Genomic DNA, 57,671 nt, shown 5'->3' on the forward strand with positions numbered 1-57,671 from the left:
CCGAACGCTGCATCAACAAGATCAAGGAATGGCGCGGGCTCGCCACCCGCTACGACAAGACCCCGGCCAGCTACCTGGCCGGACTCCACTTACGCCGAGCCGTCATCTGGCTCCGCAGCCTCCAGCCCGTCTAAAGATCTGAACTCGGCACACGCCCTAGGCCTGTCCGGCGGACCTACGCCGGCACCGGCCAGCAGGTGCGACCAAGGGGGTTTGGTCGTTCCGGCGCCAGGCCACGGCAACTCGTGTGCGGGCGGCGTCGGGCTCGATTCCGCGGAGGGCGATGTCCTTGAGGCGGATGCGTCGGATGCTCGCCGGGGCCAGGGAGACCCCGAGGCCGGCCTCCACCACCAGGGCGCACACGGTCTGCCGTTCCACCGCGTGCCAGGCCCCTGGAGCATGAAGTCGGCTGCGGCCGTCATGCCGTTCGGTTCCCGTGGTCAAGACCGCGCCGTAGCTTTTGAGCCCCGGCGCAGTTCACCGTGGTCCGCCTCGGCGTCGGCCGCCACCGGCCACGCCGTTTTCGGCCACCATCCCAGGGCTCTCCGGGCCGGTACATTCCTCCGTCGGCACCGCACCCGCGGCCTCCGTCGATACCACCTCGGTCGCCGGACCCCGTTCTAGCCGGCCTCCTTCCCAGGCCATGCCGCAACGGCATGGCCGCACCGACTCCCTGTCCACGCCCCGCAGCGTACCGGGGCCGCACACCGACCGGCCCGGTACGCCATCGGCCCACCCATGGGCATCCGCCGAAGGAGTTCACTTGAGATCATCCGCCCGCAGACCCGCCGCGATCGGCGTCTTCATAGCCGGCGCCGCCATGCTCGCCGTCGCCATGCCGACCGGCACGGCCGCGGCCCACCCCGTCGGCCAGCGGAACCCCGCCACCGCCCACCCCCGGGCCGGGGCTCTGGCCGCCAAGCTCTCCCCCGCGCAGCAGGCCAAGCTCGTGGAAGCCGCCAAGGCGGGAACCGGCACCACCGCCCGGGAGCTCCACCTCGGCGCGCGGGAGCGGCTGGTGGTGAAGTCGGTGGCCAAGGACGCCGACGGTACGGTCCACACCCGCTACGAGCGCACCTACGACGGCCTGCCGGTCCTCGGTGGCGACCTCGTGGTCCACCGGAGCACGAGCGATGCCCTGAAGGGAGTCACCAAGGCGACCAGCAAGTCGATCGCGGTGGCGACCACGACGCCCACCGGGTCCGCGTCCGCCGCGAAGAAGTCCGCCCTCGCCCGGGCCGAGGCCAAGGGTGCAGAGGACCCCAAGGTGACCACGGAACGGAAGGTGATCTGGGCTGCTTCCGGTCAGCCGAAGCTCGCCTGGGAGACGGTCGTCGGCGGCCTGCAGGACGACGGCACGCCGAACGCGCTGCATGTCATCACCGACGCCCGCACCGGCGCCAAGCTCTTCGACTACCAGGACATCGAGTCCGGCACCGGCACCGGCCAGTACAACGGGTCCGTATCCCTCGGCACGACGGCGTCGGGATCCAGCTACACGCTGACCGACGGCACCCGCGGCGGCCACAAGACCTACGACCTCAACCAGGGCACGTCCGGGACCGGCTCGCTGTTCACCGACGCCGACGACGTCTGGGGCAACGGCTCCCAGTCCAACCGGCAGACCGCCGCTGTGGACGCGGCGTTCGGCGCCCAGGTCACCTGGGACTACTACAAAAACGTGCACGGCCGCACCGGCATCCGGGGCGACGGCGTCGGGGCCTACTCCCGCGTCCACTACGGCAACAACTATGCGAACGCCTTCTGGGACGACTCCTGCTTCTGCATGACCTATGGCGACGGCTCCGGCAACGCCCAGCCGCTGACCTCCCTCGATGTCGCCGCACACGAGATGACCCACGGCGTCACCTCCAACACCGCCGGCCTGAACTACAGCGGTGAGTCCGGCGGCCTCAACGAGGCCACCTCGGACATCTTCGGCTCCGCCGTCGAGTGGAACGTGAACTCCGCGGCCGACCCCGGCGATTACCTGATCGGCGAGAAGATCAACATCAACGGCAACGGCACCCCGCTGCGCTACATGGACAAGCCCAGCAAGGACGGCGGGTCCAAGGACTCCTGGTACTCGGGCATCGGCGGCATCGACGTCCACTACTCCTCCGGCCCGGCCAACCACTGGTTCTACCTGGCCTCCGAGGGAAGCGGCGCCAAGGTGGTGAACGGCGTCAGCTACAACAGCCCGACCTCCGACGGCCTGGCCGTGACGGCCATCGGCCGGGACGCCGCCGCCAAGATCTGGTACCGCGCGCTCAGCACGTACATGACCTCCACCACCAACTACGCCGGTGCCCGCAGCGCCACACTGTCCGCGGCCGCGGACCTGTACGGCAGCGGCAGCGCCACGTACAACAACACCGCCAACGCCTGGGCGGCCGTCAATGTCGGCAGCCGCGTCGGCGGTGGCGGCGGCGGCTGCACCGCTCAGCAACTGCTCGCCAACCCGGGCTTCGAGTCCGGTTCCGGGTCGTGGACGGCGACCTCCGGTGTCATCACCAGCGACAGCGGCCAGCCGGCGCACTCGGGTTCCTGGAAGGCCTGGCTGGACGGCTACGGCACCACCCACACGGACACGCTGTCCCAGTCGGTGACGGTACCCTCCGGCTGCAAGGCGACCCTGTCGTTCTGGCTGCACACCGGCACCCAGGAATCCGGCTCCACGGCGTACGACACGCTCAAGGTGCAGGTGGGCAGCTCCACGCTGGCGACCTACTCCAACGCGAACGCCGCCACCGGCTATGTGCAGAAGACCTTCGACCTCTCGTCCTACGCCGGGCAGACCATCACCCTGAAGTTCACCGGCACCGAGGACAGCAGCCTCGCCACCGACTTCGTCATCGACGACACGGCGATCAACATCAGCTGACCACGGGAACCCAACCGCACACCTGACCGCACCGCGGGCCGCTTCTCCGAGTGGACCGCGGTGCGGCCGTCGGCCGGGAAGGCGCCGCTCCCTCAACCGTACTCGCGTCCGCCCCGAGGTGTGTGGAGTGTTTTCAGCGCGGAGCGGGCGGCGTTGTGGCCGCCCATGCCGTGTGCCCCTGCTCCGGGCGGGGTGGCGGCGGAGCAGATGTGGACACCGGGGATGCCGGTCGCATAGGGGTTGGCAGCAGTGCGGGGCCGCAGGGCGACTTGCAGGGGGGTGTTGGCGCCGGTGATGATGTCGCCGCCGACGTAGTTGGGGTTGTAGGCGGCCATTTCAGTGGTGGTGCGGACCCGCTGCGCCAGGACACGGTCGCGGAAGCCGGGCGCAAAGCGTTCGATCTGGGCCAGCAGGGGCCCGGTGGCGTCGCCGGTGTAGCCGTGGGGGACGTGTGCGTAGGCCCAGACGGGGTGGGTGTCGCCGTTGGACCGGGAGGGGTCGGCGAGGTACTGCTGCGCGACCAGCACGAAGGGCCGTTCGGGCATCCGGCCGCTGTGGACGGCCCGCTCTGCGGCAGCTATCTCCTCCAGGGTGCCGCCCAGATGCACGGTTCCCGCTGCGCGGCAGGCTACGTTGCGCCAGGGGATGCCACCTTCCACGGCGAGATCGACCTTGAAGGCGCCCGGGCCGTAGCGCCAGCGCCGGTAGGCGCGCGCGACGCGCGAGGGCAGTTGGTCCCCGGCGATCTCGACGACGCCGGTGGGCGACAGGTCGAGCATGACCAGGTCGCTCGGAGGCAGCTGCCGCAGCGAGGTGACGTGGATACCGGTTTCGATCTTCCCGCCGTGGGCGGTGAGTACGGCGGCAAGGGCGTCGGTGATGGCGCGGGAGCCGCCTTGCGCGACGGGCCAGCCATAGCGGTGGCCGGCGGCGATCATCATGGCTCCCACGGCGGTGGTGGTGGGGCGGGTCAGCGGGTAGAGGGCGTGTGCGGCGATTCCGCCGAAGAGTGCTCGGGCTTCGTCGGTGCTCCAGCGGCGCGCGGTCACCGTGGCGGGCAGCAAGGCGTTGAGGCCGAACCTGGCCAGAGTGAGCGGATGGCGGGGCAGGTGCGCGACGGGCTGGAAGAGCTCCTGCGTCAGAGCGTCGATCCGCGCCGTCAGGGGTCCGAAGAAGCGCCGCCACCCGGCGCCGTCGGCGCCGAGTCCCACCGCGGTGTCCTCGATGGCGGTGTGCAGCACCGCGGCGGTTCCTGAGTCGAGGGGGTGCGCCACGTCGATGTCGGGGCGCAGCCAGCGCAGGCCGTGTGCGGACAGGTCCAGCGACTGCAGGAATGGGGAGGCTGCCGCCATGGGGTGGATGGCGGAGCATTCGTCGTGCAGCAGCCCGGGGAGGGTGAGCTCGCTGGTGCGGGTGCCGCCGCCGATGGTGGCGGCGGCTTCCAGCACCGTGACCTCGACGCCGCCCAGGGCCAGGGTCACGGCGGCGGCCAGCCCGTTGGGGCCGGCCCCCACCACGATGGCGCTCGTCATGCCGGCTCCACCTCGGAGGCGGGCGGGATTGTGGCCGCGGAGGCGGCGGGTGCCGGCACGCCGTCGCTGATGACCTGGACGGGGATGGTACGCGTGTGGTCCAGCCAGGGCTGACGGACAATCATCTCGGAGACCCGGACGATGCCTTCTTCCATCAGTCCGGTTGCTGCGTCGACGATCCGGTACCGCTGTTGCCGGGTATGGGCCGGCTGGCCTTCGAGCATGATGACCCGCAGGTCGCCGGGGGCGAATTGGCACCGCTTCTGCACTGCCTCGACCAGCTGCTCGTCGTGCAGGTGCCCCTCACCGAAGTTCCAGCCGAGCAGCGCTCCGGCCAGGAACTCGCCCTCGCGGATGACGTAGGCGTCGGGGTCGTCCACGGCCCGGGGCAGCAGACCGACCAGGGCGCGCCCGTGGGAGTGCATGGAGCGCCAGGCCAGGAACTTCTGCATCATGAACTCGCTGGTGCCCTCGTCGTAGAGCTTCATCAGCTGCCACTTCTGCAGGCGCGCAGACTTGACGATCTTGGCGTCGAGCGTCTCCTCCACACCGGGCCGCATGATCCACATGCTGGTGGCCCAGTTGCCGGCGTAGTACCGCATCCCTGGCAGGAAGGAGATCCACTCCGGCTTGAAGTTGCCGATGCCGATCATCACGACGACCGGCACCAGCAACGCGGCGATCAGCCATGGCGACGTCGCGGACGACAGGGCGTACTGGGTGCCTCCGTAGTGGCCGAACAGCAGCCACGCCCCGATGATGACGAACAGGTTCCACTCCAGGGGCACGCCCGCGGGGAAGGTGGACAGGATGAACAGGTGGAAGATCGTCATCGCCGCGCAGGCCAGCAGCGTGACCGTGGTGTTCGTCGAGAACAGCAGCACCAGGGGGACGCAGTACTCGATGACCGTGCCGGTGTGAGCGGCGGCCTTGGCGAACCCGGACGGGCGGACATCGTCGGGGAACCGGCGGAACAGCTTGCGCTTGAGCCACTTGCTGCGCAGCGCCGGGCTGTTGGAGAGCATCACCGACACCACGAAGGGGAAGTGGTGGTTCAGCTTGGAGGTGGCCGCTCCCCACCACACCGCGATCATGATCAGCTTCAAGGCGATGATCATGTCGGTGAACGGGAAGAGGAAGGCGATCGCCATGATCCAGTACTGGTCGGCGCGCGCGGCCAGGAAGATGGTCTTGTCCCGGAGTCCGATGACCGCCAGCGACGCCACGATCAAGGCCGTGGCGGACGGGGCGACCAGGCCGGAGGCGCGCGTGCCACCGGCGACAGTGTCACCGGCCAGTCCCCACACGAGCGCACCAATGACCAGCAGGTACAGCGCGACATCGACCAGCGTGCGCTTGTCGCCCCTGGTGAGCGGCACCTTGCCGGGCCAGGGCGGCATCCGGAGCGTTCCGGGACGCAGCCAGTAGATGAAGCCGCCCACCGGCGGGAAGAAGCGCATCGTCAGCGGCCCGGACCCGCAGCCGAAGCCGAGGACTTCGAACAGGATGGTGAAGATGACGAATTTCTGGAACACGATCGGCTCGGTCCACCAGGAGCCGATTTCTCCCAGCGTGCCCAGGCCCGGGGTCGTGGCGGAGATGATCCACGCCGGCAGCACCAGGTAGGCCGCCATCTTGACGATGTAGAGGATGAACACCCCCCACGGTGTGCCGAATCCGTACTCGGCCCAGTGCTGTACTTGGACGCGCAGCCGGTCCTGGTACGAACTCCGCCGCCACTCGGCGAGGTCCGTGTCCGGTAGCGTCGGGGACAGAAAGCCCATCAGACTCCTTTGTCTGTGTTTCCGGGCAGGTGGGCGCAACCGCTGAGGTGTTGCGCGGATCAGCGGCGCCAGGCGCTGCGGTGCGGTGCGGTGACTACGGGTCAGGCGGTCAAGCCGGTTGGCCCCAGCCGGGTCCGCAGCGTGGGCTTGTCGATCTTTCCGACAGCGTTTTTGGGGATGGCATCGACAATGAAGATCGCGGCGGGGAGCTTGAACTTGGACAGCCGCCCCCGAAGGTGCCCGTAGATGCCTTCCTCGTCCAGGACACCGCCCGTGACCAGGGACACGAACAGCACCGGCTCTTCCCCCAGCACCGGATGGGGCCGGCCGACGACGGCTGCCTCGAGGACGTCACTCAGCTGGTGGACGACCCCTTCGATCTCCTTGGGGTAGATGTTCTCGCCGCCGCGGATCACCATGTCCTTCGTACGGCCCACCAGAACCAGGTAACCGTCCTCGCCCAGACAGCCGATGTCGCCGGTGTGCAGCCAGCCGTCGCGGATGGTCGCTGCTGTCTCCTGCGGCCGGTTGAGGTAGCCGCGCATCACATTGGGCCCCTGGATGAGGACCTCCCCCGCGGCGCCACCAGTGGTCTCGGAGCCGTCGGGATCGACCACACGAATCGATTGGCCCGGCAGCGGCAGACCGACGGTGCCCGCCTTCCGTTCGCCGTGCAGCGGGTTGACCGTGCTGGCGCAGGTTCCTTCCGACAGCCCATACCCTTCGATGACCGGCACCCCGAAGCGCGCTTCGAATTTTCGCAGCAGCTCCGCGCTCGCCGGAGCGGCCCCACAGATGGCGAACCGCAGCGAGGAGGTATCGACCGGACTGTCCGCAGGCAGATCGGCGAGCTTGGCGTAGATCGTCGGCACTGCGGAGAAGTACGTGGGACGGGCCACGGCGACCCGCGGGAAGAACGACGCCGCATCGAACCGCCCCGCAACCGTGGCGCGGCCGCCTGCCAGCAGCGGCGACAGGGTGCTGACGACGATGCCGTTGACGTGGAACAGGGGGAGAACCAGAAGGCTGTGCGCCGCAGCGTCCAGTTCGAACGCTTCGATGGTCATCGCACACATGGCGGCGATGTTGGCGTGGTCGAGCATCACACCCTTGGGCCGGCCCGTCGTACCGCTGGTGTAGATCACCAGGGCCAGGTCCTCCCGCCGGTATTCCGCCATCGCATCCACTGAGCCCGCGCCCGAGGGCGCCGACAGGTCCGTGCACACCGCGGCAGCTCCGGACACCTTCGCAGCGCCCTCGGCGGTCGTCACCACGACCTTCGCCGAGACGTCGCCCAGCTGGTATTCCACCTCCACTGCGGTGAGCGAGGGGTTCACCGGGGTCACAGCAGCGCCCAGCCGCCATGCCGCGAACATCGCGGTGATGAACTCCACCGTGTTCGGCAGCATGATGGCCACCACGTCACCGCGGCCGACCCCCAACCCGGACAGGGCTGCGGCGGCCCGCCTGACCGCCTCGGCGAACTGGGCGTTGGTCAGTGTGGCGGTGTCATCGGCGATCGCCTGTCCACCGGGATCACGGAGAGCACGGGCGTCAGGCAGAACCGAAAGATGCATGGATGCTTCCTGTGACCTCGTCGTCAACGATGTGTTACGGCAAGGTAGGAGCGCCACGATGACGCACGCCATGTCCCGGTGCGATGAAGATAACGATGGGGTTTGTCTCCGGGAGACATGACGGGTCCCCGTCCGGCGGTGGGACGGCGCCGTCGCCGGGGTCAGGCCGCAGGTCGGCGCGGAATACGTAGCTTTGGCGGTGCTACCGGCCCCGGGGGTGGCTCGCTACGGTTGTCCGGTGGACACAAAAGCCGAGGAATCCGACTCCCCAGCCATCGACCGTTGGGTCGCCGTCATAGCCGCAGAGCTCAATGGACGTCTCGCAGCCGAAACCGAGAAAGTCAAGGACGTCCTGGAATCCAATATTCCTGAACTACGCAAGGACTCACGGTTGCTGGAATTGCTGGGCGCCAGCATCGAAGGCAACGTGGACACGGTCCTGCACACCCTCCAGTACAACATTTCCGCCGAGCACCTGGAGGCCCCGGCAGCAGCGATGGAATACGCCCGGCGGCTCGCCCAGCGCGGTGTACCGGTCAACGCGCTGGTGCGCGCCTACCGCCTCGGCCAGACCACCCTTCTCGACGACGCTTTGACTCGCATCACAGCGACAGACCTGGCCCCAGAGCTGAGACTCGCCGTAGCCCACCGCATGTTCACCGTCGTCTCCGGCTACATCGACTGGATCTCCCAACAAGTCGTCGACGTCTACGAACGGGAACGCAACCGCTGGCAGGCCAGCAACAGCAGCATGCGTGCCGTCCGCGTGCACGAACTCCTCAGCCACGACACCACCGCGCCCCCACCCACCGACCTCGGCCTGGGCTACACCCTGGACCAATACCACCTGTCCACGATCCTGTGGTTCCCCGAAGACCTCGACGCGGACCAAGCCCTCAACGACCTCGAACGCGCAGCTCAAGACCTCGCAGACATCATGAAGGTCCGCCGCCCTCCGCTGTTCGTCGCCGTCGACCGCCTCTCCGGGTGGGCATGGATACCTCTGGGCGAGCGCGCCACCGTCAACTGCCGCGACATCAGCCGCCACGTAGCCGGCCGAACGGACGCTCTGTCCGTCGCGGCGGGTAGCCCCGCCCGCGGACATCACGGCTTTCGCGTGTCGCACGAGCGCGCCAGAACAGCGCAGAACGTCGCCATGCTGCACAAGCCCCACCCCCGTCGTGTCACCTTCTACGATGATCCAGGGCTCCCCGTCATCGACCTCCTGTCAAAAGAAGTCGACAAGACCAGAAAATGGGTCATCGACACGCTGGGACCCCTTGCCGCGAACAGCGACAATGCGTCGCGCACCCGAGATACTTTGCACGCCTTTCTCGACAGCGGAGCAAGCCACAAAAGCGCAGCTGAGCGGCTGAACCTTCACTACAACACCGTGAAATACCGAGTCAAAAAGGCTGAGGACGAACTCGGAATCGCCATCGGGGACAACCGACTCCACATCGAACTTGCCCTACTGGCCTGCTACTGGCTTGGCGACACCGTCCTCACCAACTAGTACTCCAGCCGCAACACCGTTGATTTAGCGCTTTGACCTGGCCTTCAAGCCTTCCTCCATCACCGTGACCTCGGCTTCGAGGGTGTAGTGCTGAGCGGTGGCAGGGTGTTGGAGGGAGTTCTTGCTGTACTTGCTGGTCGGGTTCTTTCGGGTTCGGGCCTTGGCTTGCTGCCTGCGGCGGGCGGGCAGGAGGTTGTCCAGGATGGCGTGGCCGATCGTGCCCACCAGCGTGACCTCACCGGGGATGATCCCGGCGGCGGTGGTGACCTGGTCGCGGGCGGTCTCCAGCGCGACGGTGAAGCTGATCCGGTCGGGGTCCAGACTCGGTCGGCTTGTGGTGGCGTCGGCAGTGATCCGTATGAGGGCCTGGTAGACGGTCAGCAGGGCATACACCTCCTGGTCGACCTCCTCCGGGCGGTGCGAGCGCAGGATGCGGCCGTCCAGCATCGTGGCCTTGATCGAGAAGTAGGCGGTCTCGGCCTGCCACCTCTCGTGGTACAGAGTGACCAGCTCACGGGCGGGGTAGCGGGTGTGGTCGGTCAGGCTGGTGGCCAGGCGCCACTGCTCACGGCGGACCCTGCCGTCCTGGTAGGTCACGGTGATCCATGCTTCGACTATCCGCACCGGCAGCTTGCCCATGCCGAAGGTCGACAGGTAGGAGCCGTCCGGCAGCCGCTTGGTAATCAGCGGGATGCGACGGGAGCCGGACCGGCACAGGAACTCCGCTCCGGTGGAGCGGAGTTGGAGCAGGAGGGGGTAACCGTCGAAGCCGATGTCCAGCAGCACGAGCATCCCGTGGGTCAGCCGGTGGAGCATCCGCTCAGCGTAGGTGGTCTCGCCTGTGGTCTCCGGGCCGAAGGCGGCGGCGAGCACCGCCCGGGTGCCGCACTCGATGAGCACGAGCAGCCGGAGCAGCGGGTAGCCGAACTCCACGTCCTCGCCCTTGCGCTTGCGCTTGGCATGCCGGGAGGCGATCGGTTCACTGTCGGGAAGGTGCAGGCTGGTGCCGTCGATGGCCACTGTCCGCAGACCCCGCCAGAACGCGCCGGGAGTACGCGGTCCGGCGACCGGCCCGGCCAGCGTCTCGAACAACGCCTTGAACGGAGCGGCTCCCACCCGGCGACGGGCCCGGCACAGCGCCGAGGTGCACGGCCGCACCAAGGCCAGGGCGTCCAGGCTCGCGACAAGCTTGCCCCACACCGCCCGGTAGCTGCACCGCTCGAACAGGGCCAGCGCCAGGACGAAGTACACCACCACCCGCGAGGGCAGCAGCCTGACCCGCTTCTGGACTGTCCCGGTCTCCTCCAGCACCGCATCGACCAGCGCAAAGTCCACCACCTGCGTCAACTCCCCGAGATGTCCCGGCGCGAACACGCCCCCGGCTACGCGATCTCGCGGGTGATGACAGACTGCTCCTGCAACGGAACTCCTTGATCAACTCTCTTGGTCGAAAGTTGATCTACCGGGTTCCGTTGCGTCGTTCAACCCCCTTGACACGTCACCACCAGGCCAAACTCAACGGTGTTGACTCCAGCCGTAGATCGTGATCTTCATGGCCGAGTGGCTTGTTGCCGGTAGTGGCTGGCCTGGGATCGGGCCTGGTGGCGGCGCCGCCAGTTTGACCAACCGAGTCGGTGGGCTGTGGCGTGGACGGGTCGGACGACGAGAGTGATGAACAGGCGCTGGATCTCGTTGCAGGTGAGCGGAATGAGGGCATCGGGTGCGGGGCGGGTGTGCTCGTCCGCGCGTACGACGGCGAGGAAGGCATGCGCGAGCATGGCGAGGGTGACCCAGCGGGACCAGGAGGTATAGCGACGAACCTGGTGCTCGTCGAGTGCGGCCAGGCCCTTGCCCGACTGGAAGAACTCCTCCACCCGCCACCTTGATCCAGCGACTCTGACCAGCACGGTCAGCGGCACGGATGCGGGCAGCGGTAGTAAGCGAGTTCGCCGGGTGCTGCGGTTGCGGCGGATCAGCAGCTGACGACTCCCGGGGCGGGGGTCGGCGAGGTCGATGACTGCCCAGTTGTAGAAGCGGTGGCCCTTGGTCCCGGCCCCTGCGGATGACCCGTTCGTAGAACTCATTCTTCAGGTCCAGGTGGCGCTGAGTGAGCGCATTCCGGGGGACCTGCGCTTCCTCGGCCAGGGAGACGATCGTCAGGGCACCGTTCGAGTGCTCCGCTGTGCCGGACAGGATGCGGTCCATTGCGGCTTGGATGCGGTCGCGTTCATCGAAGGCGGGGTTCATCCCGAGGTTCCCTGACGGGTGATGCGGGTGTGGTCGTGGCCCTCGGCGTACGAACGGAGCTGGGAGGCATTCGCCCGCAGACGGTCCCCGATGGGCTGGGGCGTGTGGGCCGCCTTCTTGTCCAGGAGATCGGCGCCGTCGTGGAGCTGGGCGGCGTGCTGGTCCGTGCGGAGGCTATTGCCGCAGTCGGGGACGCACCGATCCAGGGCCGGGGCGGGCTTGGCGGAACTGAGGGCGCAGTCACGACAGTTGCGGGTCGAGAGCCACCTCACGGTTCTCCGAGCTATCGTCAAGACCTGTGGGTCAAGATCTTTAGGCGGCTGTGGGCATCGGGTGGTCCTCGGGTCGCTCGACCAGCTTGCTGCCTTCGAAGCGGGCGCCTGCGCCTACTCACGCTGTGAACGGTGCGGTCAGCTCCGTGGTGAGTGCGGCGAGTCGGGCGCGGGCCTGCGCATCGTATGCCTGCGGGTGTGCGGGCCGGTCGTCGAACCGGTCGAAGTATCGTCCTGTGATGCCTTCGGCCTTTGGGTCGACGATGAGCCGCAGCGTCGGCTGAGCACCATCGTCGAGGCTCGCGGCGGGGGTGAAGCCGCTCTGCTGCAACATGTAGGTGTCCATCAGGTGGGCTGGGTGCAACACATTCGCGGTGACCTTGTGCTGCGCGACCTCGGCTGCCAGGTCGAACGAGGCCATGATCAGGGCTAGTTTGCTGCGGCAGTAGGCGTGCACCCCTTCGTAGTCGTGTTCCAGCATCACGTTGTCAAAGTCGATGGGTGCCTGCCCCATCGACGCCACATTGACCACCCGCGAGGGTGCCGAGGCGGCGAGGAGCGGGAGGAGCCGGCGGGTGAGAACGTACGGCGCGAGGTGGTTGACGGCGAACCGGAGTTCGTGACCCTGGCTGCTTGTTTCGCGCACGTTCGGAGCGCTGCCGCCGCCCACGGCGGCGTTGTTGACCAGCACGTCGAGCCGAGGCTCGGCGGCGAGGACGGCGTCGGCCAGCGTGCGCACCTGCTCAAGGTCGGCCAGGTCGGCCGCGTAGGTACGCACCGGCGCATCCGGAGCCGACTGGCGTACCTCGTCGGCGACCGCCGCAAGCCGCTCCCGGTCGCGTCCGTGGAGCAGCAACGTCGCACCCCGGGCCGCCAGGAGCCGGGCGAGGTGGCGCCCCATCCCCTGGGTGGCCCCGGTCAGCAGGACCGTCTTCCCGCGCAGGTCGTCCGAAACAGATGTTTGTTCATGCATGCCCCCACTATTATCAAAGCCTTTATACAAGTTCCACGCTTTACTCATCTCAAGGGTCGGTAAGGTAGCCGCATGGAGATGCCGCCGGACGCCCGGCTCGGCCTGGACATCAAACGGGCCGAGCAGGCGCTGATGACCGCCAAGAGCAGCGCCGTGCGCGCGGCCGACCTGACCGTCGCCCAGTACGCCGCTCTCCTGGCCCTCGCCCAGCACCCCGGCATCTCCGCCGCCGCGCTGGCCCGCGCCTGCCTGGTCACCCCGCAGGCCATGACGGCAGTGCTCAAGACCCTGCAGGCACGTGGCCTGGTCGAGCGGTCGGCACACCCCTGGCACCGCAAGGTCCTCGAGACCCGTCTCACCGAAGCCGGCCACCGCGCCCTCACCGCCGCCGATACCGAAGCGGTCCGCATCGAACGCCGCCTGGCCGACGAGTTCACCGCCGAGGAACAAGACACGCTCCGCGCCCTGCTGGCCCGCTGCGTTCAGGCGATCCAGCAGGACCACTAATGGTGTTTCAGGTGGATCAAGGTCGTGCGGTGATCACCTCGCGCGGCTGGGGGAGAGCTGGCAGACGCACAGGGGCGGTGTTGTGAGCAATAGTCAAGAACTGCAGATCAGTTGAGGTGCGTCAGACTGCGTAAGCTTCGGGGCGTTCGACGAGATGGCCGCGTTCGAAGCGGGCTCCGGCGCGGACGAGGGCGACGAGGTGGGGTGCGTTCACGGCCCGCCAGCGCGCCTGGGCGGACTCGACCAGCTTGAAGACCATGGCCAGCCCGGCGGCCCGGCTGCCGGCGCCCTTGGTGACCTTGGTCCGCAGCCGTACGGTGGCGAACGTCGACTCGATGGGGTTGGTGGTCCGCAGGTGGATCCAGTGCTCGGCGGGGAAGTCGAAGAAGGCCAGAAGTTCGGCCTCGTCGTCGGTGATCTTCTTGACGGCCTTGGGGTATTTCGCGCTGTACTGTCGGGCGAAGGTGGCGATGGCCTTGCGGGCCTGGTCCTTGTCCTCGGCGTTGTAGATGTCCTGGATGGCGCGCTTGGCCGCGGGCTGGGCCGACTTCGGCAAGGAATCGAGAACATTTGCGGTCTTATGCACCCAGCACCTCTGCTCGTGGGTCTCGGGGAACACCTCGGCCAGCGCCTTCCAGGAGCGCGCCGTCGCCGACGGCCAGCACCGGAGCCCGCATGCCCCGGCGGGCGCAGTCCCGCAACAAGCCCGCCCATGCCTCGGACGATTCGCGGTAGCCGTCGGCCAGCGCGATCAACTCCTTGGTGCCGTCCGCCCGCACACCGATCAGCACGAGTACGGCAGCCTTGGCCTCGTCCAAGCGGATGCGCAGGTGGATGCCGTCGGCCCACACATAGACATAGTCCGTGGCGGACAGATCACGGTCCATAAAGGCGGAGTGGTCGGCCTGCCACTCGGCGGTCAGCCGCGTGACCGTGGCCGGCGACAGGCCGGCCGCCGAGCCGAGGAACTGCTCCAGCGCGGGCACGAAGTCGCCGGGGGACAAGCCGTGCAGGTAGAGCAGCGGCAGTACCTCGCTGATCTTCGGGGACTTGCGGCACCACGGCGGCAGGATCGCCGAGGAGAACCGCTTGCGCTCGCCCGTGGTCTCGTCGACACGCTTGTCGTTCACTCGCGGAGCCCTGACCTCGACCGGCCCCGCCGCGGTGGTGACCTGCCGGGGCTGGTGACAGCCATTGCGGACCACCAAGCGGCGCCCCTTATCGTCGCGTTCACCGGCCAACTCGGCTATATAAGCGTTGACTTCGGACTCAAGAGCAGCGGCCAGCATCCGCCTCGCGCCCTCCCGGACGATCTCATCCAGCAGCGAGCTACCGCTTGGCGTGGTGCCGCCCTCGTTGACTGCCGTAAGCACGGGCGTGCCTTCCCGACCGACGCTGCAACGTCGGCCTTGCTCGATGACCTATCGATCGATCCATCGGGAAGGCACGCCTCCTTCCGTCAGGGCTGATCCACAGGTATTGAGCATTGCTCCGGTTCTCCCTCCCTCGGTAGACTGACCAGTCGGCTGGTTCAGTGAGCTGTTGCGCACCACGAGGTCAACAGCCGTGCCCGGGAGGACTGCTGTGCTCGAAGCGGCTCAATTGGCGCAGGAGATCACGCCTTTTATTGCAGGTGCGGTCGGCGCGTACGGCTCCGCTGTCCTTACTCGGGTGGAGGACAGCGCGGCGGAAGCCACGGTGTCCTTCGGCCAACGGGTGCTGCACCGCCTCACCGGGCGGGGTGCCGTACGGCAAGGCCCGGACGCCGAGCAGGACGCGGTAATCGCCGCTGTCGTGCGCCTGGCCGGAGACCCAGCCGATCCCGCCCTGCTGGCCGCGCTGCGTGAGCAGATCAGCACCCTGCTCCACACAGACCCCGAGATCGCCGCCGAGATCGCCGCCCTGCCCCGCCCCGAGGCACCGGCCCAGCCGGTGACCATCACCGCCTCCGGAGCGCGTTCCATCGCCGTGCAGCGGGCCACGGGCATCCTCATCACCGGTGACACGTCCTACGAGACGGCACCGTGACGGTTCCTGTGCCCCCGCCCTTCGCCTACGGCAGCCAGATCACCTCCCTCGGACTCCGGTCGGCGGCCGTCGGGCACAACGAGGGCGTGATCCTGACCGGTGATCTCACCGTGCGGGCATCCGTAGCACTGCCCCCCGCGCCCCGGACCGAAGCGCCTGCGGGGCTGCACAATCTGCCCCGGCCGCCGAGCCGCCGTTTCTCCGGGCGCAGCACGGAGATGGGCCGGCTGGAGGGCGCCATGTGTCCGGGAGGAGGTCCTGGCACGCACGCGGTCACGCAGACCGTGTCCGGCCTGGGCGGAGTCGGCAAGTCGAGTCTGGCGCTGCACTACGCTCACGCCCACCGGGCCGATTACCCCGTCATCTGGTGGATCACCGCGGACAGTCCGGACACCATCACCGCTTCGCTGGCGACGCTCGCCAAGCGGATCAACTCGGGTATCGACACCATCAGCGTCCCGTACGCCGACCTGGCCGCCTGGGCACAGAACTGGCTGCAGGCACACCCCGGATGGCTTCTCGTCTTCGATAACGCCGCCCACCCCGAGGACCTGGCCCCCTACCTGACAAGTCTCACCGCCGGGGACCACCTCATCACCACCCGCCGCGCCCACGGCTGGGACGACATCGCCCCACCCCCGCTGCATCTCGACACTCTAAAACTCGAAGCCGCCACCGGCCTGCTGTGCGACGTCAGCGGCCGGGACGCCCCGGATGACCGCGCACCGGCATGCGCACTCGCCGAGGAGCTGGGCTGCCTGCCCCTGGCGCTCGAACAGGCCGGCGCCTACGTCAAGCGCACCCGCATCACCTTCACCGCCTACCTGCAACGCCTCGCCGCCCACCCGGCTAAGCTGCTCGGCGCCCCTAGCGACGGCGACCCTCGCACCCTCACCGTCGCTCATGCCTGGCGCGTCACTCTTGATACCCTCGCCGAGCGCGACCCCGATGCCCTGCGGCTGCTGCGCGTACTGGCCTGGCTCGCGCCCGACGGCATACCCCGCGAGCTGCTGGCCCCCCTCGACACCGGGGCCGGTGCCGTGGACAACGCCCTGGCCCTGCTCGCGGACTTCAGCCTGATCACCCTCTCCGAGGATGCCGCGGGCATCCACCGCATGGTCCAGGCCGTCACCCGCACACCCGACCCCGACGACCCGCACCGTGCCCCGAACGCCATCGATGAGGCACGGGCTGCCGCTGCCTCCGCCCTGCGCGCCGCCTTTCCCGAGGAGCGCTTACTGGATGTGGCCGGATGGCCAGGCTGTCGCGTCCTGCTGCCTCACATCGAAGCCCACCTCTCGCACGCCAGACCCGAGCAGGACACCGAGGACACCCGCTCCCTCATGAACTCCGTTTCACTCTTCCAGGGGTTCCACGGACAACTGGCCCAGGCGATCGCACTCGCAGAACGTGCCGTCACCACGTCGACGCAGCTGCACGGTCCTGATGACCCACGAACCTGGGCATCGCGCGGCGCTCTCGCCTGCTGGCACGGCCATACAGGTAACGCGCTCACGGCCCAAGCCGACCTGGAGCAGCTGCTCGACGACATCCTGAGGAGTCCCAGCCCTGACAGCGGGAAGCCCTTGACCGTAGCCGCCAACTACGCCTACTGGCTCGGCATGGCGGGAGACCCGGAGAGGGCAGCCGATGAGCACGCCAAGCTCCTGGCCGTGCTGGTCGAGGTGGCGGACCCCGACGACGACAATGTTCTCTCCATCCGCCACAATCACGCCATGTTCCGCGCGATGGCGGGGCACGCCGCGGAAGCGGCCTCGGCCTTCGCCGAGCTGGTGAACGACCGGACGCGGCTCTCCGGTCCCGAGAACGTCGACACCCTGACCGCCCGCGGCAACCTGGCCGGCTGCCTGGGCCAGGCGGGGAACCCCGCCGAAGCGGCCGCCGCGCTGCAGGAGCTGGCAGCCGACATGACGCGGGTGCTTGGCCCCGACCACCCCCACTCCCTGACCTCACGCCACAACGGTGCTCGCTGGCAGTACGAGGCGGGCAGTCGCGCCGCAGCCGTGGCCGCCATGGAGAACCTGCTGGAGGACTACCTGCGGGTGCTCGGCCCCGACCACCCGGACACGTTGGATGCCCGGGTCCGGTTGGCCGAGTGGCGGACGGAGGGCGTGGGCGCGGCCGACGTGGCCGCTTCGTACGAGCAGATGGCGGAGGTCCGGACGAGGCGACTGGGCGCCGACCACCCCTCCACACTGAGCGCCCGGGCCCGAGCCGCGTATCACCGGGGCCACGGGGGCGACGCGACCGGTGCCGTGGCGGACTTCGAGGAGCTACTGAGGGCCCGGCTGCAGGTGCTCGGCCCCGACCACCCCGACACCATCACCACCCGCGGCAACCTGGCCTGGTTCACGGGCATAGCGGGTAGCCCCCGGGCGGCGGCCGACATGTACACCGAGGTTCTGAACGCCCGCCGGAGGGTGCTCGGCCCCGACCACCCCGAGACGCAGAAGACAGCGCTTATCGTCTCCCTGTGGCAGCGGGAGGCAGCCGGTGAGACCGGCGTCATCGACGCGTTCACGCAACTGGCGCGTCTCATCGAAACGGGCCAGGTCAAGGTGATCGCCAAGGACGGTGATCCGAAGCCACCGCGGTGAATCGGCCATCCTCACCGGAGGCGACCGCCACAATGCCCGAGCAGATTGATCTCTATGTCATACCCAGTGGGCCACACCCCATTTGCCATCTCTCCACGAGAGGAACAGGCGCTGACTTTCAACAGGCGGTGAAGCCACAGGAGTTGCCCTGAGCAGACCGGGAGCGACATCCCTGAACGCGAATGGCTCCCCTACCAGAATCGGTAGGGGAGCCATTCGGTGCGCCTTCCCTGGTTCCAGCAGATGACGTACGCGGTGGTCGACGGTCGGCGCAAAGGGGGGCTCCTCCTCCAGCCCGGGGAGGGCAGTGCCAGGCACCGGAGCGACTTGTGCGGCAGCAGGCCGAGCTCGCCGACGATCTGCGCCAGCGGGATCGCCATGAGGATCCCAACGGGCTCGAGCACGCGCGTGCCGAGCACCAAGCCTTCGCCGCGGCGAAGGATCTCGCGCACAAGCACCTGCGCCGTGGTCGCCGGGGCCGTGTATCGAAGGTACTGGTCACAGCCTCGTTGATGGCCGAGGCGAGAACGGTCGCGCTGGCCTCAGCTACGCCGACGGCAGGCCCGGCACGTCAGCGCCTCTTGGCCGATCCCGGGATCCTATAGCGACTCAGGTGACGGGTGGTCGAGTGGGCAGGGGGTAAGCAGGACGATGGCCGAGAAGGTTGAGTCGAGTGGGCGCCTCGGCAGCAGAATTGGTAACACATTGAGGACATCGCTGTGAAATGAGCGTGAAGGAAGTTTCAGCGAAGCGGACCAGGCAAAGAGACGCTCATGAATAACCCTCATGATCACATAGCGGAAAATGGTCCGTACCACCACAACGCAAATCCTCCCTACCAAGGTGGTACCAGCACCCCTTACGAAACCAACCGACGCCGAGCAGGCAATTCGAGGGGTCTCGGGGCAGAGCGGACAGCATTGATCATTCACACCGTCGCAGACATCGCTGCAGGTTTTCTGTGTTTGTGGATCCTGCTGTACATGCTCGACGCGAACCAGGCGAATGTCTTCGTCGACTTCGTGCACGGGATGGCGGACTGGCTCGCCGGCTGGTCACAGGACATCTTTACGATGGAGCCCGAAGGCATTCGCGTCTTCTTCAACTACGCGCTGCCTGCGCTGATTTACCTCGCAGTCGGCCACGGCGCCGCCGCATGGGTGCGGAGGCTCTGACCCTCGCGCTCCGCCGACCTCCAGGACGTGCCGCTCCGGCTGCGTCCGCCGCATTTCTGACGACCAGACGCTGCCCCGTCCTCCGACCGTGGTGTATCAGATCGGAAACGCTTCACCGCTGTACACCTCATCGGTGTCGACGGGGGCACCTGGACGCCTCAGCTGAGGAAGTCGAGTAGCGCCTTCGTCATCGCGTCTGGGGCCTCTTCGGGCAAGAAGTGGCCGGCGTCCGGGACGACCAGTCCGGTGACGTCGCCGGCTAGTTAGGCGCCTGAGGTGTCCAGCAGCGCGGGAGACTGTCCGGATGACGACCACGCGCCGCCCGCTGGGCACCGGCCCGAACACCACCGCGTCGGCCCCGGCCGGGGTGCCCGATGGCCGGCGACTGGCCGCCGAACGAACCGACGCCCACCCACTCCTGGCGACGCCGGAGCCGAACCCGACGGACCCGACCGAAGCGCCGCCGATACGGTCGCGGCGGCGCCTCGGAGACGGCACCGCGACTCTTCGACCGGTGTAGCCCGTCTGCCACCCATCGGCCGGGGTACGACCCCCTGCGCCGTCTCCGGGGCGCACCGGGCTGTATGGCTGCCGGCCGTCCTCCCGGGTTTCCAAGGCCCCAGGAACCCGTACAAGCCCGGGGGAGCCATACCCGCCCGGTGCACTGCCGGCCGGGCTGGGGGGGCGACTCCCCTGCTCCGCACTGGGCCGTGCCGTTCCACCCCGCCCGGCTGTGGGACATCGTGGCCACGGATTTGGACAGCGGGACCTACGGCAGCATCCTGCGCTCCAAGGGCTTCTTCTGGCTGCCCACCCGCCCGCGGGGCGGGACTGTGGTCGCGGGGACCGCGGTCAGGAACTCGTCTTCATCGGCACCGGGCTGCGCCCCGGCGCCCTGCACAAGGCCCTTTCCGCATGCCTGATGACCGACGACGAACACGCGCTGGGGGCACCGCGCTGGGCAGCCTGGGACGACCCGTTCCCCGCCTGGGAGACCTACGGCCTCGACGAGGCCTGCGACCACGAGCAACGGTCCCCACGAGGCCGGGCCGGTACCTCAGCACTGAAACGCAGACTCTGACCGGGCCCACTATGGGCCGGGCAGCCACTCAGACTTCGCCGGCAGTCAATCATCCGTTGTCACGGGGCAGGCAGCAGGGGCAATCCACTGGCCGGGGACTACGCCTCGGCGAGTTCGCGCGCTGTCGCCATGTCGCTGAACGGGAGCAGCCGCTCACCGACGATCTGGTACGGCTCGCTGCCCTTTCCGGCGATCAGGACGATGTCGTCCCGGTCGGCGACGGACAGGGCGTAGGCAATCGCCCGACGGCGGTCGGTGAACCGTTCGAACGGTGTGCCCGTCGCCGCGAGACCTGGTGTGATCTGGTCCAGGATCGTCTCGGGGTCTTCGTTGCGGGGGTTGTCCGAGGTGAGGACGCACAGGTCGGAGTGGGTCCCGGCGATCCTCCCCATCTGGGCGCGCTTGGTGACGTCACGGTCCCCGCCGCAGCCGAAGACGGTGATGACCCGGCCGGAGGCGAAGGCCCGGATGGTGGCCAGGACCTTGTCCAAGGAGTCCGGGGAGTGGGCGTAGTCCACGATCACGGACGTTCCGCGCGGGGTTTCGAAGCGTTCGAACCGACCCGGGATCGGAGGCATTCGGTCGAGTGCGGTGACCAGTCCTTCCAGGTCGTGCCCCAGGACGTGGCAGGCGGCCACGGTGGCCAACGCATTCGCCACCGAGAATCGGCCGGGAAGGGGGATCGCCGCCGGATACTTGCGACCGTCGTGGTGGAGAGTGAACCGCGTACCGAAGGCGTCCATGGTGAGGTCGGTGGCCCGGTAGTCCGCCTCGGCGTCGAGGGCGTATGTGGTCACCGCGCCGGGCATCAACGCCGGGATCCCGGCACCCACCGGATCGTCGACGTTGACCACCGCGCGCCGGCACAGGCCCTGGAACAAGCGCAGTTTCGCGTCCCGGTAGTTCTCCATCGTTCCGTGGTCGTCCAGATGGTCCTGCGTCAGGTTGGTGAAGACCCCGACATCGATGAACGAGTGGTCCACCCGGTGTGTCAGCAAGCCCATCGACGTGGCCTCCAGAACCACGCTGCCGACCCCGCGGTCGCGCATGCACCCCAGCAGGTACTGGAAGTCCGGCGACTCCGGTGTGGTCAACACCGACCTCGGCATCGGGATCAGCTCGTCGCCGACCCGGCTGCCCGCCGTCCCGATGACGCCCACCTTGGCGTTCTCGGCGATCCGCAGCACGGACTCGACCATGTACGACACCGACGTCTTCCCGTTGGTGCCGGTGATGGCCACCATGTCCATCACGCGCCCCGGATCGCCGTAGTAGCGGGAGGCGACGACCGCGGCCGCCGTCCGCGTATCCGGCACCCGGACGACGCACACCCCGGCGCCCGCGGCCGACGCCCGGACCGGCGCCGGGAGATCCGGCGCTGTCCCGTCGACGAATACCGCCACCGCTCCGCGCGCGAGAGCCGGTCCGACGGCCTCGGGACCGCCCTCACAGTGGCCGGGCACCGCGATGAACAGCGACCCCGGCGAGACCCGGTGGACGTCGAAGCACGTGCCCGCGGTGATCACCGTATCCGGGTCGCCCTGAAGAATCTCGTGGTCGTGACCGGCCAGCAGCTCGCTCAGCTTCACAGGAATCCTTATCGAGGATGCGGCTCGTCCGGCCGTCCGGCCGTCGCCGACAGACGGCGGGACCGACGGCGCGCCGCAGCCGCGGGGGATTGGAACGGGCTTTGGCGACCACCAGATCGGGCCGGAGGCCGCGGCTCAGCCCAACAGGCGGAGTCTCACGGTGCTACCACACGGGGAGCGGACCGCGACGAAACAAATCCATGGTCAGGCGGCCGGCCGGACAGGGGCCGTCGGGGATCGCTAGCCGTGGCCGTGCAAGGCCCGGCAGCTGGTCTGCGGCACCTCGGCGTAGACGGCGGTGAAGCACAGCGCGCGAGGGGCCTGTCGGCACTCCCTCACCCTCACGGCACGCGTGCTACCCATGTGGCGAGTGTACGTCCAACCGAACGGTCCGAGATACGCGTACGCGCCCGCCCCGAGGCGGCGACGGCTTTCGTCTCATCCCCCAGGACGTCCATGCCCCACCGCAACACCCCGCTCATACCCTCCACCGACCACGCGCCACCCGTCTCCCTGTCCGACGGCTCGTACACCACCGAGGAACTCGCCCAGGTCCTCAAGATCGCCCCGTCCACCCTCCGCCGCCGGCGCACCGCCCGCCCACCGCGGGGACCGCCTTTCGTCCGTCTGTCCGGCCGGGTGGTCATGTACAGCGCGCTCGATGCCGGTGGCCCGCTTTGGCGAGGGCGTGTGCGTGGGTGACGGCGAACAGCGCCTCGGTCTGGGTCTCGACCCGTCCATGGACCTTGTCGACGGCGGAGGCGGCCAGGGCCAGGCAGTGCTCGGGGCGGTGCAGTTTCATGCCCTGCTGGGACATGGTCCTGGTACGGGCCACGCTGGTCGAAGCTGTCGCCACCCGCCTCGGCGGACGCCCGGTCAGCGCCGATTTGGCCGGACTCGACTCCACGACGCTGGCCTGCCTCGCCGCACAACGGGGCCCGGTCGCCGCGGTGACGTTCGCCGACGAACGCCTGCGCGACGACGACCTCCCGTACGCGACCCGCACCGCCGCGGCGGTGCCGAACCTGACCCACCACGCGGTGCCCGGCACGGCGCACACCGTCTACTACGACGGCCTGGACGACCTGAGCAGACTGCCGGTGACCGACGCACCCAACGCGTACGCCGTCACCGCCTCGATCAAGCGGGCCGTGCTGGACACCGTGGCCGCCCACCACCTGGCCCCCGGCATGCACCTGACCGGTTCGGCCGGGGACGCGGTGCTGTCCGCCCCCTCCTCCTACCTCGCCGACCTGCTGCGCGAGCAGCAGCACCGCCGGGCCTGGTCTCACGCGCTGGGTCATGCCCGGCTGCGGCACACCTCCGCCTGGTCGGTGCTCGGGCGAGCCCGCCCGGCCTCCCGTACCGGTCTGGCCGGCGCGTGGCGGCAGACGGCCGCCGAACTGCGCGGCCCCGTACGGGAGTGGGTGCCGCAGGCATCCCGTCCGGTGTCGTGGACGCCGCTGCTGGCCACGGTCGACTGGATGAGCCCCGACGTCCGTCACCAGCTCGCCTCCGCCCTCGACACCGCCGCCGGCCAGCTGGACGACGCACCCGCACGCCTCGCTGCCTGGTCGGACCGGCAGGTCCTGGCCCGGCTCGGCGCCGACACCACCGGCTGGCGTGAGATCGCGTTCGCCGAGTACGGCATCGACCTGGTCGCCCCGTATCTCGACAACGAGGTCATCCGGGCCTGCCTGGCCGTCCCCGCCGATCAGCGCGGTGCCCCCGGCCGCTACAAACCCCTGCTGGCCACGGCGTTCACCGGGTCCGGGGTGCTGCCTGACTTCGTGCTGGCCCGTACGACGAAGGGCGGCTTCAATGCCCTCGCGTACGCGGGCCTGCGGGAGAACGCCCCCGTTCTGCTTGATCTCCTCGGGCCGTCCTCGCGGCTGGCCGCCGCCGGGCTGGCCACCGAGCAGCCGGTGGCGCGGATGCTCGCACGGGCCGCTGCCGGACAGCCCACTGCCCAGGGCGCCCTGTACCTCGCGGTCTCCGCCGAGGTCTGGCTCCGGCAGGTCGACACCGCCGCCCCCACCTGGTGGGAGGTGAACTCCCCTGTGGCAGCTGGCTGAGAGCGCCCACCCGGTCCTTACCGACGAGGGCGGCGCGATCCTGGATGAGCGCACCGGCCGCTGGACGCACCTGACCCCGACCGCGTCGGCCGCCGTCATGCTTCTGCTCGCGGGCACCACCGAAGAAGAGGCCGCCGGACAGTACGCGGAGCGGTACGGCATCCCCGTCGGACAGGCCGCCGTCGACGTCCGCACGGTCGCGGACGCGTTGGCCGCGCAGGGCCTCGCCACGGCGGAACCGGCGAGCCGTCGGCGCTGGTGGGGGTGGTGGCGGTGACGAGCATGGAGGCGTACTCCACCGTCCGCACCGGGACCTTCCCCGAACGCGTGGCCGCCGCTGCCGGTCTTGCCCTGGCCCTGGTCCTGCTACGACTGCCGTTCCGGCACACCGTCCGTACGGTGCGCTGGGTACGGCGGGCGGGCCGCCGGCCGCTCGCACCGGAGCGGGCCTCGGCGCTGGTCGAAGCGGTCCGGCACACCGGCCACCTGTGGCCAGGCCGCGCCGCCTGCATGGAAACCTCCCTCGGCGCGGTACTGGCCGCCGCCCTCCTGGGCCGGCGCCTGAACTGGTGCCTGGGGGCACGATTCGCCCCGCCGCCGGTCGAGTACCACGCCTGGGCCGAACTGCCCGGCCACGGCCCGGTCGGCGAATACACCGGCGGAGGCTGGCACCACCACACCGCACTGACGATCTGACCGGGTCACCGGGCGCCGTGTCCTTCACCGGCCCGGAGCAGTTGACCGAATACGCGTACCCCTCGAAGGAGTGAGCTGATGTCCGCCGTCGCCCTGGCCGCCGAGACCGTCCCCGAGCGCCATTACACCCACCACGAAGGCCGCGGCGCCACACCGCACCGCTCGAACCCGGCAGTCATCCACCGCGAACTGGCCACGCTGGACGCCCGGGCGGGCATGAACGTCGTGGAGTTCGGCACCGGCTCCGGCTACTCCGGCGCTCTGCTCGCCGAGCTCGTCGGCCCCACGGGCAGGGTGACCAGCCTCGACATCGACACCTACCTGACCCGCTGGGCGGGCCTCATCCACCACCAGCGCGGCGTGGACCATGTCCGCTGCCACGCCGCCGACGGCACCGGCGGCTTCCCCGAGCGGGCCCCCTACGACCGGATGGTGGCCTGGTGCACCCCGCCGCTGCTGCCCCAGGCGTGGGTGGACCAGGTCGTCGACGGCGGCCTGATCGTCGCCCCGCTGCCGATCGCGGCCGTGCCCAACATGACCGTCGTCGCCAAGATCCGCGTCACCGGCGGCCGGCCGGTGGTCGAGGAGGTGTTCACCGGCGGGTACATCGAGGCGACCAGCTCGCCGAAGACCGACCTCGACCTGCCCGGCCGGTGGGTGGACTGGGAGAACCGCGTCCCCGCCCCTCCCGGATCTCCATCGCCTGGCGCGGCGACGACGACCACCTCCACACCGGCGCCCGCAACGCGCTGGACCGGCTGCTGAAGGACGCCCACACCGAGCCGTACGCGGGCACGGAGATCGACCTGCCGTCCTGGCGGACCTTCGCCGCCACCCGCGGCGACCACCGGCTCACCATGGCCGGGCTCAGCCCGGACCTGTGGGCAATCGGCCACACCACCACCACGACGGCCGCCGTCATCCAGCAGGACGGCACGATCCTCGCCGACGCCCCCGACTCCCCGTCCCTGACCGTCCTGCGCGAATGGCTCCAGCAGTGGGAAGAGGCCGGCCGCCCCGCCCCCGCCACCTACACCCCCACCCTGACCCGCACCGGCGACGGCTGGGACCTGCGGCTCTCCCGGTAGCCCTGCCGCTGCCGCTCACGCATGTTGCCCGGGACGCTTCAGCGTCCCGGGCAACGTCGTCTTCGTTCCGGCACGGGGGCCCGGATCACGGCCTGTCAAAACTTCTGACAGCAACACCGGTTTCCTGGTCCGTTCCTACTCGGACCCCAAGCCCATGAAATTGCCTTCCCCTCTGGATGATCGGCCCCACGTCTACCGGGGCCCGGCAGAGCCCCGGACGAATCTCGGCGGATCGTGCTGTCGTCGGGGGCTCCCGGCCCCGAAGGGGTGAAGGGCGAGCTGCGCTCTTCGCGGGCGCGGTGCCCGAGGCTGACGGGAGATGACGGTGGAGTGGATCGAGGCCCTGGGCGAAGTGGTGCAGAACCCGCTCGTGCGGCTGGCCGCGGACAGGGTCGTCCGGGGGATCGTCCGGCGTGTGTGGCGCGACCGACCGGCGGAGACTGCGCACAGTGAGGCGGGGCCTGTCACAGCCCCGCACGCCGAGGAAACGGAGACGCCGGTGACGACGGTCGCGGACGACAGGACGTATGAGCAGCTGGCCGAGGAGCTGCTGCGCGGGGTAGGCAACGCACGGATGCGGGCGGCGACCCGGCTGCTCGGCGCGCACCGGGGCGGGTACTGGCTGCAGCGCATGCTGGAGGAGGAGATGGAGCTCATGCTCGCCACCGACCGGTCGGTGATCGACCGTGGCGGCGCCCACCCCTCGGTGGACTGGCGCGCGCTCGGGCACCTCATGCTCACCCGGCCCGGGGCGCTCAAGTCTTCCACCAGCGAGTGGGTCGTGTTGGAAGTCGCCGCGTCGCTGGTGTCCAGCTGCGCGGTACAGCTCGGCGACGTCGTCCAGGCGCTCCCCGAGGACGAGGTTCGGCTGATCCTGCGGGCGTTGGAGGAAGCCGGGCTCGGCGACGCGCGCTGACGGCAGCACCAACGGCAGGTGGCCCCGGACTTCGGTCCGGGGCCACCTGCGTTGCGGGGCCAGAGGGGGCGTGTGCGCCCGGGCGCTACTTGCTGCGGCCGCGTTTCTGCTCGGGGCCGCTGGGGCGGTGTGCGGGTGACTGTGCGGAACGGGGGGGCGGAGCGGATGGGCGTCGGCCGCTCGTGGTGGAGCGGGCGTTGACGGCCTTGGGGTTCACCCGCTGTTGGGTCTGGGCGCGTTCGGCCCGGCGTTCGCCGTCCGGCGCGGCTCCGGCTCCCTGGCGGCGGTATACCTCGTCGCCCGTGCGGCGGCTGCTGATGACCAGGGTGCCGTCAGGGGAGGCGTGTATCTCGTTGCCCTTGGTGACGGCGTGGATGCTGCCGTCCTCGCCGCGCGTGGTGAAGTCGGCGCGCGGGTGATACATCCGGCCGTCGAACTTCAGGCCCGGGTCGGGGTCCTTCGGGACGCCGCTGTACTGGTCTTCCCACCTCGTCAAGCACTGCTCCCAGCCGGTCGAATGCCTCGTCGGCGCTGGCGGCCGGGGGGAGGCGGTCCAAACGCTCGTAGACGATGGTGAGCCGCTGCGGGAGGGAGAGGGGTTCGTCAGGACTTGGGTCGGGCACGGGGTGACTCCAGGAGACGACGGGTGGATGACGGGTGGGTTCCAGTGCCTCAGTGGTTCAGCAGGTTGCGCGCGTGCGTCAGGGCCTGGGGGAGCGAGGCGACGGTGGTGTCGTGGCCGGTGAAGGCCGCGGCGTCGTCGGGGTCGACGGACACGCCCCATTCGTCTGCCGCACCGTCGATGACGGCGTGGTGCCCGCCGTGGTGGATGCTGATCGATACCGCACCCGAAGAGTGGACGGTGACCGTGCTGTCGGCTGTGTCGCCGAAGGTCTTGCGGATGGCCTCTTGTACGGCGTCCTAGGCCGGGGTGTCGGTCACTGGCGTCTCCTCATGTCGTTGTGCATTGCGGTGGGTTCAGGTCGTGTAGAGCTCGACCATCCGCCCGTCTGGATCTTTCACCACGTGACGTCCGGGGGCCAGCGGCGGGGTCAGGGTCTGGCCATCGACGGTGAAGCCCAGCCGCGTGCTGCTGGCGGGCCGCTGGGCGGTGGCGGGGTAGAGCTCGATCACGGTGCCGTCCGGCAGTGTGGTGGCGTAGTGGACCGGTCCGTTGCCGTGCTGCTCGCGGACGAAGGGCAGTCCCAGGTCGGTGTAGAACGCGCGGCAGTCTTCCAAGTGGTCGGTGTAAAAGACCATGAGGGCGATGCGGGCGGTCGTGGTGGCGGTGGGGGACATAGGGCTCCTTTGGGTAGCGGGAGGAGGGGGCAGGGGCGGTGATGGCTGTGCCGAGGATGCGCACGCGGCGGATCATTCGCCGCCCGGGGTGGCCGTCTCCAGCTCGTCCAGGAGCCGTTCGAGCTCTTGCCAGGAGCGGGCCCGTTGTCGGGCGTACCACGGGCTGTCGAAGAAGCAGGTGTGGCAGTGCTGGGTCATGGCCAGGAGGGTGGTCAGCTTGGCGCCCTCGTCGCGGTCGGAGATCCAGACCATGCGGGCGTTGCCCGAGTACCGCACGGCCAGGTCGGAGAACGGCGCCGTGGGGTAGGCGAAGGCGAGCGGCCCGATATTGTCGGCGAGGGCCTTGGTCGCCTGGTCGATCTGGTCGAGCCAGCGGGCGTGCTCTTCGCGCAGGGCGGCGCGGACGGTGTCGCTCGCCTCCGGGGGAGGCGGTGTTGCGAGCAGGCGGGCCGCGGCGGAGGCGACGGTGAGCGCATCGGCCTGGAAGGTCTCGCGGGCCTTCATCTTCGTCTGGAAGCGCCGGTTGCGGACTTCGAGCAGGGGCGCGACGTACCGGCCGCTGACGATCGTGGTGAGCAGGGCCGTCGCGATCGAGATCAGCGCGGTTGTGCCCCACAGGGGCATCCAGTCAGGCATGGGCGTGATTGTGGCGGGTGCCCGTTAGGCCGGTTAACCGGCGGCGGGATCAACCGGCGTCTGTGTGGGCGGACTACAGCGGCTGTTCGGGTTCGGTGATGACCTCGCTGTCGACGGCCCATTTGGCTCTGACCTGCCCAAAGGCTTGACAACCCAGATAACGATCGATGCCCTCGGCGCACCGACTCCGCCCGGCTCCGCGTGACCGCTGTCATCCAATCGAGGCGTTTGACAGCGAACCCAGTCGTTTCGGCTTCCTTGCCAGCGAACCTAGTCGTACGAGGTGACGCGCTGGGGGTGCTGGATGGCCGTACCGGTCGGGGTAAATCTTGCAGAGCCGTACGTCGAGCTGTCGTACGGGGATGCTGTACGCGAGCGTCGGCGGCGTCCGCTGCTGGACTGTGTGACGGCCCGGTTCGAGGACGTGGCCGCCGTACGGCCGTTTCGCTGGGCGCGCGGTGAGCGTCACTTCTCCGGCTGGTACTGGGCGGCAACGACCGGGCAGCACGTCGGTTTCGAATCGTGGCTGGAGCGGGACCGGCTTCTGCTGATGGACTTCGATCCCGAGGTGGTGGGAATCGCCTCGCAACCGTTCTGGCTGCACTGGCACGACGGCGAGCGGGAGCGTCGGCACGCTCCGGACTACTTCGTACGCCGCACGGACGGCTCGGCGGTGGTCGTCGATGTCCGCGCCGATGAACGGATCGAGCCGAAGGACGCGGAAGCGTTCGAGGTCACCCGCCTGGCCTGCGGCCAGGCAGGATGGGGCTTCGAGCGGGTCGGGGTGCCGGATGCGGTGCTTCTGGCGAATGTTCGGTGGCTGTCGCGCTACCGGCACCCGCGGTGCCTGCACGGACCGGTCGTGAACCGGCTCCGGGCAGCTCCCTCGGCCCCGGTCCCGCTGATGATCGGAGCCGATGCCGCCGGCGACCGGCTTGAGACGCTGCCTGGCTTGTTCCATCTCCTCTGGCTCCAGGAAGTGGCCGCCGAGGGACTGGCGGTCGAGTTGCTGGGGCCGTCCACCATCGTGCGCCTGGCGGACGGAGGTGGACGGTGACGGGGAAAGTGCGACGAGTGCCTCCGACGGGCAGGATCGCGGAATTCCGGGAGAGCGCCGCTGAACAGGCTCGCTGGTGGGAGAGGCACATTCTGGAGGTTCTTGACGGCTTACCGCCGGATGCTCCTGCGGGGACGGTGCCACGGCCGGAGTTCGATCCGGAACGGAACTCGCTGGCTCAACGGGAGCGGGCCAAGGCTGCCGAGCTGACGGCGGGCGGGCACGCGATGACGGCCAGCGGCGTCAAGCAGCGGCGCCAGCGCTACCAGCGCGACGGGCTGGTAGGACTGGCCGATGGCCGGTCGGCTAAACAGATGCCATCGTTCGGCCGGGTCGCCCGGCGGTGGTCGAGGCGATGCGGGAGGCGATCGAAAAGACCGCCGAGGCGTCGTCGAAAACGATCGGCTTCGTGGTCTGGCGGGCGACCCAGATCCTGAACGCACGCGAGGACGCGGAAGGTGTCGAGATGCCGTCCGAGCGCACGCTCTATCGGCTGTTCGACAGGCTGGCGGCCGGAACCCACGCGACAGGCTCGGCAACCACGCGCCGCTCGGTGAACGCGCGTCCGGCCGGTCCGTTCGGGGAGGTGCCCGCCTGCGCGCCGGGCGAATGGATGCAGATCGACTCCACTCCGCTGGATGTCCTGGTACGGCTGGACGACGGCATTGCCGAGAAGGTCGAGTTGACGGCCATGATCGACCTGGCGACCAGGTCACTGGCCGCTGTGGTGCTGCGACCGACGACAAAAGCGGCCGACGCCTCTGCGCTCCTGGCCCGGAGCATCACCCCGGAGACGATGCGTCCTGGCTGGTCCGAGGCCCTTCGGATGTCGAGGTCGGCGATGCCGCACCGGCGGCTGCTGGCTTTGGACGAGCGGCTGGAGCACGCGGCCGCGAAGCCGGTGATCGTGCCGGACACGATCGTCTGCGACCACGGCAAGGTCTTCATCTCGAACAACTTCCGCGCCTCTTGCCGCTACCTGGGCATCAGCCTTCAGCCGACTCACAAGGCGTCACCCTTCGAGAAGGGCGCGATCGAGAAAACGCTGGGGTCGGTGGCGACCCTGTTCGCGCAGTTCGTCGCGGGCTACACCGGCCGGTCGGTGGACCGCCGGGGCCGGGGCCTGGAGAACGGGCCACTGTGGTCCTTTGCCCGAGTTGCAGAGCTTACTGGAGGAGTGGACCGTCGCCGTCTGGCAGAACCGTCCGCACGATGCACTGCGGGACCCGGACTCTCCGAAACGGGCTTTCTCGCCAAACGAGAAGTACGCGACGCTGCTGGAGTCGTGCGGCTACGTTCCGGCCCCGCTCAGCGGCGAGGACTACATCGAGTTGCTGCCCGAACGGTGGCAGGCGATCAACGTCTACGGCATCCGGATCAACCACCGCACCTATGACGCTCGCGAGTTGACCCCCATGCGCCGCCAGCACTCCGAGGTGGCGGAGAAGAAGGGGCTATGGGAGATCCACTACGACCCCTACGACGTCTCCCGCATCTGGGTACGCGACCGGCGCGACGGATCTGACCGGCGGATCACGGTGTTCTGGAAGCACCTGCACCGCGTCGGCGTCCTGTTCGGTGAGATGGCCTGGGACCACGCTCGTGAACAGGCGCCCGGCGGGAGCGAAGAACAGATCGCCGATGCCGCCGCTGCCCTTCTGCAGCGAGCCCACGACGGCCCCGCAGAGAAGAACGCCCGTCCGGCCAGGGCTTCCCGGCGAGACCGCCGCGTCGCTGCCCGCACCCGGGCCACCACGACCCACCGGTCGAATCCTGACCCGCCGGTCACCGAGGCGACGCCGGAGGACGATGCGGACTCCGGCCTGGCCAAGGTCATCCCGCTGGGCTTGTTCGACCCGCTCGCCAATCCCTGGAGGCGTTCGTGACCACCCCTGAACTAACGGCCCGACAAACCGCATTGCTAGAGGTCGACGCCGATGCCGACCGGCAGCTCACCACATTGGACGGATGGCGGAGGTTCATCGACAGCTCCCCCGCGCCCCCGGTCCTCTTGTCTCCCGGCGACCTGGAGCAGCTCTCTCCCACCGCCCGGGACCTTTACGACGACGATCGGCTCGGCCATCACGCCCGCATGCTCACGGTCGCCACCTCGTTCGTCGAGAAGACAGTGATCTGTGGCCGCAGATTGGTCCTGCTCAATCGGCACGCGATCAGTGCCCGCCGCGGCCTGATGGTCTCCGGGCTTCCCGGCACGGGCAAGACCAGCGGCATCACCCAGCTCGGACGGTCCCACGAACTCCTCGACCGGGCCCGGCACCCGAACATCGCCGACCGCATCCCGGTTCTCTACATCACCGTCCCGCCCGCGGCCACCGCCCGCATGGTCGCCGCTGAGTTCGCCCGCTTCCTTGGCCTTCCTGTCCGAGGCCGATCGAACATGACGGACATCATCGAGGCAGTGGTCGGCGTCTGCACCGACACTCGCACCGGCCTCGTGCTCGTCGACGAAATCCACAATGTCTCGCAGGTCACGCGGGCCGGCGGCGAGGTCTCCGACACCCTGAAGTACTTCTCGGAACGCATCCCCGCAACGTTCGTACGCCGGCATCGGCCTGGAGACCAGCGAACTACTAGCCGGCACACGGGGCGCCCAGGTCGCGGGCCGCTTCACTCTCGTTCCCACCCGCCCATTTCCTTAGGGAGACGAATGGAAGAGGCTGGTCGCGACCATGGAAGAGACCTTGCTCCTGCACGAACACCCGCCGGGAAGCCTGGTCAAGCTGGACCGCTACCTCCACAACCGGGCCGACGGCATGATCGGAGCGTTGTCTCACGCGATCCGCAGCGCCGCGATCGACGCCATCCTCAACGGCACCGAGCGTGTGACCAAAGAAGCAATCGACGCGATCCCCTGGACCAGGCCGCGGAGACCGCGACGACGTCCCCGTCCAAGAAGACGGCCCGAAGGTGACCCGCGTGCCAACTGACCGCCCTGCCCTGCTTCCCATCCAGGTTCCGCCACGGCTCGGAGAGACAACCGACTCCTACATCCGACGCCTGGCTCGCGCCAACCACCTCAAGCCTAGTTACCTGCACCGTTTCCTCTGCGGCCCACCGTTCTGGTTCGGCAAACCCAGTCTCTCCCGCCTCGCAGCAGCCTCCGGCCGCCCCAGACGCTCGCTCGAACGGGCCCTGGCCGACGTCGCATCGCCACGACGACGCAACAAGCCGAACGTCCGCTACCCCAGCACCATCCCCTTGGCCGACCGCCCGGACCTGGCCCTCCGCCTCCGCGAGACTGCCCAGTCCGGGACCGGACCATCCGTGACCTGTCCAGACGCCACCAACTGCCCTCCCAGACCATCCGCACCATCCTGGAAATGCCAGCGCCGAGCACCTGCAGGTCCAGGAAAGGTCCCAGGACGGGGCAGCCAGCCAGACGGCCCGCCCCCGCGATCAACGACTCAACACGAACCCTGATTGACGCCATGCTCGCCCAACGCCTCGATCTCCGAGAGATCTGGAACCGGCTGATGGACGACCACGACGTCTCAGTGTCCTACTCCTCCATCAACGTCTACTTCCGGTCCCGTCCGCATGTGGAACGTTACGCAATTCCCCATCAGCAGCGCCAGCTTCCCCACGCAAGCGTTCGCCCCTGAGTCTCTCGCGCGCGCATAGTCACTGAAGCGGCCCTCAGCAACCTCCGTATCTTGGTGCCATGACGGACACGGAAGAACCGAAGCTCTACGTGAACCGCTGGGGCGACACATCAGATCCAGCCCCGGAGCGGCCGGGGGCCCCGCCAGGACGCGTGCTCGTGCTTCGACCAGTCCAGGCCGCACCCGCGAGCCCGCGTCGGATTCCACACCGAACGGCAGGACACCTCTGCCCCGGGCTGGCAACACCTGCTGGAGCTGGTCGATGAGGCCGCCGCCGACGGGCGCGAAGAGTTCCGCCCCCTCACCGAGCTGAGCCCGGAAGAGCGGCGGCAGGTAATCACCCTGCCGCCGAGCGTCGCCAGGCTGACAGCGGTCAAACACCTGGTGCTCTACGGCAGCAACTTGGTCCGCATCCCGCCCGAGATCGGATCCATGACCAGCCTGGAGGAGTTCACCCCATACACCTCATACCGACTTCACTGGTTCCCCTACGAGATCACCCGATTGAGAGCCGAAGCTCAGAATGAGAGTGCGGACCCCAACCTGGTGGTGCACTTTCATAGTGTGAACCCCTGGATGAGAGTGATGGGGTCGCCTTCGGGGGGGTGCGCGCGTGTCGCCACGGCGATTAGCGCTGGTCACGGCTCCTCGGGCGGGCGAGGCGTTCGAGCGAGCTGATGCGCAGCTCCTCGCACGGCGCGGTCCGGCGTTCATCTCCGTCGACGACACGCGTCTTGGTCCCCGCCGACGCATCGTCATCTCGGCGGCGGAGGTCCAACACTAATGATCACCGGAGTCACCAGGGGGAGCCCGCAGCATGACCGGCACCACGGAGGCCCTTGGCGGGTCGGCTGCAGTCGACGATGCAGCACGAAGCGTCACACGCCCGTTCTACGTATACGCCGTGCTCGCCAACACGCTGTTCCAGCGCGGCGTATTCGTCCTCTTCCTTTATCAGCGAGGCTTCTCCGCCGGGCAAGTGGCCCTACTGCAGACACTGCTCTACCTGGTCAGCGGACTTGCGGAGTTGCCGACGGGAGTCATCGCCGACCGAATCGGCAGGCGTGCCAGCATCGTGATCGGCCAGGTGCTGATAGCTGGATGTCTGCTCGGTCAGGCGGCGTTCTCCAACTACTGGGTGTTCCTGGCGCTGTTCATCGGGCAGGGCGTGGGCATGGCATGTGTGTCCGGTTCGGACACCGCCCTGCTGTACGACCTGCTCGTGCGTCGTGGTGCAACGGCCAGCTACGTCAAGATCAAGTCCCGGTTCACCATGCTCGGGACGGTCACCTCGGGAGCCGCCATCGTCTTCGGCGGCCAACTGCAGCAGATTTCCTGGGAAGTCGTCTACGTCGGTTCGGCGGCGTGCCTCGTCCTGGCCGTGGTGGTGCTGATGTCACGGGTGCCCGAGATCCGCGGCGCGGACGCGGTGGACGAGCAGGACGGAGCCGAGGAGGAGCACGGCGACGCCACAGCATGGCGGGCGATGCTTCGGGTCGCCACACCGGCGCTCGTGACGCTTGTCGTGGTGTCCGGATTGATGCATGCGACTTTGACGCCGTACATCATTTTTACGCAGAAGACCCTCTCCGATCAGGGAGCGGGCACCGCATTGGTCAGCGTGGTCATATCGGCGGGATTCTTCGCCGGCGGGCTCACTCCATTGCTGTCGGACCGCGCGGACCGGCGCATCGGGTATCGGGTCATCGTCCCGGTGTCTCTCCTGACGCTCGCCGTGGCGCTCGGCCTGAGCGGCCTCGGCCTTGTCTGGGTCACCATCGCCGCGTTCCTGGTCCTGGTCGGAATTCCCGAGATCACCGCCGTGATCGTGGACAACGTGTTCAACGAGGCAGTGCCGTCGCGCCACCGGGCGAGCCTGCTGTCGGTGATCGCATTCGTGGAGTCGGCGCTCATCGGCATCGGCTATCTCGTCCTCGGCGCGCTCATGGACGGGTTGGGCTCCAGTGTGGGCATGGCCACCTACGCCGCGGTCCCCCTGCTGGCATGTCTCCTGTGGCTCCCGGTGCTCTTCTGAGGGGCACGGGTGACCACCGAGATCGAGAAGCCCGCCGACCAAAAGGCATCCTGAAACAGACCATCTCGAGCAACGCCCCTGCCCGATGGCGGGGGCGTCGAAAATGCCCCCTCGAATGGAGCCGGTGCGGAAACGTAGCCGGAAGGGAGTGGCGTGGAGAATCGGTTCGCGGGCAGGTGCGCGTCGTGCTCGGTGTGGGTGTCGGCGGGCGGCGGGTTTCTCGGCAAGGGCCTCGACGGAAGCTGGGAAGTGCGGTGCCAAGAGCCGCTACAGCAGGACCATGCGCGAGCGGCAGTTGTCCAACGGCTGCGGTCACTGCGACGCGCTGCAGGGCAACTTCCCCGTCCACGACGAGGCAATGGGCCGCGTCGCCGCGAGCGGCGTGGACGGGCTGGACACGTTGCTGGTCGCTGCCTGCCCGGTGCTGGAGTGGCAGGCCATCGTCCACGACAACAGCGGCGGCGTGATGGCGATCTGAGCTCACACGCAGCGAGAACCCCCTGGTCAGCTCCACTCTCATTTCCCATGCCCCAGAATGGCCTCGATTAGATATTCATCAAATCAACAGTGGCCAGGTCAGAGGGCATGTCAAGTCTCATCTTCAGCGGCGGCTCTCACCGATGCCAGAAGCTGACCCGCAGCACAGTGAGCACGCGCGCGTTGTTCGGCAACGAGAAGCTGCGGCCACCCTTCCCAAGGCTTCAGCCTGCCCAGGACTCCGTCGCGGACCTCGATCTGGAGAACCTGGATCCCCGGCGATGGGGCATCACCGCCATCCATCGCTGCAGTGTCTGCAACCATCCGATCGCACAGAGCGGATTCCATCAGGTATGGATCTCGCTACGCGTGGCCACCGACGTGCTTCCTCTGCTGGTCAGCGCCTGCTCGTCGGCATGTGTCGCCGAACTGCCCGACGGTGCGAAGGACTACATCCCCACACCGCACACAGGCGGCCGAGTCGATCAGCCAGCGTCCGACTGGGACTGACCTGCCCACGTGACCGTCGACACCGCGGCCCATCTCACGTGATCTTTTGCCAACCAACTTAGTCGTGGCAGGTCAGCGCGACCAAGACGACTAACTTCACTGTCAAAGGACACCGCGCGTGCCCGGCCGCACGGCTGTTTTCCGATGCCTATGCCGTGCTCACCACCGTGCTCAGCGTCGGCAAAGGCGCCCGCGCGGAGGACGCGGTGTGAGCCGCGCCGCGCGCACCGTCAGCCCCGCAGCCCGCCCCAGCAGAATCCGCGAGCTGTGCACCGCCCACGGCCTCGCAGCGGCCTGACCTCAACCAGCCGACTTCGCCACGCGCCGAGCCACTGACTGGCAGCACAAGACCACCACCGACCTCGCCCGCACATACGGCACGGTCGTGGTGGAACAGCTCAACATCCCGAACATGGTCACGTCCGCCAGGGGAACCATCGAGGAACCGAGGAAGAACGTCGCCGCCAAGTCCGGCCTGAACCGCTCCATCAGCCAAGAGGCATGGGGCCGCACCGTGACGATGCTGACGTACAAGACCGCCCGCTATGGCGGCACCCTGCACAAAGTCCCCGCCCCGAATACCTCCCTGCGCTGCTCCGCGTGCGGCTTCATCACACCCGGAAGCCGGGAGGACCAGGCCACCTTCGTATGCAAGAACCCGGACTGCGGCTGGTCAGGCAATGCCGACTGGAACGCAGCCCGGAACATCTTGCACCTGTACCGGATGGGCCACGCGCTCATCCCGGCTGCCGGAGGGCAGTCGTCAGACACGCTCGTCGCGTCAAGCCCGCCACCGCAAGGTAGGCAGGAATCTCCCGGATTCATCCGGGAGAGCACTTCAACAGCTCCCCGCCTACGCGCCCGACCTCAACCCGGTCGAAGGCATCTGGTCCTTACTGCGACGCGGATCCCTCTCCAACGTCGCCTTCACCACCCCCGACCACCTGATCCAGACCGTCAGAAGAGGCTTACGGCAGATTCAATACCGCAGCGACCTGATCGACGGCTGCCTGGCCGGTACCGGCCTGGCCCTCATCCTCGACTGACCGCGCGCGACATCACGAGTTCAACCTCGGTAACCGCGCGGGGCACGCTCACCGGCTCGCCCCCTGCTTGACCGCGCCCCTCTCGACGTCGCGCTGGAGGCGGACGATGTCGAGATCCTTCGGGCTGAGGACGTCCAGGTCGGCCGACGCGGGCCGACCTGGACGTCATGATCAGACGAGGTCGAACCGGTCGAGGTTCGTCACCTTGTCCCACGCCGCGACGAAGTCGCTCACGAACTTCTCCTTCGCGTCATCGCTCGCATAGACCTCCGCGAGCGCGCGCAGCTCGGAGTTCGACCCGAAGACGAGGTCGACACGACTGCCGGTCCACTTGACCTCGCCCGTGGCGGCGTCGCGACCCTCGAACGTGTTCGCGTCCTCGGACGTCGCCTTCCACGTCGTGCCCAGGTCGAGCAGGTTGACGAAGAAGTCGTTGGTCAAAGACCCAGGGGTCGTGGTGAAGACGCCGAGCGGCGACTGCTGGTAGTTCGCGCCCAGGACGCGGAGGCCACCGACGAGGACCGTCATCTCGGGGGCGCTCAGGGTCAGCAGGTTCGCCCGGTCGAGCAGCAGGTACTCGGCCGGCAGCCGGTTGCCCTTCCCGAGGTAGTTACGGAACCCGTCGGCGGTCGGCTCAAGCGCGGCGAACGACTCCACGTCGGTCTGCTCCTGCGACGCGTCCGCGCGGCCCGGCGTGAAGGGGACCTCGACGTCGAAGCCGGCGTCCTTGGCGGCCTGCTCGACGGCCGCACCACCGGCGAGCACGATCAAGTCGGCGAGCGAGACCTGCTTGCCGCCGGTCTGCGCGGCGTTGAAGGACTCCTGGATCCCCTCCAGGGTGCGCAGCACCGTCGCCAGCTGGTCGGGGTCGTTGACCTCCCATCCGCTCTGCGGCTCAAGGCGGATGCGCGCACCGTTGGCGCCGCCGCGCTTGTCGCTGCCACGGAAGGACGAGGCCGACGCCCACGCGGTGGACACGAGCTGGGACACCGACAGGCCCGAGGCGAGGATCTGGCCCTTGAGGGAGGCGATGTCCTCGGCGTCGATGAGCTCGTGCGTCACCGCGGGAAGGGGGTCCTGCCACAGCAGCGTCTCGGCCGGGACCTCCGGGCCGAGGTAGCGCACGACCGGGCCCATGTCGCGGTGGGTCAGCTTGAACCACGCGCGGGCGAAGGCGTCCGCGAACTCGTCGGGGTTCTCGAGGAAGCGCCGCGAGATCTGCTCGTAGGACGGGTCCACGCGGAGCGCGAGGTCGGTCGTCAGCATCGTCGGGGCGTGGCTCTTCGACGGGTCGTGGGCGTCGGGGACGGTGCCCGCCCCGGCGCCGTCCTTCGGCCTCCACTGGTGCGCGCCGGCGGGGCTCTTGAACAGCTCCCACTCGTAGCCGAACAGGATCTCGAGGAAGCTGTTGTCCCACGTCACCGGGGTGTTCGTCCAGATACCCTCAAGGCCGCTGGTGATCGTGTCACCGCCCTTGCCGGTGCCGAAGGAGTTCCTCCAGCCGAGGCCCTGCTCCTCGATCGAGGCGGCCTCGGGGTCGGGGCCGACGTTGTCCGCCGGGCCCGCACCGTGGGTCTTGCCGAAGGTGTGACCGCCCGCGATCAGTGCGACCGTCTCCTCGTCGTTCATCGCCATCCGGCGGAACGTCTCACGGACGTCGCGGGCTGCGGCAAGCGGGTCCGGGGTGCCGTTGGGGCCCTCCGGGTTGACGTAGATGAGGCCCATCTGGACCGCGCCGAGGGGGTTCTCCAGCTCCCGGTCGCCGGTGTAGCGCTCGTCGCCGAGCCAGGTGGACTCGGGACCCCAGTAGACGTCCTCCTCGGGCTCCCAGACGTCCTCACGACCGCCGGCGAAGCCGAAGGTCTTGAAGCCCATTGACTCCAGGGCGACGTTGCCGGCGAGGATCATGAGGTCGGCCCACGAGAGGTTCTGGCCGTACTTCTTCTTGACCGGCCACAGCAGGCGGCGGGCCTTGTCGAGGTTCCCGTTGTCCGGCCAGCTGTTGAGGGGGGCGAAGCGCTGCTGGCCGGCCCCGGCGCCGCCGCGGCCGTCGCTGATCCGGTAGGTGCCCGCGCTGTGCCACGCCATCCGGATGATGAACGGGCCGTAGTGGCCGAAGTCGGCCGGCCACCAGTCCTGCGAGGTCGTCAGCACCTCCGCGATGTCCTGCTTCACGGCCGGGAGGTCGAGGGTCTTGAACGCCTCGGCGTAGTTGAACTCCTCGCCGAGGGGGTTGGCCACGGCGGGGTTCTTGGCGAGGATCTTCAGGTTGACCCGCTCCGGCCACCACTGGCGGTTTCCGCCGCCCTGGGCTGGGTGCGGGGCGCGCCCGTGCGCGACCGGGCAGCCACCTCCGCCCTCCGTCTTCGCGTCTACGACGATTGCATCATGGTTCTCAGACATGGGAATCCTTCCGGACCAGGCCGATCATGGTGCTCAGGAACTGCGGGCGGTGGAACAGTGGGGGCACAGGCCCCAGTAGATGACCTCGGCCTCGTCGATCGAGAAGCCGTGGTCGTCGGAGGCGGTCAGGCAGGGGGCCTCGCCGACCGCGCAGTCGACGTCAGCGACGACACCGCACGACCGGCACACGACGTGGTGGTGGTTGTCCCTGACGCGTCCCTCGAACCGGGCCGGGCTGCCGGCTGGTTCGATGCGGCGTACGAGTCCCGCCGCGGTGAGCGCGTGGAGGGCCTCACACACGACTTGCCGGGAGATATGGCCCACGCGATCGCGCACCCCCGGAGGCGATCTCCTCGACGCCGAGGCGGTCACCGTCCCGGACAATCTCGAGCAGCGCGACGCGGCCGTCACCCGCAGGCCGGCACCGCGCAGCTCCTCGGCGGTGGTCCCGTCATGTCTCTGTCTCCTGCCGTACTGGAGTCTTCCTGTCCCTTGGCTTTCGCCGGAACCGATCCTACGATGGACAGGGTCTAAGTCAAGAAGTGGGCCAACTCCCTATCCAATCGGATCCCGGACGTCCATCGGTAAACTTCGGTTATCCCATCGAACCTGAATAGGTGAACCGATATGAGTGACCTGCTGGAGCGACTGCGAGGGCGTGGCTGGCGGATGACCTCCCAGCGGCGTGTCGTTGCGGAGGTCCTCGACGGCGACCACGTGCATCTCACGGCCGACGAGGTGCACGCCCGCGCGGCACAGCGGCTGCCCGAGATCTCCCGGGCGACCGTCTACAACACCCTGGGCGAGCTGGTCTCCCTCGGTGAGGTCATAGAGGTCTCCACCGACGGCCGCGCCAAGCGCTACGACCCCAACGCACACCACCCGCACCAGCACCTGGTGTGCTCCGACTGCGGCACCATCCGCGATGTCCACCCGACCGGCAATCCGCTGGCCGGCCTCCCGGCGGAGGAACGGTTCGGCTTCACGGTGTCCGAGGTCGAGGTCACCTACCGCGGGCTGTGCCCATCCTGCGGCTAAAGCGTGTTGCAGAAGGCTGCGGCCTGCGTATTTCCCTTGTATGTGTGGGGCGTTGAGGGCTGAGCCGGTGTGGGTGGTGGAGACGTTTTACCGGGTTGCGGATGCGGCAGTTTGAGGCGTTGGTGGCTGTGCCCTCGTCACCACAAACACGGTTGCAGTACTGGCTTGCCCCCGCCCGGCCTGAGGCTTTCGGGTCCTCCAGATCCGTTCCGGTTATGCGAACGGTGTGGCCCGGAGTGGGCCGCCGTCGAGGTAGTTGACCAGATTCGCTGCGTACTGCTCGGCATGCGGTCCGGAAAGCACCACGCTCGGGTGCGGGGTGTCGACGGGAAGGACTCGTATCAGGTTGTGCTCCGCAGAGATCGGGAGCGCCTGGGAGCCTTCGGACCGGTTTTCGTAGCCTGCGTGGATCTCGATGGTGAGCCCACCAGCGCAACCGTTGGCCGTAGCCAGCGCTGACCAGACGACAAGGCGCTGCATGTCCGTCTCGGGCGGGAGGCGGACCAGGCGTCGAACTTCTCTGTGGTGGCACGAGCCGCATAGCGGCATATCGAGGCGCAGGTGTGGGAGGAGCGTTGCGGCCAGGGGCTGGAGGCTGGGGAAGGTCCTCATCGGGCCGGTGCGCGGGGAGAGCAGGTAACCGGCGGCGCCCCAGGGGCGGACCTTGAGGCGTCCGCCGGTGGCCTGGCCGGCGGCGGCTGCGCGCCGCCGCCGGTCAGCAGGGCGGTTACCGGCAACGATGACCTCCCACGGAGGGCGGACCGTTCCTGTGCCGCATGCGCCACACATCGTCTGCTCTCCCTAGGGCATCACATCGCCACTGTTGGGCCCGAGGACTTGGCCGACATACAGGTTCCCCGACGGATCGCCTGCGAGGAGGACGGCGGTCGGTGCGACCTCCGCGGGTACACCGAAGCGGCCCAGGGGAAGTTCGGCCTGCTTGGCTTTCTTCCATTCCTCGCTGATCCCGGCCACCAGGGGCGTCTCGATGGGGCCCGGCGCGATGGCGTTCACCAGGACGCCGTGCGGCGCCAGCTCGCGGGCGAGCGCTTTGGTGAGGCCGATGACACCGGCCTTGGCTGCGCAGTAGTGCACCAGGCTCTCACCGCCCTTCAGCGCGAGCTGGGAGGAGACGTTGATGATGCGGCCGGCGCCCTGCGCGACCATGATGGGTGCCGCCCAGCGACAGCAGAGGAAAACGCTGCGCAGGTCGACGGCGATCATCTCGTCCCACGTCTCCACCGGCATGTCCACAAGCGGGACCTCGGTCAAGAGTCCGGCACAGTTGACGAGGATGTCCAGGCGCCCGAACTCCTCGACTGCTGCACCGACCATGGCGCGGGTGGCGTCCGCGTCGGCGATGTCGACCTGGTAGGCCCTGGCCTTGGCGCCTGCGGCCCGGGCTCGTGCCGCAGTCGCTTGGGCTCCCTCGAGGTTGAGGTCGGCAAGGAAGAGGTGCGCCCCCTCGGCGGCGTAGGCGTCGGCGATGGCTGCGCCGATGCCGCTGGCCGCCCCGGTGATCAGGGCAATGCGGTGATGAAGTGACTGACTCATCTCTTCTTTCCTCAGCTCGGCCAGCGAACGGTCAGCCCACCGTCGACGATCAGTTGCTGCCCGGTGATGTAAGCGGCATCGTCGCTGGTGAGGAAGCGGATCGCGCGCGCCGCCTCATCGGCTGTACCCACCCGTCCCCAGGGGATCAAGCGGCCGGCGTGGGCCAGTCCCTGCGGGCCCAGCGAGTTGACGGGGTCCAGCGACTGGGGGCTTTCGATGAGGCCGGGGATGACGGAGTTGACGCGGATACCGCGCGGGGCAAGCTCGACAGCCAGCGATCGGCACAGTCCCAGGACACCGGATTTCGCGGCTGCGTAGTGGGCATGGTCGTCCCAGCCGTAGACGCCGCCGGCGATCGAGGAGACCGCCACCATCGCTCCAGCACCGGTCATCACTCCCGCCGCGGACCGGAAGGTGCGCAGCACGCCGGTGAGGTCGACCGAGAGCATGTCGTCCCATGCCTGGTCGCTGAGCTCGGCGAGCGCGGCGCGGCGCAGGATCCCAGCGCCGGCGACCGCGATGTCGAGACGGCCGAATCGCTGAACGGCTGCCTGTGCCAGAGCGTCGACCTGGTCCGGGTCGCGGACGTCGACCGAGACGGCCAGGGCCTGTCCGCCGGCTGCCTCGATCTCGCGGATCGCCTCCTGCACGTCGTGCGGGTCTCCGGGGTAGTGCCCCAGCACGCTTATCGCGCCGGCGCGGGCGTAGGCGACCGCTAGAGCCTTGCCGATGCCGCTGGCGCCTCCAGTGATGACGGCGACCTTGCCGGCGAGGCCGTCATCCCTGACGGCAGTTGCCTGGTCTGAGGTGGGGGCGCTCATACGGCCGCTCCTTGCGCCTGGACGTGGACTCCTGCGGACTCGTGGTTCTGATCCACGCGGCGGGTGCCGAGCATGACCAAGCCGGAGGCCAACATGAAGGCTGATCCGGCGATGAGGGCTGCGGTGACCATGGACATCCCCGCCCCGAGGAGGACGCTCAGCAGCGCGGAGCCCACGATCGCGCCGACCGGCCCCATCGTGTGCGCCACGTTCGGACCGAGGCCACGAACCTGGGCCGGGAATGACTCGCCCATGTAGAACAGCAGTGCGGCGTAAGGACCGGTCAAGAAGAACAGCGACAAGGCGTACAGGGAGATCACGAAGGCGCTGTTGGAGGGGCCGAGTAGCATGACGCCGGTCAGGACGGCCCCGACGGTCCAGCCCACGATGATGGTGGAGCGGCGGTTGAAGCGGTCGCCGACCCAGCCGTGGAAGAGGTAGCCGGCGAAGCCGACCGCGTTGGCCAGGACCAGGACCAGCAGCGCGCTGTCGAAGGAGACGTGCTTGCCCTGGGTGAGGACGGTGGTGCCGAGCACCGAGAACACCTGGATGGCCATCCAGTTGAACAGCCACGCCAACGACAGGCAGACGGTGTGCCGCCGCAGGCCGGGGGCGAAGACGTCGCGCAGGGTGGCCTTGGCCTCGCCGGAGACGGTGAGGCCCACTTCCGCGGCGAGGGCGTCGGCCTCTGCCTTCTGGCCGTCGGCGCGAAGCCGACGGACCTCGGTGAGTGCCGCGAACGCGGGGGACTCCGGGAGCCTGGTGGCAGCCAGGGCGACCAGGATCGAGGGGACCATGGCCAGGACGAAGCACCAACGCCACCCGACGACCGGCAGCAGCAGGGCGGTGAGCCCGGCCGAGGCCAGCGCGCCCACGGGCCATCCGCTCTGGACGAAGCTGTACATGAAGCCGCGGCGGCGGGCTTTGCCGTACATCTCGTTGAGATAGACGGTGTTGACCAGTTCTTCGGAGTAGCCGAAGCCGGAGAAGGCGCGGATGACGACCATGGAGAGGGCTCCGGCTGCCAGGCCGGTGAAGCCGGAGCTGAGGGCGGCCCCGATGATGGTGACGACCAGGGCGCGCTTGCGGCCGACACGGTCCAGCAGCGGTCCGACGCTGAGAGCGACGATGAACGTGCCGACCGTGACCCAGGTGGTGACGGTGGTGGCCTGCGCGGGGGACCAGCCGAAGTCCTCGGCGATCTTGGGCAGCAGCGTTCCGAAGAGGGTGTAGTCGTAGACAGAGAACACCCAGGCCAGGAAGCACACGACCGAGACCTGCACCAGCGTGCGCGAGGTCACCGGGCGCTTCCAGTCCGGAGTGGTTTCGACAGGTCCAGCTGACATGGTTATGCCTTTCGGGGGAAGCGCTGGGCGAAGTCGTCGGCGATCGCGTCGAAGGTGGTCCACTTGACGCCCTCGTGGGAATTGATGTGCTCGATCAGCCGCTCGAGGGCCATGAGGACCTGGGGCCTGCCAGACACGTCCGGGTGGATGGTCATGGTGAACACGGCGTAGTCGTTCTCGCGGTAGACCCAGTCGAACTGGTCGCGCCACATGGTCTCGATGTCGCGGGGGCTGACGAAGCCGTGGCTGTTGGGGCTTGCCTTGACGAACATCATCGGAGGCAGGTCATCGAGGTACCAGTTGGCCGGGATCTCGATGAGGCCGGTCTCCTGGCCGCGCACGAGCGGCTTCATCCAGGACTCGGCCGGCGCGTCGTAATCGATCTTGGTCCAGCTGTCGCCGACGCGGACGTAGTACGGCTCGAAGTCGCGGTGCATCAGCGAGTGGTCGTACTTGATGCCGCGCTCGAGCAGCAGTTCATTGGTCACGGGGCTGAATTCCCACCACGGGGCGACGTAGCCGGTGGGTCGGCGGCCGGTCCGGGACTCGATGAGGTCGACGCAGTAGTCGAGGACGGCGGACTCCTGCTCGCGGCTCATCGCGATCGGGTTTTCGTGCGAGTAGCCGTGGACACCGATCTCGTGGCCGGCTGCGACGCAGGCGTCGAACTGCTGGGGGAAGGTCTCGATGGAGTGTCCCGGCCAGAAGAAGGTCTGGGTGAGGTCGTTGCGGCGGAAGAGTTCCAGCAGGCGCGGCACGCCGACCTCGCCCGCGAAGAGGCCGCGGGAGATGTCGTCGGGAGAGTCCTCTCCCCCGTACGAGCCGAGCCAGCCGGCCACCGCATCGATGTCAACGCCGAAGGACACAAAGATTTCTTTGGTCATGATTTTCCTTGCTCTGAGCAGACGGGCGCCGAGCGGCGTCCGGCTTGGCTGAAGGTGAGGATCGGGCTTGGTGGGCCCTTCAGGGTGTGGCGTGGTGAAGCCACTCCGACACGACAGATCCGGGGTCTTCCGGCTTGAGAGTGAGGGCGACAGACAGCAGAAGCCTCGCCTGCCACGGACTGAGATCCGAGGCGAAGATCGCGCCGACACGGTCGAGGTCCGCGCCGCCACCCGCGGTGTACAGGGGGGAAACCGGTCCGGTGAACACGCGGCTGCATACCAATACCGGGATGCCGCGTTCCACCAGCCGTCCCACGGTCTCGGTCATAGCCGCAGAGGTGTTGCCGGCTCCCAGCGCCTGCAGTACCACTCCGCGAGCACCTGCGGCGACTGCGGCGTCCAACAGCGCGTCATCGCAACCGGCGTAGGCGGCGACGACATCGACTCGTGGCAGGTCGTGCACGAGACTGAGCTCGAAGGCAGGGGGCCGTGGATGTGCCCCCAGCGGTATGACGCTGTCGGAGGCGACTCGCAGACAGGGGCCACGTCCGGGCGCGCCGAATGCGCTCGATGCCAGGGTTTCCACCTTGCGGACACCCCGCGCCTGCCACGCCAGTCCGTCGAAGACCAGAACAGGACCAAGCCCTCGGGCATGCGGACTGCCCGCTACCGCCAAAGCCGCGGCAACGTTGGCCGGACCATCTGGCGCCGGACTGTCGAAGGGTCGCTGCGCACCGGTGAACACGACCGGCCGCTGGTCGTCGTGGAAGAGGTCGAGCAGGAACGCGGACTCCTCCATGGTGTCGGTTCCATGGGTGATGACGACCGCGTCCACACCCTCGGCCAGCGCCTCGTGGGCCCGGCGTGCGAGCGCGGCAAGATCGGCGAGCTCCAAGGCGTAGCTGCCCTTGGTCTTGAAGTCGTCGACCTCGACGTCGAGAACGCCAAGCCCACTCTTCGCCAAGAGCTCCTCGCCTGTAGCCCCGGCCAGGAGACCCCGTGGCGACCGGCGGCTGGCAATGGTGCCGCCGGTCGCGATCAAACGGAAACGTGCCACAGGAGTCCTCCGGGAACCACACTTGATGCCGCAAGTCGCGCAAACGATTGCGCCAGAGGTTACGCAAACGATTGCGGAGCGACAAGGGGTGTCTCAGGTTTTTTTGGTCGCCCGATTCCCGCCCGGGGGTGAGCATGCGGTAGAAACATTGCGTGACTTCCCATTCCCCCTCGCACTCCGACGAGCCGGTCACGCTGGCCATCCTGGCCGAGCGCGCGGGGGTGCATGTCTCGACCGTCTCGCGGGCACTGACGCCTGGCGCCGCCGGCGTGGGCTCCTCCACTGCCGAACGCATCCGCGCGCTCGCCGCCGAGCTCGGGTACCACCGGGACCCCGCCGCAGCCGCCCTCCGCACCCGCCGCAGCAGGGTCTTCGGCGTCCTGGTTCCCCGCCTGACCGACTTCGTCCTGGCGCGCATCTACGAGGGGCTCGATGCCGCTGCGGCACAACACGGCTACAACACCTTCGTGGCCAACACCACCGACGACCCGGCCCTGCGGCGTGAACGCCTCGAAGAGCTCCTGGCGCGACGCGTGGACGGCATCGTGCTGGGCGACGCCCGGCTCGATGGTGACGACCTGGTCAAGATCCTGGCGCGCAGGAACGTCCCCTACGTCCTGGTCTCGCGGCGGCTGAAGGGGCACCTGTCGGTTACAACCGACGATCTCCTTGGCGGCCGTCTGGCTGCGGACCACCTCCTGGAACTCGGCCACAAGCGGGTCGCGGTCGTCGCCGGAGAGCCGTACGCGAGCACCGGCGTCGAGCGAACAACCGGTTTCGTACGCCGCTACGCGGAAGCGGGCCTGCCCGTCCAACAGGACTACATACTTACGTCGCGATTCGACACAGCGGGCGGCCATGTCGCAGGCGCGGCACTCCTCAACCTCGACCCAGGGCCCACCGCCATCTTCGCTGTGAACGACACGGCAGCCATCGGCGTCATAGGGGCCCTACGGGAACATGGGCTCCGGCCCGGCGCCGACGTTGCCGTTGTCGGATACAACGACATCCCCGTCGCTGCGGACATGCCCGTACCCCTGACCACTATCCACGCGCCCATGTTCGAAATGGGCTGTGCAGCGATGGACCTCCTCCTTGAACGCTTGAGTGAAAGACAGGTGCGTTCCAAGCGCCTGCGTCCCCATCTCGTTGCCCGGGCGTCAACGTTGAACGAATAGCCGCCCATCAACCGAACCCCGGCCGGAGTGGAGGTGCGCTCGATGATCGGTCCGTCCAGCCCCGCACCGGCTGTCCGCCGCGCCCGGAACCAGGGATCGTGAGCCGCCTCAGCGGTACACCGGCCTCACCGGGTCGTCGCGAACGCCCGTCCGCTTCGCTCGCTGCCCGCGCCGATCGCCGATCCGGGGCGGATCGTCCGCCTCGGCATACGCCGACGTGATCGGCTCGGCGGCATCCTCCCCGAGTATCAGCATGCCGCCTGACCTGTACGGATGAGGTTTTTGGCAAGGACACCATCAGACGCGCACCGCCCTCTTCCTTCGACCACCTCCAGCGGGAAGAAGCGCAGCGACAGCGGCGGGTTTCGCGCTGGTACAGAAAACGACGGTTACACGACCTTAACCTCAGCAGTGGTTGGCGCGGCGGCAGCGTTGTCCGAGGCAGTCAGCTCGGCCGCTGCGAGGTAGCCGGCCAGCAGCGCGTGGGCCACGTCGCGGACGCGTGCGTCGTCGGGCAGGAACGTGGGTGAGTGCAGCTGGGTGCCGTCCCCGTGGGTGCCGACGAACATCATCAGCGCGGGAAGCCGCTCGGAGAAGAACGAGAAGTCGTCCGAACCCGCGGACCGCAGCTCATGGCTGACCGTCAGCCCGAGCGAGGCGAGCAGCGCGCCCGTTGCTGCCGCAAGTCGCGGATCATTGTCAAGTACGGGCTCCCCACGGGTGAAGCGGACCTTCGCCGTGCAGCCGTGAGCGCGCGCGGTCAGGTCGGCGACCTCCTCCAGCCGTGCGTGGACAGTCTCGCGGTCGGCGGTGCTCATCGCCCGTACGGTGCCGCGGGCCACTGCGACGCCGGGCGTGACGTTCGCGGCGGTCCCTGCCTCGAGCGTGGTGACGCTCAGCACGATCGACGACATCGGGTCGATCCCGCGGCTCACCAGGCTTTGCAGGGCTACTACGACGTGTGCCAGGGCGACCACCGGGTCGCGGGTGAGGTGCGGGTACGCGGCGTGGCCGCCTCGGCCATGGACGGTCACGGTGAACTCGTCCGAGGAGGCATTGACGACCCCGGGGGTGCAGGACACCGTCCCGGCCGGAAGCAGCGGTTGCACATGCGCTCCAACGACGGCCCGGCACGCCTCGAGTTCCAGCAGCCCGTCCTCGGTGATGTCCCGTGCTCCCGAGGGGTATGTCTCCTCGCGCGGCTGCAGCACTGCCAGCAGCGGCACCGGCCCGCCCACCCGGGCGATGGTCCGCGCCACGGCGACGACGGCGGCCATGTGGACGTCGTGGCCGCACGCGTGCATCACGCCGGGGTGCCCAGACGCCCATGGCACGCCCGTCGCCTCGACCACCGCCAGCGCGTCCAACTCTGCGCGCAGCGCGACGGCCGGGCCGTCACCGCCTATCCGGACCACGGCCCCGGTGTCCGCGACCTTGGTCATGTCGCTCCCGTTCGGCAGGGCGGCCAGGACCAGGTCGCGGGTCTCGCCCTCCTCTCCGGAGACGCGGGGCTGCGCGTGCAGCTGGTGGCGCAGCGCCACGGCGCCGGGGAGTTCATGTTCCAACTCGGCGGAAAGCGAGGCGAGTAGACGGTTGTTCACGAATGGCCTTCCAGACCGTAGACGCGAAGGGCGTTGTCGCGCCCGATCATTCGGGCGATGCGGAGGGCGTCGTCCTCGGTCCACTCTCCCGCCTCCACCCACTGGGCGAGTGCACGCAGCATCCCGCGGCGCCACAGCAGCGAACCGAGGTGGTGCAGCTCGGGCGGGCCCCAGGCGTCGGACGAGAAAAGGATCTTGGCGAACGGCGCCAGCTCCAGGGACTCGGCCACCAGAGCGTCGGAGCGCATGCCGGTGTAGTTCACGCCGAGGCCGACGTCGAAGTAGACGTGCGGGAACACCTGTGCCAGGTAGCCGGCGTTGCGCTGGAACGGGTAGCAGTGGAGCAGCAGGAGGTCGACCCCGAATGGTTCGACTTCCTTGATGAACCGGGTGAGCAGCAGTGGGTCGCACCGGTGCAGCTCCACGTCGGGATCGCCATATCCGGTGTGCAGCTGGATCGGCAGGCCGCGATCGACCCCGGTCCACAGGGCGAAGCGCAGCAGCACCGGGTCGGACACCCTGACGGTTCCCGTCGCCTGGCACTGGGAGAGCCACTGACCTGCCGCGCGCACGACCTGCGCGTCGCTCGGCCGCTGCGGGTCGAAGTCGAAGCCGTACCGGTAGGCGATGATGCTCTTGAGGCCCACGGCCTGGGCTGTCCGCTCAGCGAGGGCCTCTTGGTAGCGGGTCGGCAGATCGGCGGCGGCCACGCCCTCGGCGGCCAGCTGCTCCAACACCGACTCCAGGCGTACGACCTCGTCCACCCGACGCCCGGAGACCTCGGCCATGCCGTCGACGCCGAGGATCTCCTCTCCCTTGTAGCCGGTTTCCAGCAGGTAGTGGTCGATGCCGGACGCAGCCAGCAGCCGCCGGGTCACCTCGCGCACGCCGAACTCCTGACGCCTGGCCACATATGTGTCCGGGTCGGCGTGCGGGTCCAGGCCGAGCACAGGAGCGCACCAGCGGCGCACGGCAAGGCCGATCTGGGAGTCGAACTGCGTCATCCAGGGCGGGATCGGCCGGTCGGACTCGGTCAGCATCGGCTCCAGCGCGGCCCGGTCGACGGAGGCACGCAGGGCGCCGTGGACGTGGTGGTCGACCAGAGGGAGAGCCTCGATGGCCGCCTCGAGCTGATCAGTAGACATCGGAAACCTTCCGGATGCGGGCCAGGTCGTCCAGGCCCTCCAGCTGGGCCAGTTCGGACCGCTTGACCGCCAGCTGGGTGGTTAGCAGCCGCGGGTCGAACCAGGAGCCGACAACCTCGTCGGCCTCCAGGGCGTCCAGTGCTTCCTCCAGCGAGGCGGGCAGCGTGGGCACGTCCGCGAGGTCCGACTCCTTGGTGTCCTCGGGCCACACGGTGGGTTTCTGGTAGTCGCCGGTCAGGCCCTCCAGTCCCGCCCGGACCAGGACGCCGAGGGCCAGCCAGGGATTGGCGGTGGCGTCCGCCGCGCGGAACTCCAGGTTGAACTGACCTGCCGGGTCGGAGCCGCCGATCCGCGTCGTCGGGCAGATCCGTAGCAGCGCCTCGCGGTTGGCCTCGGCCAGGAACACGCCGCCCGCGCTCCAGCGGTGCGGTGTCAGCCGCAGGAAGGACACCGGACTCGGCGCCGTCCACGCGGTCAGCGCGGGGGCGTGGTGCAGGATCCCGGCGGCGAACTGTGAGCCCGTGGCGGAGAGCCGGCCTGGTCGCACGGGGTCGAACAGGACGGGGTGGCCATCGACGTCGCGCAGGCTCAGGTGCAGGTGGACGCCGTTGCCGACCCCGGCGGGATCGAGGATCGGGGCGAAGGTGACGGGCAGCCGGCGGCGGCGTGCGAGGTCGCGTACGAGTTCCTTGAGCAGGACGGCGCGGTCGGCCGCCTCCAGTGCGGTGCCGGGCCGCAGGGTGATCTCGAACTGGCCGTCGCCGTACTCCGGCAGCCAGTTCTCCGGTTCCAGTCCCGCCTGCTCGAGCAGGCGCACCAGGTCCGATCCGAAGGGCTCGGCATCCCGGAAGCGCCGCAGGGAGAAGGGCCTGCTGTCCGGCAGCCCGCCGAGGGCGAATTCGTGCTCGATCGAGGCGACGACCTCCAGGCCGGTCCGCCTCCGCAGGTCCTCCAGGGCGTCCCGCAGGAAGGTTCGGGGGCAGCAGGTCCACGGCTCGCCGTCGGGAAGCGTCTGGTCGGCCAGGTAAAGCCTGACGCCCGGGTGGACGCCGTCGGCGGGGATGTCGATACCGGTCGCCGGGTCGGGGATGAGCCGCAGGTCGCCGACCGAGCCGAAGACGTTGTCCGGGGCGATCGGGCCGAACGCGGAGATCGCCAGGTTGGCCGGGACCCAGCCGGTTCCCGTGCGCGCCACGGACGCGTGGTCCGAGAACGGCACGGCCCGGCCGCGCACCTGGCCCGCCAGGTCGCAGGTGGCGACGAAGACGGTGGCGGGGTGGTCCATGGACTGCTCCTGCTGGGTGGGACGGCCGGGCCTCGTGTGGGGCGGGCAGGTGGTGGGCGGCATGGTGACGGTCACGAGCGTGCTTTCACGGCCTCGTCGGCCAGGGAGCCGGTGTCCGTCAGCTCCCCGGTCAGCCGTGCGCCGATCCGCTGGGCGAGGGACGGGGCGAGCAGCACGATCGCCACGCCGATCAGGCACCAGGCTGCGACGATCCACGGGAAGTAGGTGTAGGGAGCCGTCTGGCCGGTCGACTGTTTGAAGAACACGAATGCCAGATAGCCGATGCCGGCGACGGGGATCACCAGTTCGCGGCGCGGGATGCTGCCGCGGCCGGACAGGGTGAAGACGATGACGCCCACGCCCGCGACCGCGTACGCCACGAGTGCACACAGCACACCGATGGTGGCGTACCAGTAATAGGTGTCGAAGGCAGCCGCCCCGACGATGTACATGACCAGGGTGACCGCCCCGCTGAACGCGCCTACCGCCCGTAGCGCGGTGGTGGGCGCGCCGGTTCGGGCGTCGGTCCGGGCCAGCGCGCGGGGGCCGAACCCGTCCCGGGCGAGGGCGAAGACGATGCGTGCGGCTGCGGCGGAGGAGGACAGCGCCGAGGCGAAGGCCGAGGCGACCGCGGTGAAGGCCACGACGAGCCCGAACCAGGTGCCGATGTACTGCGTCGACAGCGTGGACAGGGCCGACTCCGCAGATCCGAACGCAGCGACGCCCCGCGGGTCGGTCCCGAAGCCGATGGTCTGGGCGAACATCATGACGACGAACAGGATCCCGGTCAGGATCACACTGCCCGCCAGCGCCCGCGGGATGTTGCGGCGAGGGTCGGCCGTCTCCTCGCCCAGCGAGGCGCAGGCCTCGAAGCCCGCCCAGGACAGGAAGGCGAAGACGGTGGCGGTCATCACGGCGCCGACGGTGGTTCCGCCCATGGTGAACACCGACAGGTCGAAGGTCTGGCGGCCCGGCGCGGTGCCGGTCGCGGTGCGCCCCATCACGACGGCCGCCAGCACGAGCATCGCGAGGATGCCGACGCCCTCGACAACGAGCAGGGTGCGCGCGGTGACGCGCCCGTCACGGTTGTTGAGGGCCGTCACGCCGGCCGCCGAGACCAGCGCGACGGCGACCCACGGCCCGGCGGACCGGAGGCCCAGGGCGGAGAGGAAGGCGTGCATGAAGACGCCGGTGGCGGCGAGCGTACAGGTCAGGAACATGAGGTAGGTGCCCAGCAGGGCGAAGCCGCCGAAAAACCCGGCGCGGGGCCCGATCGTGGCACCGGCGAGCGCATACACGGACCCGGCATGGTTGAAGTGCTGCGTCAGCCGCCAGAAGCCGTAGCCGATCAGTCCGACGCCGAGCAGCCCGAGCAGGAACACCAGGGGCACTGACTTGCCGACGGTGGCGGCGATGCCGGCGCCGTTCAAGCCCATGGCGAGGGTCGGGCCCATCAGGCCGACAGACAGCGCCAGGGCCTCCCACAGGCGCAGTTTACGTGGTGTACGTAGTTGATCCGACACGCTGTGCTCCGATGAGGACACGGGGCCGCGTCAGCGCAGCCCGAGCCAGATCATGAAACATTCGTTCTGAGTTTGCCGTCAATAGGCGTCCACGAAATGAACCTTTCAAGCTCACTCGGTCGTGAAATCATCCCAGGCCGCGTCGGCGGCGGTCATCCGCTCGGCTGCGGAGGCGCCCAGACGGGCGTGAACGGCGGCGACCAACGCTTCCACGAGCGCCGTCGGCGCCAAGATGCTGTCGAAGGGGCTGGGCGACTCGACCCGCGTCGGCAGCACGACGTCAGCGAACTCCGCGATCGGGGAGAGCCACGGGTCGGTGACGAGCACGATCCTGGCCTTGCGGCCGTGCGCGAACCGGGCGAGCTCGACCGTGTCGCGCTGATACCTGCGGAAGTCGAAGACCACGCACACGTCGCGCTGCCCGAGGTCCACCAGGAAGCCTGCGTCCCGCCGGGGGCCCTGCTGGTGAACCACGGTGCCGGGGCGGAGCAGGCGCAGGTGCAGGTCAAGGTATTGCGCCAGCAGGTGGGAGAAGCGGCCGCCGAAGCTGCAGATCCGCTTGGCGGGGTCGCAGACCAGGTTCACCGCGCGGTCGAATTCCTGATCCGGGAGGGCGGCGAACGTCTGGCTCAGGGCGGCACGGCCGACTTGTTCCGTCGCCGCGGCGATGTCCGAGCCGCTGGAGGCGTCGTTGATCAGCGGCGTGAGCGTCAGCGGCGAGGCGCGGCGCGCTTGGACCTCGTCCCGCAGCGACTGCTGGAACTGCCGGTACCCGTCGAAGCCGAGCCGGGCGACGAACCGTACGACGGTGGGCGGGCTCACCCCGGCACGGCTGGCCAGGCCGGACGTCGACTCGAGGCCCGCGGCCGGGTAGCGCGCCATCAGGGCCCGAGCGATCTTGCGCTCCCCCGGCGAGAGCGCTCCCTGGATGCGCCGGATCCGCTCCGCCACCGTGGCCCCCGGTGCGGTCGCTCCTGACTCCGTGGCCGCGTCCACGGCCGTACCGGACTCGTCGCTCTGTGCCTGCCGCTGGACGGCCATCCGACTTCCTCCTCCACGGCGTCCTCCTGCTCGCTGATCGTTCCACATCGGGCTGGGAGAGAGCGGGCGGTCGGATCGGTATTTCAACACCCTTCAGGGTGCCGTAGTGCACCGCGTCAAAGTGGCCCACATCCGGCAGCGGCGCCATGGTGTCCGTACAGGCCGAGGACGAATCATGGAAGTTGTCGCTGAGGAGAACCGGGAGCCGACGAGACCTCGTGCGATGCGATCGCCACGGCAGGCGGCGACCACCAATGCCGCCCTGGGGCCGCTGCTCACGACGCTGCGTGGACCGGCCTCCCGCGCCGGTGGCCAGGACCCGGCCGGCGGGGCACCGGGCGAGGCGGCGCGGGCCGCCCTGGGTGGCGCCGGTTTCGTCGGCGACGACGGGGCTCCGGTGCCCGGCACCGATGTGATCGCCGCGTGCGACGCGATCGTGCCGTCCATGGTCGAGCGGGACCCGGAGTGGGCGGACTGGTGCTCGGTCCCGGTCAAGGTGAACGACCTCGCGGCGATGGGCGCCTCACCGGTCGGGCTGCTCGACGCGGTGGGCGCGCGGGACACGGCGCACGCCGCGCGGATCCTCGCCGGGTTGGGGCGGGCAGCGCGGGCGTACGGCGTGCCGGTCCTCGGCGGACACACCCACCTCGGCGTACCGGCCGCGCTGTCGGTGACCGCGCTCGGCCTGACGGACCACCCCGTGCCGGGCGGGGGCGGGCGGCCCGGGCAGGCGGTACGGCTCACCGCGGACCTCGGCGGCGACTGCCCCGTCCCCGACGACGGCCTCCCGTCCCTGCTCGCCGCCGCCGACGCCTTCGCCTTCCCTTCCGTGAAGGAGGGGTTCGGGCTCGCCGCCATGGAAGCTCTGGCGGCAGGCGTGCCGCTGGTCCTGCGCGATCTCCCCGTGCTCCGCGAGGTCTTCGGCCCGGCCGCCCGCTTCAGCGCCACAGCAGAGGCCCTGGCCGAAGTCCGATTTCCGCCGCGGCCCTGCCTTCGACGGGATGGGGGCCGTGACCGAGATCCGTACCCCCCCCGGCCTCATCCTCCGCCGCTGGCATGACGACGACATCGCCCCCATGGCGGACAGCAACGCGGACCCGCAGGTCATGCGCTGGATCGGCGATGGCTCGGTCCGCGACCTGGACCATACGGCGGCGGCCATCGAACGGTGGGAGGAGGAGTGGGACGACGAGGGCTTCGGCCTCTTCGCCGTCGAACTGCTGGTTCGCGCTCCAGGATCGCGGTCTCGACCGCGTCATCAGCATCGACCGGGCGGGTAACGACGCGTCCCAGAACGTGATACGCAAGCTCGGCATGGTGTCTGAACGCGAAACGACGCACCCTGCGTACGGGCTTCCCGCTGAGCGTTCACACCATCGATCTCACCGAGTTCGCCGCATGAACCCACCGACCCACCACGGCCACCCCTCATCCTGGCCCCGAACCGGCCTCCGCGAGGACCGACGGCCGGCCCTGCTGGTTCGCTGACACAGAGCCGGTGGGGCTACGTCGACGTGGTGAAGGGCTTGCGCAGGTGCTCCCGGGTGGCGGGCTCCGCAGCCGTGGCAGTGGAGTCTCCAGACATGACCTCCCGGAAGTCCGGGGCCTGGAAGGGATCCCTCGCGGGGGGCGGCGACTCCGTCGGGGGTTGGTAAGGCGCCGGTTCCGGGACGGAGAATGGCGAGCTCGTGCTGATGAGAGGTTTCCCTTTCGTGGCGGGGTGTCGAGCAGAGTCGACCTGCGGAAGCGGGTCGGCACGATGTCGGGAAGAGGGCGATCACCTGCTCCGCCTCGACACTGCAGCCTTACAATACGGTCAACTTGGCGTACGGACTCGTGATCCGGACCCGTCGCGAACCGAAGTCCACGAGCACCGCGATCCCCTCCTCGATCTCGATGACCCGGCCGAGGCCGTACACATCGTGGGTAACCCGATCCGCGACGGCGAAGTGCTTCGCAGGTGGCGGTTCCTGCGCCTTGAAGGGGCTGGCGGGCAGACAGCGCTTGGTCACAGCTGGCTTTGTCATTGTCATCAGTATGCGCCAACCGGACCTGCCCCCGCGGCCCGGCGTACTGATCTCACGTGCCGACACCGTCCGAGTCCCGGTCGTCGAGGAGACCGGGGCGGGGATCGTGACCGTCGCCGTGTTCGGCGACGTCCCGCCGCGGCTGCGGGCGCCGCCCAGGTCACCGACGTGCCCGCGACAGCGCGCCTGCCGAAAATGTCATCCGCCCTATTGGGGGCGAGTGCACCGGTTCTCACGATTGCTGACCACGGCCGCTCAAGTCGACGCTCTCGCACACCCGGCACTCGACACGTCAGGATGATCGATCGTGCCGCTGCGACTGGCTTACAGGTGCCAGAATCCCATACCGTCACCAACCTTCCCGGCACAGTCGTGCTCCGGCGGCATCCCGCTTCCCCAACCTCATGGAGACGCTTCGGAAACATGGGGGTGACGGCCTCGTCACGCCCGTGCTGCCACCCTTCATCGGGGAGTGTCAACAGGACACCGAGTTCCTGTCGGCACCGACATGCCGTGGGAGGGGTTCCGTCCGATGCCACCGCCAAAGGCTCTCGCGCTGCGGCCCATGGTGTCGAAGACGGTACCTATCCCCACACAAGATCGGCCAGAAGTACGCAGCCCCGCACGACCCCAGTTCCCTCCGTCCAACGCGGCGGTAACGGCCGCTTTGGCCGGCGGACGCGGACCGGCACGGCTTCCACCTTTATCAGCCCGGTTGCCGCCTGCTGGGCAGGACATGATCGGCAATGGTGCGATCGCGGCGGCTCGCCGTACTGAGCTCGGCCCTCGGCAGGCGCCTGCGGCCGAACCGGCACCGGTGGACACGGTGGGGGCCGCGCCTGCGGCTGCGGCTGCGGCCTCCAGCGCCGCGCCGGACGTGAAGGCACGACCTGGCCCGGGTGCGGATCCGAAGTTCGCGACGCTGAAGAAGGACGTGCAGCGCAAGAAGCGATCGGTAGCGAGCTCGCACCCACCCCCGAGGACGGAAGCCGGGGCCGCGCAGGACGCCGCCCGGCCGCCCAGGGACGACGAGGAGGCACAGGGCAAGACCGCCAACGCGGAGAAGATGAACGAGGCCGAGCCGAAGGACTTCGACAAGGACGCGTTCATCAGGGCGGTCGAGAAGGCGATCGCCGAGAAGGCACCGAAGAACCTCGACGAGGCGGACAAGTTCGCTGACTCCGGCAAGGCCGACGGCGTGCGGGCGGAGGTGCACGGCAAGGTCGGCGAGGGCAGGGCGGAGTCGGCCGAGCAGATCGCCACGACGACCGAGGCGCCGCCGGACACCTCCGCGGCGGTGCCCAAGAAGGTCGTCCCGATGGCCGCCGACCGGCCGCCCGGGACCCCCGCCGCCCCGGATCCGGCGAACGCTGTGCCGGACAAGCTGCCGCCGTCTGCCACCGACATGTCCGCCGGTCCCGCACAGGTCGACCGGCAGATGGCGGTGGCGAACGTCAGCGAGACGCAGTTGAAGCGGTCCAACGAGCCCACGTTCGACAAGGCGTTGGGCGAGAAGAAGGCCGCCGA

49 protein-coding genes and 10 pseudogenes (1 of these 59 running past the window's edge) are annotated in these 57,671 nt (G+C 68.9%); 31 read left to right on the plus strand and 28 right to left on the minus strand.

Annotated elements, in window-relative coordinates; genetic code table 11:
• Positions 1-134, plus strand: a pseudogene (locus ABZS71_RS12390) (IS5/IS1182 family transposase); the annotation flags it as partial.
• 686 nt (positions 135-820) lie between these two features.
• Entirely contained in the window at positions 821-2,884 is a 2,064-nt protein-coding gene (locus ABZS71_RS12395) for a M4 family metallopeptidase (RefSeq protein WP_356209537.1), read from the plus strand.
• Between the two features lie 92 nt (positions 2,885-2,976).
• Here ABZS71_RS12395 and ABZS71_RS12400 read toward each other — a convergent pair whose 3' ends face one another.
• The 3 genes from ABZS71_RS12400 to ABZS71_RS12410 form a co-directional block, all read right to left on the minus strand.
• Positions 2,977-4,416, minus strand: coding sequence for an NAD(P)/FAD-dependent oxidoreductase (locus tag ABZS71_RS12400; protein WP_356209293.1), 1,440 nt, complete (start codon positions 4,414-4,416; stop codon positions 2,977-2,979).
• Positions 4,413-6,200 carry a DUF3556 domain-containing protein gene (locus ABZS71_RS12405; protein WP_356209295.1) on the minus strand — a complete coding sequence of 596 codons (1,788 nt, stop codon included), beginning with the start codon at positions 6,198-6,200 and terminating at the stop codon, positions 4,413-4,415. Before ABZS71_RS12405 ends, ABZS71_RS12400 begins: the two co-directional genes overlap by 4 nt.
• Before the next feature lie 101 nt (positions 6,201-6,301).
• Positions 6,302-7,849 (minus strand): AMP-binding protein, encoded by a 1,548-nt coding sequence (locus ABZS71_RS12410; RefSeq protein WP_356209298.1) that lies wholly within the window; start codon positions 7,847-7,849, stop codon positions 6,302-6,304.
• Between the two features lie 166 nt (positions 7,850-8,015).
• On the opposite strand from ABZS71_RS12410, the gene ABZS71_RS12415 reads away from it, so the two are divergent.
• Positions 8,016-9,293 (plus strand): helix-turn-helix domain-containing protein, encoded by a 1,278-nt coding sequence (locus ABZS71_RS12415; RefSeq protein ID WP_356209301.1) that lies wholly within the window; start codon positions 8,016-8,018, stop codon positions 9,291-9,293.
• Positions 9,294-9,317: 24 nt separating this feature from the next.
• Here ABZS71_RS12415 and ABZS71_RS12420 read toward each other — a convergent pair whose 3' ends face one another.
• The 5 genes and pseudogenes from ABZS71_RS12420 to ABZS71_RS12440 all read right to left on the minus strand — a co-directional run bounded on the left by ABZS71_RS12420 (position 9,318) and on the right by ABZS71_RS12440 (position 12,785).
• Complete coding sequence (locus ABZS71_RS12420; protein ID WP_356209303.1) at positions 9,318-10,667, minus strand: IS4 family transposase; 1,350 nt, start codon at positions 10,665-10,667, stop codon at positions 9,318-9,320.
• Positions 10,668-10,843: 176 nt separating this feature from the next.
• Positions 10,844-11,356, minus strand: a pseudogene (locus ABZS71_RS12425) (IS701 family transposase); the annotation flags it as partial.
• Between the two features lies 1 nt (position 11,357).
• Positions 11,358-11,540 (minus strand): annotated as a pseudogene (locus tag ABZS71_RS12430) (hypothetical protein); the annotation flags it as partial.
• Positions 11,537-11,812 (minus strand): hypothetical protein, encoded by a 276-nt coding sequence (locus ABZS71_RS12435; RefSeq protein WP_356209305.1) that lies wholly within the window; start codon positions 11,810-11,812, stop codon positions 11,537-11,539. The pseudogene ABZS71_RS12430 and the gene ABZS71_RS12435, both read right to left, overlap by 4 nt.
• Before the next feature lie 118 nt (positions 11,813-11,930).
• Entirely contained in the window at positions 11,931-12,785 is an 855-nt protein-coding gene (locus ABZS71_RS12440; protein WP_356209540.1) for an SDR family NAD(P)-dependent oxidoreductase, read from the minus strand.
• A 72-nt stretch (positions 12,786-12,857) separates the two neighbouring features.
• On the opposite strand from ABZS71_RS12440, the gene ABZS71_RS12445 reads away from it, so the two are divergent.
• Entirely contained in the window at positions 12,858-13,292 is a 435-nt protein-coding gene (locus ABZS71_RS12445) for a MarR family transcriptional regulator (RefSeq protein WP_356209307.1), read from the plus strand.
• A gap of 121 nt (positions 13,293-13,413) precedes the next feature.
• Here ABZS71_RS12445 and ABZS71_RS12450 read toward each other — a convergent pair.
• A pseudogene (locus tag ABZS71_RS12450) lies at positions 13,414-14,665 on the minus strand (IS256 family transposase).
• A gap of 211 nt (positions 14,666-14,876) precedes the next feature.
• On the opposite strand from ABZS71_RS12450, the gene ABZS71_RS12455 reads away from it, so the two are divergent.
• From ABZS71_RS12455 to ABZS71_RS12475, 5 genes and pseudogenes are all read left to right on the plus strand, one after another.
• Positions 14,877-15,320, plus strand: coding sequence for a hypothetical protein (locus ABZS71_RS12455; RefSeq protein WP_355854549.1), 444 nt, complete (start codon positions 14,877-14,879; stop codon positions 15,318-15,320).
• Positions 15,317-17,938, plus strand: coding sequence for an FxSxx-COOH system tetratricopeptide repeat protein (fxsT, locus tag ABZS71_RS12460; protein ID WP_356209309.1), 2,622 nt, complete (start codon positions 15,317-15,319; stop codon positions 17,936-17,938). The genes ABZS71_RS12455 and fxsT overlap by 4 nt, the downstream gene beginning before the upstream one ends.
• Before the next feature lie 329 nt (positions 17,939-18,267).
• Positions 18,268-18,543, plus strand: a complete 276-nt coding sequence (locus ABZS71_RS12465) for a hypothetical protein (RefSeq protein WP_356209312.1) — start codon at positions 18,268-18,270, stop codon at positions 18,541-18,543.
• A gap of 189 nt (positions 18,544-18,732) precedes the next feature.
• The gene (locus ABZS71_RS12470) at positions 18,733-19,113 is read left to right on the plus strand and encodes a hypothetical protein (RefSeq protein ID WP_356209543.1); all 381 of its coding nucleotides are present in this window, start codon (positions 18,733-18,735) and stop codon (positions 19,111-19,113) included.
• Between the two features lie 713 nt (positions 19,114-19,826).
• Positions 19,827-20,180, plus strand: a pseudogene (locus tag ABZS71_RS12475) (GTP-binding protein); the annotation flags it as partial.
• Positions 20,181-20,292: 112 nt separating this feature from the next.
• Here ABZS71_RS12475 and ABZS71_RS12480 read toward each other — a convergent pair.
• The 3 genes from ABZS71_RS12480 to ABZS71_RS12490 all read right to left on the minus strand — a co-directional run bounded on the left by ABZS71_RS12480 (position 20,293) and on the right by ABZS71_RS12490 (position 22,585).
• Positions 20,293-21,783 (minus strand): UDP-N-acetylmuramoyl-L-alanyl-D-glutamate--2,6-diaminopimelate ligase, encoded by a 1,491-nt coding sequence (locus tag ABZS71_RS12480; protein WP_356209315.1) that lies wholly within the window; start codon positions 21,781-21,783, stop codon positions 20,293-20,295.
• Positions 21,784-22,023: 240 nt separating this feature from the next.
• Positions 22,024-22,146: a hypothetical protein gene (locus ABZS71_RS12485; RefSeq protein ID WP_355854561.1), complete on the minus strand. Its 123-nt coding sequence runs from the start codon at positions 22,144-22,146 to the stop codon at positions 22,024-22,026.
• A 280-nt stretch (positions 22,147-22,426) separates the two neighbouring features.
• Positions 22,427-22,585 (minus strand): hypothetical protein, encoded by a 159-nt coding sequence (locus ABZS71_RS12490; protein ID WP_356209318.1) that lies wholly within the window; start codon positions 22,583-22,585, stop codon positions 22,427-22,429.
• Here ABZS71_RS12490 and ABZS71_RS12495 point away from each other — a divergent pair.
• The 6 genes from ABZS71_RS12495 to ABZS71_RS12520 all read left to right on the plus strand — a co-directional run bounded on the left by ABZS71_RS12495 (position 22,584) and on the right by ABZS71_RS12520 (position 26,558).
• Positions 22,584-23,858, plus strand: a complete 1,275-nt coding sequence (locus ABZS71_RS12495; RefSeq protein ID WP_356209321.1) for an asparagine synthase-related protein — start codon at positions 22,584-22,586, stop codon at positions 23,856-23,858. The genes ABZS71_RS12490 and ABZS71_RS12495 overlap by 2 nt on opposite strands.
• Before the next feature lie 40 nt (positions 23,859-23,898).
• A complete protein-coding gene (locus tag ABZS71_RS12500) occupies positions 23,899-24,135 on the plus strand; it encodes a PqqD family peptide modification chaperone (protein ID WP_356209545.1) in 237 nt (78 codons plus the stop codon).
• Positions 24,136-24,140: 5 nt separating this feature from the next.
• Entirely contained in the window at positions 24,141-24,554 is a 414-nt protein-coding gene (locus ABZS71_RS12505) for a lasso peptide biosynthesis B2 protein (protein ID WP_356209547.1), read from the plus strand.
• A gap of 78 nt (positions 24,555-24,632) precedes the next feature.
• Complete coding sequence (locus ABZS71_RS12510) at positions 24,633-25,319, plus strand: hypothetical protein (RefSeq protein ID WP_356209323.1); 687 nt, start codon at positions 24,633-24,635, stop codon at positions 25,317-25,319.
• On the plus strand, positions 25,208-25,642 hold the full coding sequence (locus ABZS71_RS12515) for a hypothetical protein (RefSeq protein WP_356209325.1): 435 nt from the start codon (positions 25,208-25,210) through the stop codon (positions 25,640-25,642). The genes ABZS71_RS12510 and ABZS71_RS12515 overlap by 112 nt, the downstream gene beginning before the upstream one ends.
• A gap of 325 nt (positions 25,643-25,967) precedes the next feature.
• Positions 25,968-26,558 carry a hypothetical protein gene (locus ABZS71_RS12520; protein WP_355854603.1) on the plus strand — a complete coding sequence of 197 codons (591 nt, stop codon included), beginning with the start codon at positions 25,968-25,970 and terminating at the stop codon, positions 26,556-26,558.
• 85 nt (positions 26,559-26,643) lie between these two features.
• Here the strand turns inward: ABZS71_RS12520 and ABZS71_RS12525 are convergent, their stop codons facing one another.
• The 3 genes from ABZS71_RS12525 to ABZS71_RS12535 all read right to left on the minus strand — a co-directional run bounded on the left by ABZS71_RS12525 (position 26,644) and on the right by ABZS71_RS12535 (position 28,493).
• Entirely contained in the window at positions 26,644-27,054 is a 411-nt protein-coding gene (locus ABZS71_RS12525) for a hypothetical protein (protein ID WP_356209328.1), read from the minus strand.
• A 482-nt stretch (positions 27,055-27,536) separates the two neighbouring features.
• Positions 27,537-27,857 (minus strand): VOC family protein, encoded by a 321-nt coding sequence (locus tag ABZS71_RS12530; RefSeq protein WP_356209331.1) that lies wholly within the window; start codon positions 27,855-27,857, stop codon positions 27,537-27,539.
• A gap of 72 nt (positions 27,858-27,929) precedes the next feature.
• A complete protein-coding gene (locus tag ABZS71_RS12535) occupies positions 27,930-28,493 on the minus strand; it encodes a hypothetical protein (protein ID WP_356209333.1) in 564 nt (187 codons plus the stop codon).
• 304 nt (positions 28,494-28,797) lie between these two features.
• Here ABZS71_RS12535 and ABZS71_RS12540 point away from each other — a divergent pair, with 304 nt between their 5' ends.
• The 11 genes and pseudogenes from ABZS71_RS12540 to ABZS71_RS12590 form a co-directional block, all read left to right on the plus strand.
• Positions 28,798-29,550, plus strand: coding sequence for a TnsA-like heteromeric transposase endonuclease subunit (locus tag ABZS71_RS12540; RefSeq protein WP_356209336.1), 753 nt, complete (start codon positions 28,798-28,800; stop codon positions 29,548-29,550).
• A gap of 343 nt (positions 29,551-29,893) precedes the next feature.
• Entirely contained in the window at positions 29,894-30,946 is a 1,053-nt protein-coding gene (locus ABZS71_RS12545; RefSeq protein WP_356209339.1) for a transposase family protein, read from the plus strand.
• Positions 30,882-31,436 (plus strand): Mu transposase C-terminal domain-containing protein, encoded by a 555-nt coding sequence (locus ABZS71_RS12550; RefSeq protein WP_356209341.1) that lies wholly within the window; start codon positions 30,882-30,884, stop codon positions 31,434-31,436. The genes ABZS71_RS12545 and ABZS71_RS12550 overlap by 65 nt, the downstream gene beginning before the upstream one ends.
• 305 nt (positions 31,437-31,741) lie before the next feature.
• A pseudogene (locus ABZS71_RS12555) lies at positions 31,742-32,035 on the plus strand (ATP-binding protein); the annotation flags it as partial.
• 205 nt (positions 32,036-32,240) lie between these two features.
• A complete protein-coding gene (locus ABZS71_RS12560) occupies positions 32,241-32,498 on the plus strand; it encodes a hypothetical protein (RefSeq protein WP_356209564.1) in 258 nt (85 codons plus the stop codon).
• The gene (locus ABZS71_RS12565; protein ID WP_356209343.1) at positions 32,488-32,991 is read left to right on the plus strand and encodes a TniQ family protein; all 504 of its coding nucleotides are present in this window, start codon (positions 32,488-32,490) and stop codon (positions 32,989-32,991) included. Before ABZS71_RS12560 ends, ABZS71_RS12565 begins: the two co-directional genes overlap by 11 nt.
• Positions 32,992-33,990: 999 nt before the next feature.
• A complete protein-coding gene (locus tag ABZS71_RS12570) occupies positions 33,991-35,208 on the plus strand; it encodes an MFS transporter (RefSeq protein ID WP_356209345.1) in 1,218 nt (405 codons plus the stop codon).
• Between the two features lie 280 nt (positions 35,209-35,488).
• On the plus strand, positions 35,489-35,686 hold the full coding sequence (locus ABZS71_RS12575; protein WP_355851715.1) for a hypothetical protein: 198 nt from the start codon (positions 35,489-35,491) through the stop codon (positions 35,684-35,686).
• A 167-nt stretch (positions 35,687-35,853) separates the two neighbouring features.
• The gene (locus ABZS71_RS12580) at positions 35,854-36,195 is read left to right on the plus strand and encodes a hypothetical protein (protein ID WP_355851712.1); all 342 of its coding nucleotides are present in this window, start codon (positions 35,854-35,856) and stop codon (positions 36,193-36,195) included.
• Between the two features lie 316 nt (positions 36,196-36,511).
• A pseudogene (locus ABZS71_RS12585) lies at positions 36,512-36,999 on the plus strand (transposase); the annotation flags it as partial.
• A gap of 41 nt (positions 37,000-37,040) precedes the next feature.
• Positions 37,041-37,241 (plus strand): annotated as a pseudogene (locus tag ABZS71_RS12590) (IS630 family transposase); the annotation flags it as partial.
• Positions 37,242-37,412: 171 nt separating this feature from the next.
• On the opposite strand, the gene katG reads toward ABZS71_RS12590, so the two are convergent.
• Both katG and ABZS71_RS12600 read right to left on the minus strand, forming a co-directional pair.
• Entirely contained in the window at positions 37,413-39,644 is a 2,232-nt protein-coding gene (katG, locus tag ABZS71_RS12595; RefSeq protein WP_355851709.1) for a catalase/peroxidase HPI, read from the minus strand.
• Between the two features lie 33 nt (positions 39,645-39,677).
• Positions 39,678-40,076: pseudogene (locus ABZS71_RS12600) on the minus strand (Fur family transcriptional regulator).
• A 195-nt stretch (positions 40,077-40,271) separates the two neighbouring features.
• Between ABZS71_RS12600 and ABZS71_RS12605 the strand changes: the two are divergent.
• Positions 40,272-40,682, plus strand: coding sequence for a Fur family transcriptional regulator (locus ABZS71_RS12605; RefSeq protein ID WP_356209347.1), 411 nt, complete (start codon positions 40,272-40,274; stop codon positions 40,680-40,682).
• Positions 40,683-41,483: 801 nt separating this feature from the next.
• Here the strand turns inward: ABZS71_RS12605 and ABZS71_RS12610 are convergent.
• The 5 genes from ABZS71_RS12610 to ABZS71_RS12630 form a co-directional block, all read right to left on the minus strand.
• Positions 41,484-42,236: an SDR family oxidoreductase gene (locus ABZS71_RS12610; RefSeq protein WP_355851704.1), complete on the minus strand. Its 753-nt coding sequence runs from the start codon at positions 42,234-42,236 to the stop codon at positions 41,484-41,486.
• A gap of 11 nt (positions 42,237-42,247) precedes the next feature.
• Complete coding sequence (locus ABZS71_RS12615; RefSeq protein ID WP_355851701.1) at positions 42,248-43,057, minus strand: SDR family oxidoreductase; 810 nt, start codon at positions 43,055-43,057, stop codon at positions 42,248-42,250.
• Positions 43,054-44,403, minus strand: coding sequence for an MFS transporter (locus tag ABZS71_RS12620; RefSeq protein ID WP_355851698.1), 1,350 nt, complete (start codon positions 44,401-44,403; stop codon positions 43,054-43,056). The genes ABZS71_RS12615 and ABZS71_RS12620 overlap by 4 nt, the downstream gene beginning before the upstream one ends.
• A gap of 2 nt (positions 44,404-44,405) precedes the next feature.
• Entirely contained in the window at positions 44,406-45,287 is an 882-nt protein-coding gene (locus ABZS71_RS12625) for a polysaccharide deacetylase (protein ID WP_355851695.1), read from the minus strand.
• A 79-nt stretch (positions 45,288-45,366) separates the two neighbouring features.
• Entirely contained in the window at positions 45,367-46,344 is a 978-nt protein-coding gene (locus ABZS71_RS12630) for an asparaginase (protein WP_355851692.1), read from the minus strand.
• Positions 46,345-46,496: 152 nt separating this feature from the next.
• Between ABZS71_RS12630 and ABZS71_RS12635 the strand changes: the two genes are divergently transcribed.
• Complete coding sequence (locus tag ABZS71_RS12635; RefSeq protein WP_356209349.1) at positions 46,497-47,522, plus strand: LacI family DNA-binding transcriptional regulator; 1,026 nt, start codon at positions 46,497-46,499, stop codon at positions 47,520-47,522.
• Positions 47,523-47,911: 389 nt separating this feature from the next.
• On the opposite strand, the gene ABZS71_RS12640 is transcribed toward ABZS71_RS12635, so the two are convergent.
• From ABZS71_RS12640 to ABZS71_RS12660, 5 genes are all read right to left on the minus strand, one after another.
• The gene (locus ABZS71_RS12640) at positions 47,912-49,123 is read right to left on the minus strand and encodes a M20 family metallopeptidase (RefSeq protein ID WP_356209352.1); all 1,212 of its coding nucleotides are present in this window, start codon (positions 49,121-49,123) and stop codon (positions 47,912-47,914) included.
• Positions 49,120-50,268, minus strand: a complete 1,149-nt coding sequence (locus ABZS71_RS12645; RefSeq protein ID WP_356209354.1) for an amidohydrolase family protein — start codon at positions 50,266-50,268, stop codon at positions 49,120-49,122. Before ABZS71_RS12645 ends, ABZS71_RS12640 begins: the two co-directional genes overlap by 4 nt.
• Entirely contained in the window at positions 50,258-51,628 is a 1,371-nt protein-coding gene (locus ABZS71_RS12650; RefSeq protein ID WP_356209357.1) for a glutamine synthetase family protein, read from the minus strand. Before ABZS71_RS12650 ends, ABZS71_RS12645 begins: the two co-directional genes overlap by 11 nt.
• Positions 51,625-53,076, minus strand: coding sequence for an APC family permease (locus ABZS71_RS12655; RefSeq protein WP_356209359.1), 1,452 nt, complete (start codon positions 53,074-53,076; stop codon positions 51,625-51,627). Before ABZS71_RS12655 ends, ABZS71_RS12650 begins: the two co-directional genes overlap by 4 nt.
• A 111-nt stretch (positions 53,077-53,187) precedes the next feature.
• Entirely contained in the window at positions 53,188-54,117 is a 930-nt protein-coding gene (locus ABZS71_RS12660) for a MurR/RpiR family transcriptional regulator (protein ID WP_356209362.1), read from the minus strand.
• Positions 54,118-54,292: 175 nt separating this feature from the next.
• Here ABZS71_RS12660 and ABZS71_RS12665 point away from each other — a divergent pair, with 175 nt between their 5' ends.
• On the plus strand, positions 54,293-55,177 hold the full coding sequence (locus ABZS71_RS12665; protein ID WP_356209364.1) for an AIR synthase related protein: 885 nt from the start codon (positions 54,293-54,295) through the stop codon (positions 55,175-55,177).
• A pseudogene (locus tag ABZS71_RS12670) lies at positions 55,128-55,519 on the plus strand (GNAT family N-acetyltransferase). Before ABZS71_RS12665 ends, ABZS71_RS12670 begins: the two are co-directional and overlap by 50 nt.
• Before the next feature lie 403 nt (positions 55,520-55,922).
• Here the strand turns inward: ABZS71_RS12670 and ABZS71_RS12675 are convergent.
• Positions 55,923-56,144 (minus strand): hypothetical protein, encoded by a 222-nt coding sequence (locus ABZS71_RS12675; RefSeq protein ID WP_355851671.1) that lies wholly within the window; start codon positions 56,142-56,144, stop codon positions 55,923-55,925.
• A 667-nt stretch (positions 56,145-56,811) separates the two neighbouring features.
• Here ABZS71_RS12675 and ABZS71_RS12680 point away from each other — a divergent pair.
• Positions 56,812-57,671, plus strand: the start of a protein-coding gene (locus tag ABZS71_RS12680) for a hypothetical protein (RefSeq protein WP_356209366.1). 2,869 nt of this gene lie beyond the right edge of the window; only the first 860 of its 3,729 coding nucleotides appear in the window; its start codon is at positions 56,812-56,814; its stop codon lies off the right edge, out of view.

It is taken from the genome of Streptomyces sp. NPDC005393, from assembly GCF_040606675.1.
GTDB lineage: Bacteria > Actinomycetota > Actinomycetes > Streptomycetales > Streptomycetaceae > Streptomyces.

Bases quoted from the DNA above. Each gene is read 5' to 3' on its own strand.
- ABZS71_RS12625 (WP_355851695.1), bottom strand. From the start codon at position 45,287: ATGACCAAAGAAATCTTTGTGTCCTTCGGCGTTGACATCGATGCGGTG.
- ABZS71_RS12575 (WP_355851715.1), top strand. From the start codon at position 35,489: ATGCGCGAGCGGCAGTTGTCCAACGGCTGCGGTCACTGCGACGCGCTG.
- ABZS71_RS12675 (WP_355851671.1), bottom strand. From the start codon at position 56,144: ATGACAAAGCCAGCTGTGACCAAGCGCTGTCTGCCCGCCAGCCCCTTC.
- ABZS71_RS12530 (WP_356209331.1), bottom strand. From the start codon at position 27,857: ATGTCCCCCACCGCCACCACGACCGCCCGCATCGCCCTCATGGTCTTT.
- ABZS71_RS12645 (WP_356209354.1), bottom strand. From the start codon at position 50,268: ATGTCTACTGATCAGCTCGAGGCGGCCATCGAGGCTCTCCCTCTGGTC.
- ABZS71_RS12605 (WP_356209347.1), top strand. From the start codon at position 40,272: ATGAGTGACCTGCTGGAGCGACTGCGAGGGCGTGGCTGGCGGATGACC.
- ABZS71_RS12560 (WP_356209564.1), top strand. From the start codon at position 32,241: ATGGAAGAGACCTTGCTCCTGCACGAACACCCGCCGGGAAGCCTGGTC.
- ABZS71_RS12615 (WP_355851701.1), bottom strand. From the start codon at position 43,057: ATGAGCGCCCCCACCTCAGACCAGGCAACTGCCGTCAGGGATGACGGC.
- ABZS71_RS12505 (WP_356209547.1), top strand. From the start codon at position 24,141: ATGGAGGCGTACTCCACCGTCCGCACCGGGACCTTCCCCGAACGCGTG.
- ABZS71_RS12620 (WP_355851698.1), bottom strand. From the start codon at position 44,403: ATGTCAGCTGGACCTGTCGAAACCACTCCGGACTGGAAGCGCCCGGTG.
- ABZS71_RS12570 (WP_356209345.1), top strand. From the start codon at position 33,991: ATGACCGGCACCACGGAGGCCCTTGGCGGGTCGGCTGCAGTCGACGAT.
- ABZS71_RS12405 (WP_356209295.1), bottom strand. From the start codon at position 6,200: ATGGGCTTTCTGTCCCCGACGCTACCGGACACGGACCTCGCCGAGTGG.
- ABZS71_RS12395 (WP_356209537.1), top strand. From the start codon at position 821: ATGCTCGCCGTCGCCATGCCGACCGGCACGGCCGCGGCCCACCCCGTC.
- ABZS71_RS12485 (WP_355854561.1), bottom strand. From the start codon at position 22,146: ATGGGTAGCACGCGTGCCGTGAGGGTGAGGGAGTGCCGACAGGCCCCT.
- ABZS71_RS12610 (WP_355851704.1), bottom strand. From the start codon at position 42,236: ATGAGTCAGTCACTTCATCACCGCATTGCCCTGATCACCGGGGCGGCC.
- ABZS71_RS12535 (WP_356209333.1), bottom strand. From the start codon at position 28,493: ATGCCTGACTGGATGCCCCTGTGGGGCACAACCGCGCTGATCTCGATC.
- ABZS71_RS12410 (WP_356209298.1), bottom strand. From the start codon at position 7,849: ATGGCGTGCGTCATCGTGGCGCTCCTACCTTGCCGTAACACATCGTTG.
- ABZS71_RS12665 (WP_356209364.1), top strand. From the start codon at position 54,293: ATGGAAGTTGTCGCTGAGGAGAACCGGGAGCCGACGAGACCTCGTGCG.
- ABZS71_RS12400 (WP_356209293.1), bottom strand. From the start codon at position 4,416: ATGACGAGCGCCATCGTGGTGGGGGCCGGCCCCAACGGGCTGGCCGCC.
- ABZS71_RS12660 (WP_356209362.1), bottom strand. From the start codon at position 54,117: ATGGCCGTCCAGCGGCAGGCACAGAGCGACGAGTCCGGTACGGCCGTG.
- ABZS71_RS12445 (WP_356209307.1), top strand. From the start codon at position 12,858: ATGGAGATGCCGCCGGACGCCCGGCTCGGCCTGGACATCAAACGGGCC.
- ABZS71_RS12540 (WP_356209336.1), top strand. From the start codon at position 28,798: ATGGCCGTACCGGTCGGGGTAAATCTTGCAGAGCCGTACGTCGAGCTG.
- ABZS71_RS12495 (WP_356209321.1), top strand. From the start codon at position 22,584: ATGCCCTGCTGGGACATGGTCCTGGTACGGGCCACGCTGGTCGAAGCT.
- ABZS71_RS12510 (WP_356209323.1), top strand. From the start codon at position 24,633: ATGTCCGCCGTCGCCCTGGCCGCCGAGACCGTCCCCGAGCGCCATTAC.
- katG (WP_355851709.1), bottom strand. From the start codon at position 39,644: ATGTCTGAGAACCATGATGCAATCGTCGTAGACGCGAAGACGGAGGGC.
- ABZS71_RS12440 (WP_356209540.1), bottom strand. From the start codon at position 12,785: ATGCATGAACAAACATCTGTTTCGGACGACCTGCGCGGGAAGACGGTC.
- ABZS71_RS12490 (WP_356209318.1), bottom strand. From the start codon at position 22,585: ATGAAACTGCACCGCCCCGAGCACTGCCTGGCCCTGGCCGCCTCCGCC.